This window comes from Bacillus sp. FG16, from assembly GCF_057809515.1.
In genome coordinates, this window is the sequence record NZ_JBMDKC010000017.1 from 1 (window position 1) to 57,671 (window position 57,671).

Sequence of the window (57,671 nt, forward strand, 5' to 3'; positions counted from 1 at the left end):
AAAAACTGCACCTCCAATTGTTAGACTGTGTCTAACAATTGGGGTGCAGTTCATATTTACACAGCTCTTTTTTTATTTTAGTGATCTAATTCAATAAGTAAATCACCCGTTTGAATTGCATCACCATCGTTAACATATACTTTCTTCACTTTACCATTGAACGGCGCTTGAACTGTCGTTTCCATTTTCATCGCTTCTGTAATTGCCATAGAATCGCCTTTTTTCACTTCATCGCCTTCTTTTACAACTACTTTAATTACCGTTCCTGGCATTGTTGCACTAATGTGATTTGGATTTTCACGGTTTCCTTTCACACGTTGTGCAACTGTTGCTTTCACACTCTCGTCTTTCACGATAATTTCACGTGGTTGACCATTAAATTCCAAGTAAAGGACACGATTTCCATCCGGCTGTGGTTCTCCAATTGATACAAGTTTAACCATCAATGTCTTACCTTGTTCAATTTCCACATCAATTTCTTCACCTAGTCTCATACCATAGAAGAATGTCGGTGTATCAAGTACAGATACATTTCCATAAAGCTCAGCAACTTTTTCATAGTCCATAAATACTTTTGGATATAATGCATATGCAACTACATCAAAAATTGTTACTTCGCGTCCAAGTTTATGGAATAATTCTTCTTTTAACGCGTCGAAATCTACTGGCTCTAGTAGTTCACCTGGTCTTACTGTTAACGGCTCTTTCCCTTTTAAAATAATCTTTTGCAATTCTTTCGGGAAACCACCGTACGGTTGACCTAAATCACCAGCGAACATTTCAACAACAGATCCAGGGAAGTCCAAAGCATGTCCACGCTCTAAAACATCTTGTTCTGTCAGATGGTTTTGAACCATAAATAATGCCATATCGCCAACAACTTTTGATGACGGTGTTACTTTTACAATATCTCCAAACATGTCATTCACACGACGGTACATTACTTTCACTTCATCAAAGCGATCTCCTAAACCAACCGCCTTCGCTTGTTGCTGAAGATTACTATACTGTCCACCTGGCATTTCATGCATATATACCTCTGTGTGAGGTGCATTCATACCACTTTCAAACGGTGCATAGTATTTGCGTACATCTTCCCAATAATGAGATAGCTTTTCTAAAGAATCGATATTAACATCTGGTTGTCTTTCATTTCCACCTAGTGCATAGAATAATGTGTTCGCACTCGGTTGTGACGTTTGACCAGCCATAGAACTCACTGCTACATCGACAATATCAACACCTGCTTCAATTGCCTTCGTATACGTTAATATACCATTTCCACTCGTATCGTGCGTATGCAGGTGAATCGGAATCGATACCGTCTCTTTTAATGCTGAAACTAAATCATATGCTGCGTTTGGTTTTAGTAAGCCAGCCATATCTTTAATACCTAAAATGTGAGCTCCCGATGCTTCCAACTCTTTTGCTAAGTTTTTATAATAATTCAAATCATATTTACTACGTAATGGATCATGAATATCTCCTGTGTAGCACATTGTTGCTTCTGCAATTTTACCAGTATCTCTTACAGCATCAATTGCAACTCTCATACCTTCTACCCAGTTTAAACTATCAAAAATACGGAACACATCAATGCCTGCTTGAGCAGAACACTCCACAAATTTTTGAATTAAATTATCTGGATAGTTTTTGTAGCCAACTGCGTTTGACGAACGTAGTAACATTTGGAATAAAACGTTCGGCATTTTTTCACGAAGATCTAGTAATCGTTCCCATGGATCTTCTTTTAAGAAACGATACGCGACATCAAACGTTGCACCGCCCCACATTTCAGCTGAGAATAGGTTTGGTAACATTCTCGCTGTTGGCTCTGCAATTTGATGTAAATCTTTTGTACGAATACGAGTTGCAAGTAATGACTGATGTGCATCACGGAATGTTGTATCCGTTAAAAGTACACGGTTTTGATCCTGTACCCATTTTACTAATCCATCTGCTCCACGCTCGTCCAAAATTTGTTTCGTTCCATTTTGGATTGGCTCTGAATGTTTTAAACATGGAATACGAGCATCTGGGAATATTGGCTTTTCTTTTTTCCCTACTCCTGGGAAGCCATTTACTGTTACTGAACCAATATAATTTAACATTTTCGTTCCGCGGTCTTTACGTTTCGGGAACAAGAATAGTTCAGGTGACACATCAATAAACGAAGTATCATATTCTCCTGATAAGAAGTTTTTATGTTTTACTACATTCTCTAGGAATGGAATATTTGTTTTAATACCACGAATACGGAATTCTTTTAAGTTACGTTCCATTTTTGCAGCAGCTTGCTCAAAAGTAAGTGCCCAAGTTGTAACTTTTACAAGTAAAGAATCGTAGTATGGTGTAATAACTGCACCTTGGAAGCTATTTCCTGTATCAAGACGCACACCAAAACCACCGCCTGATCGATACGCCATAATTTTTCCTGTATCCGGCATAAAATTATTTAGTGGGTCTTCAGTTGTTACACGAGATTGGATTGCAAATCCATGCACAACTACTTCCTCTTGCTTCGGAACACCTACTATTTTACTATGTAATGCATGTCCATCAGCTATTAAAATTTGTGATTGAACGATATCGACTCCTGTAATCATCTCTGTAATCGTATGTTCTACTTGAACACGTGGATTTACTTCAATAAAGTAAAACTCATCATCTTTTACAAGGAATTCTACTGTTCCTGCATTTAAATAGTTTACATTTTTCGTTAACTTCACAGCAGCATCACAAATACGCTGACGCAAATCATCTGAAAGTGATACACTCGGTGCTATTTCTACAACTTTTTGATGACGACGTTGTACAGAACAGTCACGCTCGTATAAATGGACAACATTGCCTTCTTCATCTGCTAAAATTTGTACTTCTATATGTTTAGGTTTTTCAACGAATTTTTCGACGTAAACTTCATCATTACCAAAGGCTGCTTTCGCTTCTGATTTCGCTCGATTATATGATTCTCCTAATTCCTCACTAGTACGCACAATACGCATACCACGACCGCCACCACCAAGAGATGCTTTAATAATAATCGGGTAATCATACTTTTCAGCAAATTTTTCGACTTCTTCTAATGAATTTACTGGACCGTCACTACCAGGTATAACTGGAATTTGTGCTAGCTGCGCTTGTGTTCTTGCTTTCACTTTATCGCCAAACATATCTAAATGCTTGCTTTTCGGACCGATAAAGATAATCCCTTCTTCTTCACAACGTTTCGCGAATTGAATATTTTCTGACAAGAAACCATATCCAGGGTGGATTGCATCTACATGATTACTTTTTGCAATCTCAATAATGCCTTCAATATCTAGATAAGCATCAATTGGTTTTTTTCCTTCCCCAACTAAATAGGACTCATCGGCTTTATAGCGATGATAAGAACCACTATCCTCTTTAGAATAGATTGCAACTGTTTTTAATCCAAGTTCCGAACAAGCTCGAAACACACGAATTGCAATCTCTCCACGGTTAGCTACCAATACTTTTTGAATACGTTGCAGCTTTGTCATGATTTTCCCCCTCTACTTTCCTACCACTCTAGAGATAAAATATATACACACCTTAAAAAGCGTGAAGTTCTTCACTTTCCACATTATATTATACTTAGAAAGCTTCACTTTATTTTTATCCATCATACCTTATTTTTTAACAAATGATAAGTTTTCTGTACAATTTGTTTCACAAAAATAGTATAGCATACCTCTTCCTTTTCTAACAACTTAATTGTATATCACATTTAACCAAATGTGATATATCTTTTAACTGAAAGAGAAATTAATACATCATATTTAAAACTACTTGAAAATAAAAAACACATCATGCTCTAAAGCACAATGTGTTTTTATTTTACAACTACAAGATGTGGTCCATTTTGTTCTCTTTCTTTTATTACACCATTCTGTTGTTTTTCTTCTCGTTTTACATGACTAGCAATATTAAGTAGTATTCCCATCGCAAGTAGATTAGCTAATAAAGAACTACCACCGTAACTGACAAACGGTAATGGTACTCCTGTAAGTGGTATTACTCCAGACATACCACCAACATTAATAAACGTTTGAACTCCAACCAAGCTTGCAATTCCGATAGCTATTAAACTTCCAAATGGATCTGTACACTTTTGTGCAACTCTAAATGATCGAATAATAATAAGCAATAGACAGATTAAAATAATAGCTACACCTATAAATCCAAGCTCTTCAGATATAATCGCCATTATAAAATCTGTTTGCGGCTCTGGTAAATAACCATACTTTTGTACACTATTTCCTAATCCTCGACCATTTAACCCACCTGAAGCAATTCCAATAAATGAATTTATTAATTGGAACCCATCCTTTTGTGGATCACTAAATGGATCAAGAAAAACTGAAAAGCGTGCCTTTTGATACGAACTTAATGCATAATTCCCAAGAAAATATAGCGCTGGAATCCATACTATAGAAGTTAAAACAATTCGTTTAATCCATAAGTTAATCCGTACTCCTGAACAAAGAAACATAATTCCTACTGTCCCCATAATTAACAAATCAGTCCCTAAGTCATTTTGCTTTAAAATTAAGAACATAATTAAACCAACACCCAAAAGTACTGGCCCTGACCCTTTAAAAACAGGCGTATTCGTTTCCTGCCTCTTCGCAAAGAAATTGGCCAACACAAGAATAACTGTTATCTTAACAAATTCCGCAGGCTGTATTCCAAATATCCATCCACTTGCACCATTTACTGTCTTAGCAAAAAATGCAGCTGCTGCTAATAATGCAACACTAATTCCATAACTTCCCAATAAAAAGATTCGTTTTCTCCACACTTTATATGGGATAATAGCAAGAACTATTAATAACACTGTTCCAGCAGCTAGAGTAATTAATTGTCTTTTAAAAAAGAAATTTGCTGGTTTATCAAACCTCGAAATCGCAACAATGGAACTCGAACTATATACCATTATAACTCCCAGCACACATAAGATAACAAGAGGAAGTAACAATGAATAATCCATTGATTTCCATACTTTTTTCATTTCATTTCCTCTTTCTGTTTCAATTTAATTATTGTTGTATTCCATATGTACATTGATTCTTCCTGCTTTATTATACAAATAAAAAGCTCAAACTAATTTAGTTTGAGCCCCCTTATTTGAACCCGTTATTGTTGTTTGTTTGTAAACGCTTCATGAAGTGCAGATAACTCACGTTCGAGCTCACCTAACATTGCTTTCCCTTGTTCTTCTGCAATAAGACCAAGGCGAACTGCAAAATCGACCTCGCGGGATAGTCCAAACATTTGTGTGTCTAACACTTCTTCATATAATGGACATTGCGGCATTGTAAGATGGTCCATTTGCACCTTAATAAGTCTTAAAATCTTCTCTGCATCCGCTTGTAGAAGGGCTAGTGCCTTTTCCTGATGATTTGCTACTGTCTCAGACGCCAAATTGATTCCCTCCGTTTCCGTCCTACTCTCCTCTATCCTATCTATTAATATTAGCGATAGTTTTAATAAATTGCAATAGAAACATTTTTTGTGACAATAGTGTCTAATGCTATTATACTGAAAAGTGGGAGTATAACACAAATGGGGGAACAACAATGAGCGAAATTTTATTTATTAACGGAAAAGTACGTTTTCCAATCACTATTGATCCAACTGTTTGGATCTTTGATGATCGAAAAGTAGATTTGACAACTTACTTTGATGAAACTAGAGAAAACACGTCTGAACTAGAAACTTATTTAAAAAACACTTCAGAGCATTGGGATCGTGAAATTCGTGATGGTGCTGCCTTCCCGCCGATACAACAAAGTGTAAAGAAATATAAAAAAGAACAGCTAATTACTGGAACATTTGGTATACCATTTCATCCATTCCTTGCTAACGCTGAAATTTTAGAGGACGCTACGCAAGTTGAAATTGAAACGGTAGATCATACAATGACACTTCCATTAGAAACTGTCAAAAATGCTATACTAGGCTTTTCAAAAGAAGGAAAACCATTAAAAGAAGATGGGCCTGTTCATCTCTATTTCAATGATGGATCTAATCAACAAAATCCAATCTGTAGCATCCGTAAATTTACAATTATTTAAAGAAAAGGAGTGAGCTTAAGCTCACTCCTTTTTACAATAAATCTGCTGCTAGTTGAGCTAAATTAGATCGCTCCCCTTTAACAAACTTCACATGACCACTAATACGCTGTTCTTTAAACTTCTCTACAACATACGTTAAGCCATTATTATATTCATCTAAATATGGGTGATCAATTTGCTGAGGATCTCCCATCAATACAATCTTACTCTTTTCCCCTACCCTAGTTAGTATCGTTTTTACTTCATGCTTTGTTAAATTTTGTGCTTCGTCAATGATAATGAACTGATCTGGAATACTTCTCCCGCGTATATAAGTAAGGGCTTCTACTTCAATCGAACCCATTCCAGCTAAAATAGCATCTAACTCTCCTGGCTTTTTTGTATTAAATAAATACTCTAGGTTATCAAAAATTGGCTGCATCCATGGTCTTAACTTTTCTTCTTTTTCTCCTGGTAAATAACCGATATCTTTTCCGACTGGAACAATTGGCCTTGCAACGAGTAATTTTTTATATAACCCTAAGTCTTCCGTTTGCATGAGTCCCGAAGCTAACGCAAGTAACGTTTTTCCTGTGCCGGCTTTCCCCGTTAACGTTACAAGCGGAATATCTTCACGAAGCAACAATTCTAACCCCATAATTTGCTGCACGTTTCGCGGTCGTATCCCCCACACTTGTTCATTGTGAAAAATAAGTTTCTTTACCTTCTTACCTAAGTGATCCACAATGCCAAGCGCAGAACTAGAGCCCCCTAATGCATCTTTCATTACTACAAATTGATTTGGGTAAAAAGGGTGATTCGCAATTTCAGATAGAGGCAATTCACCTTTCTCATAAAAATAATCCAATTGTTCTTTTGATATATATCCTTCTAAAAAGCCAGAATATATATTTTCTACTTCAATTACGCGATCACTTAAATAATCTTCAGCCTTCAAACCAATTGCATCAGCTTTTACCCTTACGAGTACATCTTTACTTACTAAAATAACAGACTTCCCGTCCTCTTTTTCCTGTTCTTCTAAAGATAGATTTTTTGCTACAGCTAAAATTCGATTATCATTTGTTTTTTCTACAAAAATATCTTGTAGTTGCACAAATGAACGATGGTTTAATTCAATACGAAATGTTCCGCCATTTTCTAGCGGGATACTTTCATGCAGCTTTCCTATTTCACGAAATTTATCTATTAACTTAGATACATAACGAGCATTTCGTCCTACTTCATCCATATAACGTTTTTTCGAATCAACCTCTTCTAATACAACTGCTGGAATCACTACTTCATTGGTTTCAAATGAAAAAATAGATAAAGGATCCTGCAAAAGTACATTCGTATCTAACACATAAATTTTATCCAACCTGTTACCCCCTGACTCCACTTTTAAATTTGTAGAACAAGGGTTTCATCCATAAAATATGGACGAACCATTGTTATAATTATATGTACCGTGTAAACGAGGTAGAATCGAAAATCATAGTCATTAAACCTTTTATTTATTCTTTATTCATTTCTGTTCAATATATTACTTTTTATTATAATTATTAACGTTAAATCACAATAACCGATTACAAAAGTGAATAAACGAATTTCTTATTTAGCACATTTATAATTCTCTTATTCCTACTAGCACTTCGTTATCCAGTTTTTTTGCCGCCCGAAGATCGTATGTTTTTTCATATGTTGGTTCAATTGCAAGTTTCGCTCCATAAAACATAACATCACGTACTTCTTGCACATTAACTTCTATTACAGTTAATTTCAAAGAAATACCTTCCATTCTATCTGTCAAAATTTCACCTGCACCACTTATGGAAAATACGGATTCATTCGCCATTATAGTCAATACTACCCCTGTATTATGCCTTATATTTTCCACAATACGTGACCGTTGATCTACTGCAAATCGAATACTAGTTTTGCTCACTGCATACACCCAAGAAATAGCACTTACGTTAGGAACTTGTTTTTCAAAATCTGTCGTTGCTATCATCACAATACACTCTTTACGCAACGTTTGTACTAAACCCTCTGTTAAAGTAGGCTCTACTACATTCGCCATATTTTCACCTCCAAACATACTTGGTATATCCTTATCATAACTTATTTTTCGAATTGCGAAAATATTATTTTTTCCCACTATTATTCAAAAACATTATACTTCCATGATATACTTATACTGATAGAATTCGTATTGAGGTGACGAAATGAGAGTCAAATGTATGATTTGTGATAAAAAAGATATGTTAGATGATGAAAATCCTATGGCAAAAAAACTGCGTAATCGCCCTATTCATACATATATGTGCATGGAATGTTCGGAACGAATTGCAGAGCGTACAATGGAACGTCATGCAAGTGGTAATTTCCGATTATATCGTGATAAAAAAGTCGAAGACGATTGGTAAAATGTAAATAAGTCCTTACTCATATAGATAAGGACTTATTTATATTTTTCTGGCTCACGGTTCATCTGATCCAAGAAACAATCAATGGCTTCTAGCGGAAACCTTGCAGATTTCCTTTCCCCATTCATTTCATATGTAATTAAATACATTTCCTCGTTCTTTTTAACTTCCACATCTTTTAATTTATGTTCTTCATATATCATATTTTGAAATAACAAATACGTTTCTTTTGCAGCACTATCATCCGGACGTGCTTCCGCAACTGTTTTAATTGTTAACCAATTATATAGTGCATCTTGTACTGAACGCATAAAACTTCACCCCCTCACCCTGCTTTTTGTTGTTTCGCTTGACGCAAACGCAATCTATAAATTCCAAGTACAATTGCCGCTACAACAAGTCCCTCTCCAACAGGTAAAAAAACTGCAAAGAAAGTTAACACTGTACATCCAATCGCTAACGATATATATATCACTATATTTTTTATTATTGATAGTTTTCTTGCAAAACCTAAATTATACACAAGTGCACTTAATATAATAATGATGCCATACAGTAACCACATCCCTAATTCTGGATTTTCATCAACTTTACATAATTTCGCAAAGAAAGACATTCTTTCTAACACTATTTATCCCCCCTTCTCATAAAAAAACAAAATTTCTTTATGTACTTAATACAAGAGTAACCCGCGAAAAAAATACTGTCCACTAAAAAGAGTAAATATTCTAAAAATAAACATAAAAAAACAGCTACCTTAATTTAAGGTAGCTGTTTTATTTTTTACGCTTCTACAGATTTCTTTTTCTTAGCAGCTCTTTCACGTTCGCTCTTATCAAGAATCTTTTTACGTAAACGAATTGATTCTGGAGTTACTTCACAGAACTCGTCATCGTTTAAGTACTCTAATGACTCTTCTAGAGTCATTAAGCGTGGTTTTTTCATTGTTGAAGTTTGATCTTTCGTTGCAGAACGAATGTTAGTTTGTTGTTTCATTTTCACAACGTTAACTGTTAAGTCGTTCTCACGAGTATGTTCTCCTACAATCATACCAGCATATACTTCTGTACCTGGTTCAACGAAGATTACACCACGGTCTTCAACTTGCATAATACCGTATTGTGATGCTTTTCCTGTTTCAAGTGAAACTAGAACACCTTGGCGACGTCCACCCACTTGTCCAGCATGTACTGGTTGGTAGCAATCGAATGTATGGTTTAAAATACCGTAACCACGAGTTAATGTTAGGAATTCTGTTGTGTAACCAATTAAACCACGTGCCGGAACCATGAAAGTAAGGCGAACTTGACCGTTTCCGTTATTCACCATATCTAACATTTCACCTTTACGTGCACCCATTGATTCCATAATAGAACCAGTGTATTCTTCAGGAACATCGATTTGTACGCGCTCTACAGGTTCACATCTTACGCCATCGACATCTTTAATAATTACTTCAGGCTTAGATACTTGTAGTTCATAACCTTCACGACGCATGTTTTCAATTAAGATAGATAAATGCAGTTCCCCGCGTCCAGATACGATCCATGCATCAGGAGAATCTGTATTATCTACACGTAAACTTACATCTGTTTCTAATTGTGAACGAAGACGCTCTTCAATTTTACGAGATGTAATGAATTTACCTTCACAACCTGCAAATGGGCTGTTATTTACAAGGAATGTCATTTGTAGCGTTGGCTCATCAATACGTAATAATGGTAAAGCCTCTTCATGCTCAACCGGACATACCGTTTCACCTACGTTAATGTCTTCCATACCTGAAACAGCTACTAAATCTCCAGCTTTTGCTTCTTCAATTTCTTGACGTTTTAATCCAATGTAACCGAATAATTTCGTTACGCGGAATTGTTTTACACTTCCGTCAACTTTCATTAAAGCAACTTGTTGTCCAACCTTCATTGTACCGCGGAATACGCGTCCAACTCCAATACGTCCAACGTAGTCGTTGTAATCAAGAAGTGCTACTTGGAATTGAAGTGGCTCTTCGCTGTTATCAACTGGTGCTGGAATATGTTCGATAATTGTATCGAATAATGATTTCATATTCTCTTCTTGATTTGCTGGATTTGAATCTAAGCTTGCTGTTCCGTTCATTGCTGATGCAAATACAACTGGGAACTCTAATTGATCTTCGTTTGCACCAAGTTCGATGAATAAGTCAACTACTTCATCAACTACTTCATCAGGGCGAGCGAAGTCCCGGTCAATTTTGTTTACAACAACGATTGGAGTTAAGTTTTGCTCAAGAGCTTTCTTTAAAACAAATCGTGTTTGTGGCATACAACCTTCATATGCATCAACAACAAGTAGAACACCATCAACCATTTTCATGATACGTTCTACTTCTCCACCGAAGTCAGCGTGACCTGGTGTATCTAAAATGTTAATTCTTTTATCTTCATAGTGAATCGCTGTATTCTTCGCTAAAATTGTAATACCGCGTTCTCTTTCTAGATCATTTGAATCCATTGCGCGTTCTTCAATATGTTCATTCGCACGGAATGTCCCCGCTTGACGTAATAACTGGTCAACAAGTGTTGTTTTACCATGGTCAACGTGGGCAATAATTGCTATATTACGTAAATCTTGTCGTTTTTTCAACATGTCCAACTCCTAATGTCTTTTTAATCCTTCTCTATTATAAGAGCGAAGGGGATACAATAGCAATTAAAATAAAAGCAAGAATGAAAATATAGTTGTATTCTTACTTTTGTGAAAGTAAAATGAGATTGGAGGGTGAAGAAATGGAACACATTCAATATCGCTTTTTATTAACCGCAATTATCGGTGTTATTTTCTTAATCGGTATCGGCATTATGATTGCTGAAAATAGTCCAATCGGTATTATTATTTGCATTATCGGTACATTTGTTGCAGTTGGATACGGTTTTGTAACAAAAAGAAAAATGCGCAAATCACAATAACGCTAAAAAGTAAGAAGCTTATACACAGCCTCTTACTTTTTTTGTTGCTCTCATATAAATGATAACACTTCTTCATACACTCCTGGTTTTGCAACTAACACACTGCTCTTCTCTATGATAGAAAGTGGTGCTCCAGCGAATGTCGTTACCTTACCTCCAACTTCTTCTACAATTATCTGTCCTCCGCCAAAATCCCATGGTGATAATCTCGGCGTTACATATGCATCTATTCTTCCTGTTGCAACATATACCATCTCTAACGCTGCACAGCCATATGATCTCGTGCCCCTTGCTTTCTTAACAAGTGCCATCATACTTTCCATATTAAGCAATGGATTATCTGTAAGCCATATCGCATTTAAAGCTACAATACTTTGCTCTACAGTCCCTTTTTCCAATGGAGGAATTGATATATCATTACAAAAAGCTCCAGACCCCTTGACTGCATGATATAGTTCATCATGTACTGGATCATAAATAAGTCCAATCTTTCCGATACCGTTCTCATAAATCCCAATTGAAATTGCAAAATTTCTTTTTTGATGAACAAAGTTCATCGTGCCGTCAATTGGATCAATTAACCAAACAACCCCGTCAGAAGACGTTATCTCGTCTCCATAACCCTCTTCTCCTAAAATATTATGATTCGGGAATGTTTCTTTAATTTTCCCAATTAAAAACTGTTCTATCTCTCGGTCCATATTTGTAACTAAGTCAGCTGCATTGGATTTTGTTTCTATAATAAGTGCTTTTTTCATGGATGCCATTAAATGCTCTCCTGCATCCCGAATCCACCGTTTGGCGTGTGCATCGATGTCTTTCCATACTTCTTGCATGTTTAAACACTCCGATCTATACTGTTCACAGAAAAAACGAACCCTTTATAAGGTTCGCACCAACTAATTTTTTATACATATACTATTATTACGCTTCTAAACGAATCATTTCAAGTCTTAACACTTCTAACTTTTGTACACACTCTTCTTTTTTCTGTTTATCATCTTCCATCATCGCATCATATAAAGTTGCTAATTCATAATCTAGCTCCAAACGTAGCACCGGTATTCTCTTTTCGGCATCTGTTCTCTTTAACGCATTAATCACCTGTCTCATATTATTTGCCTCCTCCCAGTATTCGTCTGCCCTCGGACTAGAATTAATTCAATTTTCTGATTTTTTGTTTTATACTATACTATGTTGGATAAATCATCTATGCAACAAAATTATATTTTTTTATTTAAATTTTTTTGTGCTGTTTTTTTTTATGAATAGTACAAGCTATGCTAAAATAAAAGCAAAATAGGAATTGGAGGAACAATCATGACAATACAAACATTCAAGTCAACTGATTTTGATGTCTTTACAGTTGATGGTCTCGAAGAACGAATGAGTGCAATTAAAACGAACATTCATCCTAAGCTAGAAGCTTTAGGGGAACAATTTGCAGAATACTTATCCCAACACACTGATGAGAACTTTTTTTATCATGTTGCAAAACACGCACGCCGCAAAGTCAATCCACCAAACGATACTTGGGTTGCTTTTTCAACAAATAAACGAGGATATAAAATGCTACCGCATTTCCAAATCGGCTTATGGGGTACTCATGCCTTCATATACTTTGGTTTAATCTATGAGTGTCCACAAAAAGTTGAGACGGCTCATGCCTTCTTAGAACATTTAAATGATTTAAAAACAAATATTCCAAATGACTTCGTTTGGTCTATTGACCATACTAAACCAAGTGTGAAATTACATAAGACACTTGAAACTGAAGACTTACAAAAGATGATTGAACGACTAGCTACTGTAAAAAAAGCAGAATTATTAGTTGGTATTCATATATCACCAGAGGAGTTTTCAGCAATGACCAACGAACAATTCCTTGCTAAGATTGAATCTACGATGCAATCACTCCTTCCTTTATATGCACTTTGTAATCGATAGTAGAAAACGGACAATTTATATTGTCCGTTTTTAGTTGTTATCACATTATATCACTTCAGTTTTTATTTTTCAAAATATTTTTTACATTTTTACAAGCTTTTGTTCTTCGACTTCCTTTGCCCTTTGAATAGCACGATATATAGAGTATCCACTTACTTCTTGAAACTCTTTATCAATTTTCTTTTCTTCTGCTTTCGATGGAACAATCTCTTTAAAACGACGATATAAACCCATTAATTCTTCTCTTATAATTCCTTTTTCATAAGCTTTCTCAATCGCTTCATAAAACTTCACAATTATAACCATTTCCTCATTTGACCAATCATAATCTAACGGATATTGATATTCCATTTCGCACCTCATTTATCATTTCTTCTTGTTTCAATATAGCCACTCTGCATTATACACTATTTATTCATTTTAATGGAATTGTCTTCCTCTATTCATTAGTTGAGGCTAACTATTAAACATACTCACCTTAAAAATATTTTTTTCTATACATCTATAATTATTGGTGATATAATGCTTTTGTTTTATAGAAAATAAAGTGAAGCTACCATCTCAAAAACGATTTTTTGAATGGCAGAAAAACAAGCCTTATTCTAAAAAAGGACTTACTTTTTTAGAGCAGGATTATATAAAACAAATTATACTAAATATTACGAAGAAGAAGGGGTGTATAGATTGTCCCAATACGAAACACCATTGTTTACCGCTTTAGTTGAGCACAGTAAGCGAAATCCAATTCAATTCCATATTCCTGGTCATAAAAAAGGACAGGGCATGGATCCTACATTTCGCGAATTTATTGGGCATAATGCATTAGCAATTGATTTAATTAATATTGCGCCACTCGATGATTTACATCATCCAAAAGGTATGATTAAAGAAGCACAGGATTTAGCAGCCGCTGCATTCGGTGCAGATCATACTTTCTTTTCTATTCAAGGTACAAGTGGCGCTATTATGACAATGGTGATGAGCGTTTGCGGTCCTGGTGACAAAATCCTAGTACCACGAAACGTGCATAAATCAGTAATGTCAGCTATTATTTTCTCAGGTGCAAAACCGATTTTCATGCATCCTGAAATCGATCCGAAACTCGGTATTTCTCATGGAATCACAATTCAATCTGTCAAAAAAGCACTTGAAGAGCACTCAGATGCAAAGGGCTTACTTGTTATTAACCCAACGTACTTTGGATTTGCTGCAGACTTAGAACAGATTGTACAATTAGCACATTCTTATGACATCCCTGTACTAGTCGACGAGGCTCATGGTGTTCATATTCATTTTCACGATGAATTGCCGATGTCAGCGATGCAAGCTGGTGCAGACATGGCAGCAACAAGTGTTCACAAATTAGGAGGCTCTTTAACTCAAAGTTCTATTCTTAATGTGAAAGAAGGCTTGGTGAATGTAAAACATGTCCAATCTATTATTAGCATGCTTACAACTACATCAACTTCTTACATCTTGTTAGCATCACTTGATGTTGCGAGAAAACGTCTTGCTACAGAAGGAACAGCACTCATAGAACAAACAATACAATTAGCTGAACATGTTCGTGATGCTATAAATTCTATTGAGCATCTTTACTGTCCTGGAAAAGAAATGTTAGGTACAGATGCTACCTTTAACTATGATCCTACAAAGATAATTGTATCTGTAAAAGATTTAGGTATTACCGGCCACCAAGCTGAAGTATGGCTTAGAGAGCAATATAACATTGAAGTAGAACTCTCAGATTTATACAACATACTATGTCTTATCACTTTGGGAGACACAGAAAGTGATACAAATACACTTATTGCAGCATTACAAGATTTAGCAGCAACATTTAGAAATAGGGCAGATAAAGGTGTTCAAGTACAAGTAGAGATTCCAGAAATTCCAGTGCTAGCACTTTCTCCTCGAGATGCTTTTTATTCGGAAACAGAAGTCATTCCATTTGAAAATGCATCGGGTCGTATTATAGCTGATTTTGTTATGGTTTATCCGCCAGGGATTCCAATCTTTACTCCGGGGGAAATTATTACACAAGAAAACTTAGAGTATATTCGTAAAAACTTAGAAGCAGGTTTACCTGTACAAGGTCCTGAAGATATGACATTACAAACATTACGTGTTATTAAAGAGTACAAGCCTATCAGTTGATAGGCTTTTTTTTCACCTTTTTTCCTTTTCTTCATACGATACTAAAGAATGTAACGTATAGGTGGGGATACTATTATGATTGTAATAGGCCGTTCTATTGTACATCCTTATATTACAAATGAATATGAGCCATTTGCAGCAGAGAAACAACAAATTTTATCAATAATGGCAGGAAATCAAGAAGTTTATTCCTTCCGAACAGCTGATGAACTCAGCTTTGATCTCAATTTACGAGTTAATATTATTATCTCTGCACTAGAACTTTTTCAAAGTGGATTTCAGTTTCGCACATTTCAACAATCCTTTTGCAACCCCCAGTATTGGAAAAGAACATCCCTTGGAGGATTCGAGCTTCTTCCAAACATACCACCTTCCATTGCCATACAAGATATTTTCAAAAACGGAAAACTATATGGAACTGAATGTGCAACCGCTATGATCATTATTTTTTATAAAGCTTTATTATCATTGTATGAGGAAGAAACTTTCAATCGTCTATTTGCAAACCTTTTACTTTATACATGGGACTATGATCAAGATCTAAGGCTCATAACAAAAAACGGTGGCGATCTTGTTCCAGGTGACCTCGTTTACTTTAAAAACCCACAAGTGAATCCAGCTACGATTGAGTGGCAAGGAGAAAACACAATCTATTTAGGAAATTTCTTTTTTTACGGACATGGCGTAGGTGTAAAAACAAAAGAAGAAATTATTTATTCATTAAATGAACGACGTGTCCCTTACGCTTTTATTTCAGCTTTCTTGACCGATACTATTACCCGTATAGATAGCCGTATAATGAGCCAATACGCTTCTTCTAGTACACCACAGACATCCATAAGCTTTATTCCAATTAGAGATGATGCAATCGTTGCAACAGTTGGCCATACAACTACAATTTATTAAAAAAGCGCCTACACATGTAGGCGCTTTTTCTTATTATTAAGCTTTTGTATGTTCTTTATGGTCACATTCGCAATGAGATCCACATTTCCCGTATAGTACTGTTGATTTTTCATCTTCAAAATGTCCAATTGTTCCTTCACATACTTGGCATACGATTGTTCCCATTTTCATTTCCCCCTGAGTTTTAATAGTAATCTATTTATTTATCATTAAGCTTTCGCATTATCTTTTCTAGCACAGTCACAATTTGTTCCACATTTTCCGTAAAGTACTGTCGTTTTCTCATCTTCAAAATGTCCGATTGTTCCTTCACATACTTGGCATACGATTGTTCCCATTTTTCATTTCCCCCTAAGTTTATGGTCCTAAAAACTTTTAGCTGTCCATTTCCTATCAATTATTGGGCTTTTGTATGCTCTGTGTGATCACATCCGCAAGATTCACATTTCCCGTAAAGTACCGTTACTTTCTCATCTTCGAAGTGTGCAATTGTACCTTCACAATCTTGACATACGATTGTTCCCATTTTTCATTTCCCCCTAAGTTTATAATCCCAAAAACTTTTTTGTAACCGCTTAACTTTCTGTCTTTATTTTAATATGTTATACTTTTTACGTCAATAGGTTTTTAGTATAACACATTAAATATTTTAAATTTTAATTAGTATGCGATATTCAAATAAAAAACAGCCATATTTATAAGTACGACTGTTTCACATTAATTATTCTTCATATTCCGCATGTAAAGAAGTTGACGGAACTAGAAATTTGAAAAACTGAGCTAACTCCTTCGCTTCCTCTTCTGATCCTAATTTAAAAATCTCCTGTATATATTGAACATTCTCTACATCATCTCGTCCGAGTAAAGTAGACCTTCCTGTTTGCATACAAACAATGAGCGGTTTTCCAAAAAACATATTTGTATAAATAACACCAAAATCATAACGTGTATCATGTGTCATAAATCCTAAAAATCGTACCTTCACACTTTCATGCTCATCATACAATTTTTCAAACATTGGTTTCCACCTTTCTACATCACGTTTCATTACTAGTATATTAAACAAAACATGTAATACTCCTTTTAATTGTCAAAAAATTCAGTAGGATGTAGAATGATAGTATTCTACTAAGTTAGGGGGAACTTATATGCAACACGCCTTTATTACGCTTGTACCTAAATCCAATCAACAATCTGTTTCAATAGATGATATAAAACAACTTTTTCATTATTATAAAACAGTTACTTCTAAAACTGGTGCCCAAATTAATTTCACGTATACAAATACCGCTTTTCCTTATGAAATTTTAGATACATCTACAACAACATTAAAACTTCAATCCAATCACGATCGGTATGACTCAATTTATATTGGTGTTGGTATAGAAAATGAACAATCTTTCATCCAAGTTTCTTTACCACCTAATGCAACATATGGTGACAAAGGGAAAGCAAATGAATTTTGCCGTTTTTTAGCGAAGAAATTAGAAGGAGAGTTACAATTATTTAATGGAAGAACAATGTATTTTTATAAACGTTAATTTAAAAAATAAATAATACGATTAAAAATAGTATACAATTCGAACATGTAAGAAATAACGCTTGCTTTCTTACGTGTAATACAAAATATGCTATTACATAGGCTAAATACAGGAACACGAAAAAAAGAATAACTTTATAATGAAACTTATCACCATTCGATAATGTTAATACAGTGGAAAAGCCACTCCATAGTAGTAAATGATAAAATATAACATGTAATATTTTCATGGAACCTTCTCCTTTGACATGCTCTATTTTATTAATATATGGGGTTAAGTTTGAATCAATTACATATTATAGGATGATATATATTACCTTTGAAGTAAGTTACGCCTAAATCATTTGTTAAAGTATTATATATTCATTCGACAAGTACGTTTAAAGACCTTGCAAGTCATTTGATGAAAATAAAAATAGCCCCTCTCTTATAATAAGAGAGGGGCTATTTACATTACTTAAATTATTTTACAATGTGAATTGGCATTCCAAGAGCAACTTCAGCTGCTTCCATTGTGATTTCACCTAATGTTGGGTGAGCATGGATTGTTTGAGCGATATCTTCAGCTGTCATTCCAGCTTCGATAGCTAAACCAATTTCAGAGATAATATCAGAAGCACCTGCACCTGCAACTTGAGCACCTACAAGAAGACCATCTTCTTTACGTGTTACAAGTTGTAGGAAACCGTCAGTGCTGTTTAATGATAATGCACGACCGTTAGCAGCGAATGGGAACTTAGATACAGTTACAGTCATTCCAGCTTCTTCAGCTTGTTTTTTAGTGTAACCAACAGATGCTAATTCTGGATCAGTGAAGCACACTGCAGGAATTCCGATGTAATCGATAGCTGATGCATGGCCACTAATTGCTTCTACAGCTACTTTACCTTCGTAAGAAGCTTTGTGAGCTAATGGTGGTCCAGGAACGATATCACCGATTGCATAGATGTTTGGTACATTTGTACGACATTGCTCATCGATTTCGATGATGCCGCGGTCAGTCATTTTAACTCCAACTTGCTCAAGACCGATTTCTTGAGTGTTTGGACGACGACCTACAGTTACTAATACGTAATCTGCTTCTACAGTTTGGATTTCACCTTTAACTTCAAAGCTAACTTTTACGCCAGTTTCTGTTTCTTCAACGCCTTTAGCCATAGCTTTTGTATGGATATTTACGTTACCTTTTTTCTGTAGAGCACGTTTAACAACAGAGCTCATAGCTTTTTCGAAACCAGCTAAGATTTCGTCGCCAGCTTCTACTACAGTAACTTCTGTACCGAAGTTAGCATATGCAGTACCTAATTCCATACCGATGTAACCGCCGCCGATTACAACAAGTTTTTTAGGAATTTCAGGTAAGCTTAAAGCACCTGTAGAGTTGATAACACGTTTAGAGTATTTGAATCCTGGAATTTCGATTGGTGTAGAACCAGTTGCAAGAACAGCATTTTTAAACGTATAAGTTTGAGCTGCATCTTCAGTCATAACGCGTAATGTATTAGCATCTACGAAGTAAGCTTCACCGCGAATGATTTCAACTTTGTTACCTTTAAGAAGGCCTTCAACACCGCCAGTTAATTTCTTAACTACGCCGTTTTTCCATTCTTGAACTTTTGTAAAGTCAACTTTTACGTTCTCTGCAGTGATACCCATGTCATCAGAATGCATTGCATTCTCATAACGATGACCTGCATTGATTAACGCTTTTGAAGGAATACATCCAACGTTTAAGCATACGCCACCAAGGTTAGCTTTTTCAATGATTGCTACCTTTTGACCTAATTGTGCTGCACGAATTGCCGCAACGTATCCACCAGGACCTGCACCAACAACGACTGTATCTAATTCAATTGGGAAATCTCCTACTACCATTGTTATTACGCCTCCATTACTAATAATTGTGGGTCATTCAATAGACGTTTAATTTGGTTTAACGCTTTTTGAGCAGTTGCGCCGTCAATTAAACGATGGTCAAAGCTTAGAGATAATGCTAATACTGGAGCTGCAACGATCTCACCATTTTTCACAACTGGTTTTTCAGCGATACGGCCGATACCAAGGATTGCTACTTCTGGGTGATTGATAACTGGAGTGAACCATTGTCCACCTGCAGAACCAATGTTTGTAATTGTGCAAGAAGCACCTTTCATTTCAGTTGGAGCTAGACGACCTTCACGTGCTTTACCAGCAAGATCATTGATCTCGTTAGAAATAGTGAAGATAGACTTGCGATCTGTATCTTTAACAACTGGTACTAATAGACCTTTGTCTGTATCAGCTGCGATACCGATGTTGAAGTAATGCTTATGAACTACTTCTTGAGATGCATCGTCTAAAGAAGTGTTTAACATTGGGTATTCACGTAATGCAGATGTTAAAGCTTTAACAACGTATGGAAGGTAAGTTAATTTAATACCTTTGTCAGCTGCTACTGCTTTGAACTTCTTACGGTGAGCAACAAGCTCAGTTACATCAACTTCATCCATTAATGTTACGTGAGGAGCTGTATGCTTAGAGTTAACCATTGCTTTCGCAATCGCTTTACGGATACCACTCATTTTCTCACGAGTTTCTGGATATTCACCAGCTGGAATTGGTTGTGCTTTTGGTGCTTCTTCTTTCGCTGCTGCTGGAGTAGCTTCTACTGCTGCTGGAGCCTCAGTTGCTGCTACAGTTTGTCCACCATTTGCAAATGCATCGATGTCAGCTTTTACGATACGGCCATTCTTACCAGTACCAGCTACTTTATGAATGTCTACACCTTTTTCACGAGCGTATTTACGAACAGATGGCATAGCGATTACGCGCTCATTTACTACTTCTGCAGTTGCTGCTGGAGTAGCTTCCGCTGCTGGAGCTTCTACTGCTGCTTCTTCAGCTTTTGGAGCTTCATCATGATCGTCACCTTTAAATTTAAGGTTTTCGTATCCAGGAGCATCAAATTTAATTAATGTATCTCCTACGATTGCAACTGTTCCTTCTTCTACAAGTACTTCAAGTACTTTACCTTTAACAGGAGAAGGGATTTCTACTACTGCTTTATCATTTTGTACTTCAAGAAGTACATCGTCTTCATTTACTTCATCGCCTGGTTTAATAAACCATTTTACGATTTCACCTTCGTGGATACCTTCACCGATATCTGGTAGTTTAAATTCAAATGCCACGGAATTCAGCCCCCTGATTCATTTCATTATTATGGAATATGTACAAAAGAAACCAGCATGTGCTGATTTCTTTTGCACATGAAAAACTAAAAATTAGAAGTTCATTACTTTGTTTACAGCTTCAACAATATCCTTGTGGTTTGGTAACCATACGCTCTCTGCTTGAGAGAATGGGAATACTGTATCAGCAGCTGCAACACGTACAACTGGAGCTTCTAAGTTTAAGATTGCACGGTCGTTAATTTCCGCTACAACGTTAGCTGCAATACCAGCTTGTTTTTGAGCTTCTTGAACTACAACTACGCGACCTGTTTTTTCAACAGAAGCGATGATTGTTTCGATATCTAATGGTTGAACTGTACGTAAGTCAACAACCTCTAAAGAGATACCTTCTTTTTCAAGTTCTTCAGCAGCTTTTAATGCAGCGTGAACCATAGCACCGTAAGCGATAACAGATACATCTGTACCTTCACGTTTGATATCAGCTTTACCTAAATCAATTGTGTATTCGCCTTCTGGTACATCTTGACGGAATGAACGGTACAATTTCATATGCTCTAAGTAGATAACTGGATCGTTGTCACGAATCGCAGAGATTAAAAGACCTTTAGCATCGTATGGAGTAGATGGAATAACAACTTTTAGACCAGGTTGTTGAGCCACTAATCCTTCTAAGCTATCAGCATGTAGTTCAGGAGTATGAACACCACCACCGAATGGAGAACGAACTGTTACTGGAGCAGTCCAACGTCCACCAGAACGGTAACGCATACGAGCCAATTGACCAGAAATTGAATCCATTACTTCAAAAACGAAACCGAAGAATTGGATTTCTGGAACTGGACGGAATCCTTCAAGTGCAAGACCAACTGCAAGTCCACCAATACCAGACTCTGCAAGTGGAGTATCCATTACACGATCTTCACCAAATTCAGCTTGTAAACCTTCAGTAGCACGGAATACACCGCCGTTTACACCAACGTCTTCACCAAATACAAGTACGTTAGGATCATTTTTCATTTCAACGCGTAAAGCATCAGTGATTGCTTGAATCATTGTCATTTGAGCCATGGCTTACTTCGACTCCTTTTCTTTGTAGATTTCATATTGTTCAGCTAAGTTGTAAGGCATTTTTTCGTACATGATTTCCATTAAATCAGTTACTTTTTGTTTTGGAGCTTGGTCAGCCTTAGCAATTGCTTGTTTGATATCTTCTTTTGCTTCTTCGATTACTGTCTCTTCAACTTCTTGAGACCATAGGCCTTTAGCTTCTAAGAACTTACGGAAGCGTACGATTGGGTCTTTTTGTTCCCATTCGTTTTCGATATCTTTTGTACGGTAACGAGTTGGGTCATCACCAGCCATTGTATGTGGACCGTAACGGAATGTTAAAGTCTCGATTAAAGTAGGACCTTCGCCATTTACTGCGCGCTCACGAGCGAAAGCAGTTGCTGCGTATACAGCTAATGGATCCATACCGTCTACTTGAATTCCGTAAATACCTGCTGCTACTGCTTTTTGTGCTACAGTTTTAGCTGCAGATTGCTTTTCTACTGGAGTAGAAATTGCATAACGGTTGTTTTGAACAACGAAGATTGCTGGAGCTTTGAATGCACCTGCAAAGTTCATACCTTCGTAGAAGTCACCTTGTGAAGCACCACCGTCACCAGTGTAAGTAATTGCAACAGATTTTTTACCACGTAGTTTCATACCTAACGCAACACCAGCAGTTTGGATGATTTGCGCACCGATAATGATTTGTGGAGCTAATGCATTTACATTCTCAGGCATTTGGTTACCCATGAAGTGTCCACGAGAGAATAAGAATGCTTGGTATAATGGTAATCCGTGCCATACTAATTGTGGTACATCACGGTATCCTGGTAAGATGAAGTCTTCTGCTTCAAGTGCGAAATGACTCGCTAATTGAGAAGCTTCTTGTCCAGCTGTAGGTGCGTAGAAACCTAAACGTCCTTGACGGTTTAAAGAAATAGAACGTTGATCTAATACGCGAGTATACACCATACGACGCATTAATTCTTTTAATTGATCATCCGATAATTCAGGCATAGCTGCTTCATTCACAACTTCACCGTTTTCATTTAAAATTTGTAATGTTTCAAATTGAGCTGCGATAGCTTTCATTTGCTCATCAACATTAAATAGGGTCTTTTTTGTTTTAGTACCCATTCCGTTCACCTCTTCCTCTCTTGAACCATATTCTGAAACGCTTTCACTGGCTATTTTCCAGTTTAAAAAGCGCAACGATGTAAACCAACATGTTTGTCTGTCGGTTGAGAATAATTTTGTGTACCTAACAATCTGTACTAATGTTTTTTCAGAAACATATTAATACAATCTTGATCACGTTTTTTAGTTTACAACTATTCTAATTACGATGTCAATTACTTTGAATACGTTTTTTTATAAATAATATGCAGGTTTCTACTACACAAACGTGTTTTTATTTTTTACATCTGTATTAGTAAGCATTGACCTACTGTTATATTATTCCCTTTTTCACTTATTTTTTCTCTTAGAATAATATGTAAACGATTTAATTCTCTTTAGTTTTTCTCTCTTCGTAACAAAAATATACAAACTACTCTTCCTTTTTTAGGTAAATACCTATACATTCCTCCCCTCTCTTCCATACATTATAGTAACCGCAGTATTAGCGGGAAATGATAAAGGAGGTCATCTCATGTACGGATACTCATATTGCTATCCAACTTGTTCATATCCTTCCTACGGTTATGGCGGTTCTTGTGGCGGGTCTGGACGCGGCTTCGCCTTAATCGTTGTGTTGTTTATTCTTTTAATTATCGTTGGTGCTGCTTGCATTCGCTAATGTAAAACGAAACAACTATGGAAAGAAAAAGACGGCTTTGCCGTCTTTTTTTGTTTATCACATACATAACTACTCTATAATAGAACGATTTCCAAAATGCCTTCCCTTTCTTGCCGATGACTTTTTCCATCTCCTTTGGTAGACTAAAGAGGAAAGGAGAGATTACATATGCTTACAATGAAAGATGTTATTCGCGAAGGAGATCCTATTTTGCGCAACGTTGCAGAAGAGGTGTCATTACCGGCAAGCGAAGAAGATACAACTACCTTAAAAGAAATGATTGAATTTGTAATAAATAGCCAAGATCCTGAAATGGCTGAAAAATATAGTTTACGCCCTGGAATCGGATTAGCGGCTCCGCAAATCGGTGTTTCAAAAAAAATGATTGCAGTTCATGTAACCGATGCGGACGGTACATTATATAGCCATGCATTATTCAATCCAAAAATCATTAGCCATTCTGTTGAACGTACATATTTACAGGGTGGTGAAGGCTGTCTATCTGTAGACCGCGAAGTACTTGGTTATGTTCCTCGTTATACAAGAATTACAGTAAAAGCAACTTCTATTAACGGAGAAGAAGTAAAATTACGTTTAAAAGGTTTACCAGCAATCGTATTCCAACACGAGATTGACCATTTAAATGGCGTTATGTTCTATGACCATATCAATAAAGAAAATCCTTTTGCCGCTCCTGATGATTCCAAACCTCTAGAGCGATAATGATAAAGTGAAACTTTAATCAGCGGGGGGTGTTCATCCCCAATGATTATTAGTTGAACCAATCGGGCTTTTACGGACAGTTGATCCCCCACCTAACTTCTTTGCTTTCGCTGCATTTCGAGGTGGGGGTCTTACTGCACGTTAATGCGGGATAAAAAGGCGGAAGTTAATCTTCCGCCTTTTTATTATGAAATGGGTTCCATATTCACTTATAGCAATCCAGCCCACTTTAGTCCATGATATATACCGTCTTCACTAACATCCTTTGTCACATGATTTGCAAGTTTTTTCAAGTCTTCATGGCCATTTCCCATCACAATACCTGTGCCAACCGCTTCGATCATTTCTAAATCATTTAATCCATCTCCAAATGCATACACTTGATCACGATTAAAACCTAACTTTTCAATATATTTCTCAATTCCTTTTGCCTTAGAACCACCATTCGGAATGATATCCATTGAATATGCATGCCAACGAATAAAATGAAAATCTGGATAATGATTAATAAACTTTTCCTCTTCATTTACTTCACAAAAAAGTAGTGTTTGATAAATATTACGTTCCTCATAAAAATTAGGCTCATATGCTGGATGCTCAAAGTTTAAGCTTCCAAAGCCTTCTTTCACATAATCATGATATTCCACTGATGCTCTCATATCTTGATGGTCAAGATATACAAGTGGATATCCTTCTTGTTTTGCAAACTGAGTAAACTTATGTAAAGCATCTGGATGTAACGGATTATTAAATATTACCTCATCTTCAAAGACAACATATTGTCCATTAAAACTAACATAATTATGTATATCAAGTTCCTTGCGAATATCTTCGAACATAAATGGCGCGCGCCCTGTCGCAATTGCTACATGTACGCCTTTTTCTTGTAACTGTTTTACTGCATCTCGTGTAGATTGCGGAATTTTTTTATCATGATCTAATAATGTTCCATCAATATCAAAAAAGACAATTTTATCATTCATTTGTCAAAATCCTTTCTGGCACTCTATATTCCTATTTTGAATATCACTTTTCAAATTCTAAAAAAAAGTATAACATATTAAACATCTGTGAAGAAAGCGTTCCCTTTCTGACCTTATTTACAAACTTTGCATATATATATTAGTAAAACATGTGGATACTTGTTCGGATGAATTTTCTTTTCCATTCTTCCTCATACTATACCTATAACTAACGGCTACCAATCGTTACTATAGAATAACTTTCACTGTATGGGATAGGACAAGACTCACCATTCACTTTTGTCCTATCTCTTATATCAGAGATAGAATTTTCACTAGTAATATGCATGTTTAAAATAAGGAAAGGAAGGAGTAATCATGCTGAAGAAGCTGAAGAAAAAGCTCAAGCGTTATTTAAACGGTCTGGTCCGTAAAAAGACAATCGCTTAAATTGTGCCCATTTCGGGCTTTTTCTTCATTCTCATTCGAAAAAACATGAAAATCGTGACTGTTTGCTTTATAATAAGTAACAGATAATGCAAAACATAGACAAGGAGAGGTTTTCCAAATGATTTTTAAAGTATTTTATCAAGAAAAATTAACTGAGGTTCCAGTACGTGAAAATACAAAAGTTTTATATTTAGAGGCTACGTCTGAAAAGGATGTTCGTAAGAAATTAAATAAGTTCGCATATAATATCGAGTTCGTTCAGTCTGTTACTGGTGCTCATCTTGAATATGAAAAAGAAAACGCTGATTTAACATTAGCGGAAATCGTATAGCGATATGAAATTTCTAAAAAACGACCAAGTTGCTGTATTTGCTCTCGGTGGGCTTGGTGAAATCGGTAAAAATACATACGCTGTTCAATTTCAAGATGAAATTATTATAATTGATGCTGGAATTAAATTTCCAGAGGACGAACTTCTCGGAATCGATTATGTAATACCAGACTACACTTATTTTGTGCGAAACGAAGATAAAATTAAAGGTTTATTCATTACACATGGTCACGAAGATCATATCGGCGGAATCCCTTACCTATTACGTCAAGTGAACATCCCGATTTACGGCGGAAAATTAGCAATAGCACTCATCAAAAACAAATTAGAAGAACACGGCTTACTTCGTAAAGCAAAACTTTACGAAATTCAAGAAGATGACGTTATTAAATTCAAAAAAACGTCTGTATCCTTCTTCCGTACAACTCACAGTATTCCAGATTCGTACGGCGTTGTTGTGAAAACACCTCAAGGTCAAGTTGTTCATACAGGTGATTTCAAATTTGATTTCACACCAGTTGGTGAACCAGCTGATTTAACAAAAATGGCTGAAATCGGTAAAGATGGCGTGCTATGTCTATTATCTGATAGTACGAACAGTGAAGTTCCAAACTTTACTATGTCTGAGCGTCGCGTTGGTGATAGCATTCAAGACATTTTCCGTAAAGTAGACGGACGGATTATATTCGCAACCTTTGCATCGAATATTCATCGCTTACAACAAGTTATTGAAGCTGCTGTTGAAAACAACCGTAAAGTAGCTGTGTTTGGTCGAAGTATGGAAGCAGCAATTGAAATCGGACAAAACCTTGGTTATATTCGTTGCCCGAAAGATACATTCATAGATGCATCTCAACTAAACCGCTTACCAGCTAATAAAGTTGTTATTTTATGTACAGGTAGTCAAGGTGAACCGATGGCAGCACTTTCACGTATTGCAAACGGTACACACCGCCAAATTCAAATTATTCCTGGAGATACAGTTGTTTTCTCTTCTTCACCAATTCCAGGAAATACAATTAGCGTAAGTCGTACAATTAACATGTTGTACCGCGCTGGTGCTGATGTAATTCACGGGAAACTTTCAAATATCCATACAAGTGGACACGGTGGACAAGAAGAACAAAAGTTAATGTTACGTCTAATTAAACCAAAGTACTTCATGCCAATTCATGGTGAATATCGTATGCAGCGTATGCACATGAACATAGCAAATGATTGTGGTATCCCTGAAGAAAATTGCTTCATTATGGATAATGGCGATGTTCTTGCTTTACGTTCGGATGAAGCTAGCGTAGCTGGAAAAATCCCATCTGGTTCGGTCTACATTGATGGAAACGGTATTGGAGATATCGGCAATATCGTATTACGAGATCGTCGTATCCTTTCTGAAGAAGGACTTGTAATTGTAGTTGTAAGCATTGATATGAAAGAATTTAAAGTTGCAGCAGGACCAGATATCATCTCACGCGGTTTCGTTTATATGCGTGAAAGCAGCGATTTAATCAATGATGCACAAACATTAATTACAACTCATTTAGAAAAAGTAATGGAGCGTAAAACAACACAATGGTCTGAAATTAAAAATGAAATTACAGACACATTAGCTCCATTCCTATATGAGAAAACGAAACGCCGTCCAATGATTTTACCAATCATTATGGAAATATAAGAAAAAGGACAATGCCATGAAGGCATTGTCCTTTTCTCTTATCTTAAAAAATGTTTAAATCGATCCACTTCATCGTCATGACCAATGACAATTAATATATCTCCTGCTTGAATATTCTCCGTAGCCCGAGGGGATACGATAACTTCTTTACCTCGTTTAATTGCTACAATATTCAATCCAAACTTCGCACGAATATCTAATTCAATTAAAGAGTGCCCATCAATTTTTTTATTCGCAATAATCTCTACAATACTATGCTCATCTGAAAGCTCAAGGTAGTCTAACACATTGCTTGATGCAATATTATTGGCAATCCTTTTTCCCATATCACGCTCTGGATGCACAATATGATCTGCACCTATTTTACTTAACACTTTTTCATGATAATCATTTTGAGCTTTTACAGTAATATTTTTTACACCCAACTCTTTTAAAATCAAAGTCGTTAAAATACTTGAATTTAAATTATCTCCAATAGCAACGACTACGTGATCAAAATTTCGAATACCAAGGCTTTTTAATACCATCTCATCTGTTGAATCTGCAATTACAGCATGCGAAGCTATATTTGCAAATTCATTAATTTTATCCTCATCTGAATCGATTGCCATTACTTCCATACCTAATTGAGCTAGTTCTCGGCAAATACTTCCACCAAAGCGACCAAGTCCAATGACAGCAAACTCTTTTTCTTTCTCACCCACAGGAATTCCTCCAATAACTTCAAGTACTATTTATTTTCAGTGTAACACACTTTATATGCGTCACAAAAACTGTAATTAGCTCTTATTTTTGTTTTTGTATATAAAAATATTGTTGCAAGTAAAAAGCGATACCAACAAGTAACATAGCAAATACAAATATATTTCCAAACGAACTAAATGTTTCAAAAACGAATAATAATGTTTCTTGACCAAAAAAGGCAAATAGAAGCTGTATGAATGCAAATAACAACGCCCATATGTAGTGATGTTGATGGAATAAATAATGCGTGGCACCTAAAAAAGCAATAAACGAAAAGATAAAAATCCACCAATTTTCTAAAAATAGTTGCCAATTAGAAAATTGATATCCATTTACCAATATCGCAATAAGCGCGATAACTGCCATCGTCGGCACACTCCAAAATAATGCCCGTCCTCTAAAGAAACGAGTGCCTTTAACATCTCCTTTTTCATGTGCAATATATGTTAGTACTACTGTGCTTATATACAATACAGAAAGAATTGTTAAAACGATAATGAGCCAAAAATGTAATTGATAATATTCATGTTCTATATTTGTCACGATTGCAGCTAACATACACGGAATTAACATTCCTGTCCAACCATCTACTTTTCTTTCATTCCAAAAGACCGTATTACCAATCCTTATTCCTAACAACATAAAAATAATGATACCCAATACAAATAACGTAGTTTTATTCCCTACTAAACTCGTTGAGAAAGCAATTAATCCAATAAATAAAAAGAGCACAAACCCATTCATAATTTCTAGTACAGGTGATAAATATCTCTTCACCCATTTGTATGTTTCGTCATATTCATTATTATCTACTAGACGATAGGCATAAAAACTTATCCCAAAATAAACCGCCGCAATAATAACATACGCATATAAGACGAAACATAAAATCGCACTGCTAATTTGCACGTAATTCCCCACCCTTTTTTCTATGTTTCACATTGATTTTACACACTTTTCATATTAAAAGTAAACATATATAAGTTAGTCAAATAATTAATAATGAGCAGTGGCTACCCCCCCCTGCTCATTATTAAAACAGTCCAATTAACTTTATTCTTATTTGTATGTAAATGTCTAAAATCAATCTATACGAGCGTTACTTACACCTCAGAACAAAAAGTTTTTTGGAACCTTCAAGAAAGCGGGAGTTTTATTTTCTATTCCCTTTCCACTTTACATATTGACTTAAAAATGTAATTGCCTTTTCAATCACTTCTTCGTCTGGTTTTAATTTCGCATGATGTAAACCATATTCTGAATTTACTCCAAGCCAAAACATAAATCCAGGGATTTCTCGAAGCATATAACCAAAATCTTCACCTGTCATTGCCTCAGTACATGTAATAACATTCATATCTGTTTGTTTATGTACAAATTGCATAAACTCTCTCGTTAACTCTTCATGGTTATATACTTGATGATACATTGCTCCGTAATCTATAATCGCCTCGCACTGGAAAGAAGCTTCGATACCTGCAACAATTGCCTCAATTCTGCTTTTCACACGCTTCATTGATTCCACTGATAATGTTCGAATCGTTCCTTCTAAACGAGATTTTTCTGCAATAATATTTTGAACCGTACCACCTGTAATTTTCCCGATTGTAATTACTGCACTATCAAGGGGATTTACATTGCGACTAATAACGGATTGAAGCTGTGTAACAAGATGACTCGCTGCAACAATCATGTCATTTGCAGTATGCGGATAGGCAGCATGGCCACCTTTCCCTTTTAAATCAATATATAATTCTGAAGTATTGGCAAATAACAGTCCTTCTTTCGTTGCAATTGTCCCTACAGCGTATTCTGGTGCAATATGAAGACCAAGAATTATATTTGGTTTCCATTCTTTTAACTCTTCACTTTCTAACATAGGAAGAGCACCGCCTGGTCCTTCTTCTGCTGGCTGGAATAGAAATACAAGGTCATCATCTATTCTTTCGCTCACAGCTTTCGTTAGAAGGCCTAAACCGATTGTTGTATGTACATCATGGCCACATGCATGCATCATTCCTTCGTGAATAGAAGCAAACTCATATCCAGTTTCCTCTGTAATTGGTAAACCGTCTATATCTGCACGATAACCTATTATTTTTTCTGGATTTTTTCCATTTACTTTAACGATTACACCTGTTTTCCATGTCTTCACTTCCACAAATTCATGAGAAAGTGTTCCTATATAATCTAAAATATACTGTTGTGTTTTCCATTCCTTGAATCCAATTTCTGGAATTCTATGTAGATCTCTACGAATTTGGACAAATTTGCTTACTGTCATTTTTGCACCTCTATCTATAAAAAGCGTAAGAGCCCATTTACGCTCTTACGCTTTTTTTGCTTTTTATTTCTCTGGGTTTAATTGACGAAGCTCTTGTTTAATTTCTGTTTTTGCTTTTGTCTTCTCATCAATTTCTTTAATTACACGTGCTGGAGTACCTGCAACAACTGTGTATGGAGGCACATCTTCTGTTACAACAGCTCCCGCTGCTACAACTGCACCTTTACCTACTGTAACACCCTCTAAAACAACTACGTTTGCACCGATTACTACATCGTCTTCAACGATAACTGGTTTTGCAGAAGGTGGCTCAATAACACCTGCAAGTACAGCACCTGCACCTACGTGACAGTTTTTACCGACCGTTGCACGTCCACCAAGTACTGCGTTCATGTCAATCATAGAACCTTCACCAATTACAGCACCAATGTTAATTGTTGCATTCATCATAATTACAGCGTTGTCACCAATTTCAACATGGTCACGAATAATAGCACCTGGCTCGATGCGAGCTTTAATACCTTTTAAATCAAGCATTGGGATTGCAGAATTACGACGATCGTTTTCTACAACGTAGTCAACGATGTGCTTATTATTCTCATCAAGAATTGTCTTAATTTCAGACCATTCTCCGAATAATACACCTGATTTTTTATTCACAAATGCTTGTACTGTTTCAGGGAATGTTACTTCTTTTAAATCCCCTTTTATGTATACCTTTACAGGAGTTTTCTTTTCACTTTTTTGAATAAACGAAATAATTTCGTTAGCGTCCATCATTTTCATTCTTGTTGCCTCCTAAATCCATTTATAATGTTACTCTACCAAACGAAAGAGCGAGTAGCAAGATAATAATCTTATTTTTCCCTTTGAATTTCTTCTATAATTTCTAAAAATGCTTGTACTTGCTTCAACTGCCTTGCCGAGTCACTTGTTAACAACCATGTTTCTCTTGTCAATTGAACAGGTGTTTTATACATATTTTCCTGTACTTCCTTTAAAACAGTAGAAGGTAAAAGGGCATAACCTATACCATTTAAAACAAGTTGTTTGCATGTTTCAATTTGGTCAACTACAATCGTTCGCTTAGGCGGATTAGAAAATAAACCATACCACCAATTTTGTATTTGTCCATAATAAGTCGAGTCACTTTTAAATTGAATGAACGGTCTGTTTGTTTCTTTTAGCATCGAAATATCTTTTATTTCTTTATCAACTAAATACAGTTCATCTTCAAATAATTTTTGCTTCTGACCTTTATATTCTTGTGTTCCCCTCAGTATAGCAACATGAACGTCTCCTTCATAAAACTGCTTTTGCACTTCACTACTCCATCCAGTAAACAGCGATATCTTTACAGAAGGATATTTATGCACAAACTTTTTCAAAACAGGAGGGAGCCAATATTGACCAATAACTGATGCAACAGCTATTTTTAACGTTCCATGAGTTTCCGTTCTAAAAACAGCTAGCTCACTTTTTATATCCTCTTCTTTTTGCAACATTTCTTTGGCATAATTTGCAACTTTTTCCCCTTCAGGTGTAATTGTCAATCCTTTTTGTGAGCGAATAAAAAACTTCATTCCCCATTGTTTCTCCATAGATTGTAATCGTTGACTCAGCGCAGGTTGGGAAACAAATAAACGTTCCGCCGCTTTTCTCATATTTGATTCCTGAGCTAACACAACCATCATTTGAAAATCATCAATTTGCAACTTTCTCCCTCTTTCCTTAGCTTCCATACACCTTATTTCAATAAGCTTTCATTCAGAAAATACAATTTTCTAGCGCAAACTTTCCTTATGTTTTATGTCTTTTTAAATATAATACATGCACAAGTGATATGCACGAAAAAAAGTGACTTCTTCGTTTCTATGAAGTCACTTTTCTCACGTTATCGATTATGTTGTCTTACTTTCTTATTCAACAATTTTAAAATAGCCCGACGTGTTAAAATCCCCTCAAAATAGCCTTCTTCATTAACAGCGCAAATAAAAGGATGATCAATTGTCATTTCTAAAGCTTTTGCAAATGAATCTTCTAATTTAAGAAAAGGTATATCTTCCTTCATCACCTGCTCTACTTTCATATCATCAAGTCTTTCAAACTCAATACGCTCTAATCCTAACATACCATCTAATATCATGGCAGTACTAATCAAACCATGTAATTTATACATTGGATCTAAGACAGGTATCGCCGAATATCCAGATTTCACAAGAACGAGTAAAGCATGTTCTAAACCATTTCCAATTTGGACATGAGCTACTTTTTCCGATGAAATCATTAAATCCTTCACAAGAATTTGTTGAAATTCGTCTTTCGGAATACTAATCATATTACATCCCCCATTTTCCCTTTTTCCTGCTTATGTTCATAACTCTATTCACATTTTATGACAGCGTTTTCATATTATTATTTTGTCCTAAATTTATTTCAATAAAAATACAATCACACAGCTATTTTAGCATACAGCACAAAAAAAAGACTACCATTCCGGTAGCGCTTAATACCCTTTATTTTTTAATCTGTAAAATAACCTTGTGATTTTTTTATATTGCACCACATCTGTCTGTTTCAAACCATTCTCAATATCTGTAAGTTCTACAGCTAAAATTTCACTTGCATAATTTTGCTGAAATAAAATATCTAGTAGTAAACTTTCTTCTTCCTTCGTTAAAACAACTTCCCTTTGCATATACCCCTCTCCTTACACTCGCATCGTTACTCTTATTATATAAAAAATTTAACTCATTTAATAGATGTAATATTCAGTTTTTGCCAGAAGATATGTAACAATCGTAAACATACAAAAAATCATTTCGTATATCGATTTGCATAGCTAAACGCCGCATAAGCATCCGGCTTAATTTTTGCAGTTAATCCCATCGCTCGAATTTTTTCTGTCATATCTAAAATAAATTCTTTTGTTAAACCATCATTCCCAATGTCTAAATGAATTTCCATTATGAATCCAGCCCCATCTTGAGCATAAGGATGCAATAACTCCCATATTGTTTGTATATGAGTAGGCGTAAATAGACATGCGATTTCTTGACTAAACTGCGTTTCTAAATATATTTTCTCACGTAAAGTTGCTGGCTTATCTTTTACTGATCTATGGTGTAAACACCCCCAAGCGCCTTTTCCAACACGATGAATATGGATTGCTGTAATAAACCTCGTATCCTTTTGATGTGCTTGCGAGTCTGTCCCAATGGATAATCGATATAAATTTCGTGGATCCTTTTCAATGAAACTACAAATACGGTTAAAGACCATATCAAAATTTAAATGTCTCTCTGAAACATTGTAAAATTTATGTGCACCGTCCACAGAGTCACGTCCTTTCAATTAGACAGACTTTTCGTATTCTCATTGTATGGGACAAAAACTAAAATTATAACTTCCTATCCTTTATTCGTTTCAATATTTCGAATTACAAAGTGACAAACTTGGCACGTATAAATTACATTTTGATTAGATTGAGCCGTTAATACATGAATAATCTCAGCAGAACTTTGACAATTAGGACAAATCACAACTGGTAAACGTTCCATACGATAACCTCCTAGTTATATTTCTCCCGCTATTTGCAGAACCCAGCAATTGTGAGAAGTTTAGCTTCACATATTCACCCGGTTGGCGGGACTACTTATCCACATGGATAGGCAAACTTGCACGGATTAATTTTCATTTTAATACCATTGTAGGAAAAATAAAAAACTTCTATACATTACGCTAGAAAGTAATAGAACTAAAAAAGGTACTGCCATATGGCAGTACCTTTTTTATATGTATCAAGAAATGATATCGTAAATCTCAATTGCAACCATGTCGATATTATCGAATTGGTACACTTGAGGTTTTTCACCTTGTTGATACACTTCTAACTCATACATTTCACTTTTATCGAAAAATTTCACGCTACATTTGCGCTCACCGTTCACTTCAAAATAGCGTTGTGCTACTTCACCGCTTTCAGCTTGTTCTTGTAGACTAACAAGTCGAGTTAAAATTCCTTGGAGTAGAGACATGAAATCTCTCCTTTCTCTGATCTTCCTACCAATAGGTTTTACAGCTATACTCATTCTATCCGTCATAACAGAAAAAATGTTCCACACTCTAGGATAAAGGTTATTGGCCAGAAACTCAACTAAAAATTTGTCGAAATGCGAAGGAAAAAACAGAAAGAACATATTTCCCCTTCTTTATTGCGGTTTTTATACTGGAAGAATATAATAAAAAACAGAAAAAAGGAGGAATTACAATGAAAAAAATTGAGGTTTATACACAACCCGATTGTCCGCCATGTGTTATTGTGAAAGAATTTTTGAAGCATAATAACGTTGCATATGAAGAATTTGACGTAAAAAAAGACGCTGCTGCTCGCAATCGTCTTTTATACGACTATGATTCCTATTCAACTCCAACAGTCGTAATTGATGGCGAAGTAGTTGCAGGTTTTCAAATTGAAAAGTTACAACAACTACTCAATATAGAATAGGAATAGGTAAATACCTATTCCTATTCTTATCCCGCTATTTGTAGGTAGTAAAACTCCCACCCAAAATTTAGCTAAAGTCAAAAAGTTACATGAGAGAGTACTCCCTCCCACTAATTAAAAGTTTCACTTTATAATTGTTGCAACCTTTTTATTTCAGTTAAAAGTTCCTGACTTTCATGATATCCTGCTAACTTCCATTTATCTTGATCCCTTTTTAATGTTACAATTTGATATTGCCCACTTTTTGTCCGCTCATATACATATAAATTTTTATGTTCTTCATCATACGACATTTTCGTTTCTGAATTAAAAGAAAACGGTGCTTCTTTTGCCGGAAGTAAATATTCACCACTTTGTTTATCACTTCTGCTATTTTCATCTGTAAATACTTGAAGGAAATTATCTGTAAAATACGGTGATAACGTCTCTATCATCTTATTCATCGGCAAATGCTTCCCACGAATTGAAAATTGGGTTTCATAGCCTTTTTGTATCGTTGTAAATACTTCTTTCCGATCAACTTCCACTTCCTCTTTCCCTAAAACAGTCGTAACACTATAACCAACTAGAAAGGCAACACATACAAATAGAACAAGCCATATTCCATATTTCCTCATTTTTTCACCTTCCTTTTAAAAGAACTTGTCTTTGTAGTATTCATTGTAACAATGATTATGCAAAGAAAGGACAGATTTCGTTCGTAAAATCTTTACAACGATAGACAGCATTTTCATCACCATTTTCACTATTACCAATTTATGATAAAAACAAACAAAAAATGCACGAATCTCTTCGTGCATTAAAATAAAACATCTTCTTCATATAAATATTCATAAGATAAATCTATAAATAAAAAGTTGTCATCATCAATCGGGAAAGAAAATGTTCGTACCATTTCACCCGTTTCGATATCTGCATATAAATCTGAAAGCCTCGCCTTATTCTCAAAACGCATTTTCATGATATTCTCGAGAAAATACGGGCGCCAACTCCAGTTCTTCATATAATAATCCGGCATCACAATCCATTCTCCATCTTTTTTCATAACATTTCCTGATTGTTGGAAACCATCTTCATTACAAATAAATATACGAAAACTACACTGTGATACACTTTGACTAAATTGTAATAACCAATTATTTATATCTTCATTCTTTTTTTGTTTTGATAAAACATCGCCAATTCGATCGCGTAACATCTCTGTTAAATTATAAATTTTTTGTAACTTCTTCTTTTCATGCTGAATAAACTGATGACATTCATTACCAAGTCGCTCTTTCAAAACATTCGTTTCAATAAAATCAGGTAAACATTCTTTCAAATAATTACCTTGATAATATCTTCCACCGTTTTTCCAAGCATATTGCAGTTGATAAAAAGCATCTATTTCTTCATATAACAAGGTTGCACCAATTCTTCTAGCAAGTAATGATAAAGAATATAAAATATCTTGATAAGATTGTAAAAGTGCTGTTTGCCTTAAGTTCGTTAAATCTACTTTTAAAATATCAGGTGCTAACACGCTAATACGCTCTAAATTACTTGTGCCCGTTCCGACTTTATTAATCGAAATTTGAATACCATATGTACGATAATACATAAGCAAATGATTAAATTGCTCTATATCTTCTTTACATTCATGCTCTGTAATCTCTAAAACAATTTGTTTTAAATTTAAACCTTGTTCTTCATACCTCAATAAAAGTTGAAGCAAGCTTTCATCATCATCATTCATTAATACATTAGCATTTCGATGTATAAATAATAATAATTTTTGATCGCTTTCTAAATAACGATTTAAAGCTTTTTCTACTATAATGTTATCCGCTTCCAGTTGAAATTCACTTGGAATCGAATCATCGTGAAAGAAAGAAGCTAAACTTTGTATGCCCTCTTCTGTTTGAATACGTCCTACTACTTCATATCCAATTACAGTATGCTCATCAGCACTAAAAATAGCTTGATAATAAGGAAGGACTTTATCCAAGTTACTCATTACATCTAATGCATCTATCAACGTGCTTCCCTCCCTTTACTTTTCAAAAATTATAACATGATATTTACGGAAAAATAATAAAAAATCCCTTCAGTTTTCCTGAAGGGATTAGAGGGGTAAAATGCTAAGGGGAATTAGCAATTCTACTATGAAGAAAAAAGAGGTCTTAAATATAACGTATATATGACCTCTTGTAAACACTTTTCTTTCACATGTAACAATTCTGTCACATTTAATCATAAAAAAATGAATCAAACATTCATTTTTTTATCCCTTTTAAAATGGATATTGATGTAAATGTTGTCCTCCATCCATTGTCATGCAAGTTCCATTTATGTACGCAGCTTCATCTGAGCATAAATAATAAGCTAGACCAGCGATTTCTTCTGGCGTACCCAACCTTCCAAGCGGAACACTTTGTATCGTACGCTTAGCCATTTCTTCTGAAATCCATAATTTATCAGCACCGCCCGTACGTTCAATTGGTCCTGGCGCAATAGCGTTAACTCGTATTCCATATTTACGTCCCCACTCAACAGCGAGCGTCTTCGTCATCGCTAATACTCCTGCCTTCGCTGCAGCCGAATGAATCACTCCTGGCCCTGCATCCCATGCATACGTTGCTACCATGTTAATGATATTCCCTTTTATACCTTTTTCAATCCAATATTTTCCGACAGCATGGCTACAATAAAATGTACCGTTTAACACAATATTAATGACTGAATTCCAGCCATTCACAGATAAATCTTCTGCTGGACAAATAAAGTTGCCAGCTGCATTATTTATTAAAACATCAATTCGACCAAACTTCTCATCAATCTGTTCAATCATTTTCTGAATGTCATCTGTATTTCTTACATCCATTTGTACAGGTAATACTTGCCCTGGAAATTGTTCAATTTCCAACTTTGTTTCCTCTAGTTTTTCCTTTGTACGTCCTGTAATAACAACTCGTGCCCCTTCTTTTGCAAAACGAGTTGCCATTCCTTTTCCCATTCCACTCGATCCACCTGTTATAATAACTACCTTTTCTTTCACATACATCCCCTCCAAAAAATGAATACACATTCATTTTATCACTTTATTTAATAGAAATCTTTATATTTTTAAATTTTTCTGATATTTTAATATAAAGAACTTTCTTTCATTCATTTTTTTCGTAATCTATACTAATTTTTTGTTATGCAAAATATATTTTAAATAAACTGAAAGGAGATTTGAGTATCCTATAAATGGAATAAAAACATTGAGGTATACTCATATTTTTATGAAGCACATTACAAGAAGAGATTTTTTAAAAATTGGTATGCGTACTTGTCTCTATTCATTTATAACCAGTAGCATCGGATACTACTATGCTAAATATATAGAGCCCCATTTCATTTCTTTTACACAGCACACATTAAAATCACAACTCATCCCAAAAAGTTTTCATGGTATGAAAATTCTTCAATTCAGCGATTTACATCTCGGATACTATTTCTCGCTTCAACATTTATCTCAAGTTGTTTCTAAAATTAATGCTGTAAATCCAGATATTGTCCTTTTTACTGGAGATCTCATTGATAATTACCAAACGTATACTGACACCCCTTTCGTTGCATCCATTTTAAAAAATATACAAGCCCCCTTCGGGAAATTCGCTATTTATGGTAACCATGATCACGGTGGATATGGAACGGAATACTATGAGCACATCATGCGTGAATCTGGATTTGAACTATTGCTAAATAGTGAAAAAAGAATTCATCTAATGGATAATAGTGAAATTTCTATTTTCGGTCTCGATGATATACTAATAGGCAAACCAAAAATAGAGAAAACATTAGAGCATGCACGGGAAAATACTTATAACATTGTTCTTGTTCACGAACCAGATATCGCGCCCAAAGTTTCCAAATATCCAATCAACTTGCAACTTTCTGGTCATAGCCACGGCGGACAAGTACAAATTCCTTTTTTAGGAGCTATTATTACACCATCACTCGCCAAAGACTATATTGAAGGCTTCTATACAATTCAGGATTTAACTCTCTATGTCAATCGAGGCTTGGGAAGAACACGTGTCCCATTCCGTTTTATGTCAAAACCTGAAATTACACTTTTTATACTCCAACATTCGTAATAATTCGCCTATTTTCTTGCATATCCTTTCTTGTACGCGCTCATCCACGTTTCATTTACCATATGATGAAAGTGAGTCCAATAAAGGAGGTATGTTCATGTATCCATATTATCAACCAATCCCAGTCCGTTCAGCACCTATTGGTCCAGTAGGCGATTCACGCTTCTTCCCGTTTTTTGGCGTTCCCTTTCTAGCTGGAATTGCTGGTGGATTACTCGGCGGAGCATTAGCTTTCGGCCCGCGACCATTTTACCCACCTTATCCACCACCTTTCCCGCCGCCAGCACCTTATCCTTGTTACGGTGGACCATGTCAACAACCATACTATTACTAAGTTAAAATAACTATTCTTTCAAATATTATTCTCTCAACGAGCCACCTCATTACACGCTTATAATAAAACTATTGTTTCTACTCATCCTTCCATTTTGGGAGCATATGAGTAGAAAAAAGTAAAAACCTCTTATGTCCATAAGAGGTTTTTACTTTTTTCATTTTTCATTATTCAGCGTCTGTATTTTGATACGCCATCTTAAACAACTTCACTTGGCTATCAATTTCTTCTGTACTACCATTAATAACATAATAGTAATCACCATCTTTATTTTGTTCACGTGTTTTCACATTATCAGCTAATGTAAGCTGTAAAATCGCCTTAATTCGTGCCTTCATTTCAATATCTAATATCGGGAAAGATATTTCCACTCGCTTCTCCATATTTCGCGTCATCCAATCAGCTGAAGATAAATATATTTTCTCCTCGCCATTATGATGGAAATAATAAATACGGCTATGTTCTAAATATCTTCCAACAACACTAACTACACGAATATTTTCACTTACATTTGGAATACCAGGTCTTAGACAACATGTTCCTCGAACAATGAGCTCTACCTTTACTCCAGCTTGTGATGCTTCGTACATTTTTTTAATTAATGGTTTATCTGTTAATGAATTCATCTTAGCGATAATGTATCCATTTCCATATTGCCTATGATAACGGATTTCTTCATCTATTAAATCCATAAATTGCTCTCTTATATCAAATGGAGCAACCGATAAATGATGAAAATGTGGCTTTGTTGTATAACCACTTAAATAATTAAAGAAATTGGTTGCATCGACCCCAAAGTCTTTTCTTGATGTAATATATCCAAAATCAGTATATAACTTCGCTGTTGCATCATTATAGTTTCCAGTCCCGAGATGTACGAACCTTTCAATTTTTCCGTTTTTTCTTCTTACAACTAACGTAATTTTACTATGTGTTTTCAAGTGACTTACACCGTAAATAACATGACAGCCTGCCTGTTCCAATTCTTTAGCCCAATGAACATTGTTTTCTTCATCAAATCTTGCCTTTAATTCAACTAATACCGTCACTTGTTTTCCTTTTTCAGCCGCTATCTTTAATGCCTGAATAATCGGTGAATCACCACTTACTCGATATAACGTTTGTTTAATCGCAAGTACATTCGGATCGTCTGCCGCATCACGGACAAAATCAACTACCGGCTGAAATGATTCAAAAGGATGATGTAATAAAATATCATGCTCGATTGCTTTTTCAAATACATCTTCTTCATCACCTAAGTCTTGAGGCGGTTGCGGAATAAGAGCCGGATATACAAGATGTTCATATAAAGGAGCTAGTTTTTTATATAAAGAAAACAAGCATGTTAAATCTAATGGACCATCCATTATATATACATCTTCATCTTTTACTTCCAGAACCTCATATAATAACGCTAATACTCTTTCATCAATGTGTTCTTTCCCAACTTCTAAACGTACAGCAGCCCCCCACTTACGCTTTTTTAATTCTTTTTCAATTACCTTTAATAAATCTCTCGCACCTTCTTCATGAATCGTTAAATCGGCATTGCGTGTAATACGGAAACGAGTAACAGATGATACTGTATATCCCGTAAATAATTTATGAGTAAAGCTACTAATTACGTCTTCTAATAAAATAAATTTATGCTTTTGCCCTTCGCTCGGTAAAATTATGAAGCGCTCAAGTAATGAAGGAACTTGTACAATTCCTAACTTCGTCCTGTTTTCTTCTTCCGCTTGCTTCTCATCATATAAAAGAGTAGCTAAATTCAAACTTTTGTTTAATAACATTGGAAATGGACGATATGCATCAATAGCTACAGGAGTTAACACAGGAAAAATTTGCTCATCAAAATACTCTTCTATAAATTCTCGCTGCTCTTTCGTCAAATCATTGAATGTTAAACGTTCAATCCCCTCTAATTCAAGCGCTGGCAATACATAATTTTTAAATGTATCATATTGTATTGTCATTAGTGCATGGGCTTTTATCGCAATTTTATTTAATTGCTTTTTTGGTGTGAAGCCAGCTTTATTTTCTGGTTGGTTAAATCCAGCACTCACTTGATCCTTTAATCCCGCTACGCGTACCATAAAAAACTCATCTAAATTCGAACTAAAAATACTAATGAATTTCAATCTTTCCAACAGTGGATTATTTGCATCTTGCGCTTCTTGTAAGACACGTTCATTAAATGCTAACCAACTTAGCTCTCGATTATTGTAATAAGCTGTATCATTTAAATTTACTGCATTCCCCTTCAATAATTCCATTCTCTTCACACTTCCCCTTGAAACTTTTTTACTATAATTTAGTTACTTTTATTTTAGCAAATTACAATATTATAAAGTGTAAATTTTTTGTAAAGACATCCGTACAACCTAATGTTTTAGTTCAAATGACAAGTTAATATTCATTTTTAGTACTCTTTCTAACTGTTTTTTTTGTTTTTCAGCTTGCACTTTTTCCGCTAATGCCGATTGTTCACATAAAGCTTTAAACGTTAATCCTTCTTCATTTTCTGTTATAGATATCGTATCAACAAGCGATCGTTGCCTTACATTTAAAGTAGCTGAAAATTGTAAAACAGCTCCTAATAGGCGGATTTTTTTTTGTTCGCTTTTATCAAACCAACCTTCAAATGGAGATAAATGTTGTTTAAATAACATTTTTGATTTATACGATGCAATAAGTGCTAGCCTTACTCGATCTTTATGCATCATGCCATCAATTGTCTTATTCGCTAATAAATAAAACGTATGTAAACGGCTCGCTTCTTCGTCTATATATTTGCCTATATTAAATACTTTCGCTGCTTGATGGAACACTTCCCAGTCTTTTACTGACATAGAAATAAGCCCCATTTCCTCAAGTTGTTTGCAAATTAGTCTTCCATGTTTAATAAGTTGAATAACAAATTCCATATCCATTTCATATTCGTGTGATAGTAAATGCAAACTTTCTTCAACTACGTTCGGATAATATGAAATCCCCAAATCTTTTGTCAACTCTTCATAGAAAACACCTTCTCTTAACCCTTTTCTACTTAATACAAATGCCGGTGCCTCTATAACATTAACAAGTGTATGAAATACTTCAACCGCTGGAATAATCGTATCCGCTCGATCTTTTGCCAAGCCTTCCAATTTCTGAAGTTCTATGAACGACAATTTTTCCAATTCATCTTTTACATTTTCAATATCTTCTTCTGTCATCTTGTATAAATGTAATCCTGCTATAGGATAACATATTAAATTTTGATGGATTTTTACTAAGTTCCTCGCACTACCACCAATTGCAATAAGAGGCAATTTCTTATTGATTAACCATGGTAACGTTCGAAATTGAAACTCTAAATACTGTTGCATTCCCTCTAACTCATCTGTAGTAGGAATATCACCTTTAATAAATTGTTGCTTTAAAGAAAGTGCCCCAAAAGGAAAACTATGGTACTCTAAAATCTCTCTATTTCTAAAGTATGTAACTTCCGTACTTCCCCCACCAATATCTACCGTTATTCCTTCTGAAAACGATGTAGAATTCATAACCGCCAAGTATCCGTAACGCGCTTCCTCATATTCTGATAATACTCTAAGAGTAAAGTCCGTTTGTCCTTCAACAAGCTTTTTAATTTCCTCTTGATTCTCAGACTGTCTAATTGTTGCTGTTGCAACACAAAGTACATGATGCAACTGATGGAACCTTGTACTTTCTTGAAATTGCACTAATGTCTGTAATAATACTTTTATTCCCTCTTCATTCAACACACCATCAATTAAGTAATTCCTTAACCTAGCAACCACTTTCGTATTTTCAATCTCTTTATAAAAACCTCCATTTTGCTTTTCATAAATAACTAAACGCATTGTATTAGATCCAATATCTATAATGGCATACTGTTGTTTTAATATTTCTTTCAAACTTCTCACTCTTTCATTATCAAATTTCAAAAACATATTCTATTACTATTATACAAAATAGTTGTTTTTTGTAACAATATTGCTTTAATATTGAAAATATATACAATCACTTTTTGCATATAATAAAAACCTCTTTTATTTATGGTATAATAATGAAAAATTGAAAGGAGATTCAATATGAAACCTTCACAACCACAATCTCAATTACAAAACCAACATTCTATTAATCGACTAGCTCAATCTATTTTCGTTGTGAATCGTCATGCTAAAGCAGCTACTAACCCTAAATATTTATACTGGTTAAAAAAGACAGCTTTAGAACGTTTGATTGCTGAAAAAAAAGCAATTAAAGAAGGATTACATTTTTCTAGAAACCCACGTTTTAGCCAACAACAATCTGATGTCCTTATACGTTTAGGCGATTATTTTTTCCACATCCCTCCTACAAAAGAAGATTTTCGAATTCTACCGCATCTTGGTCATCTTGAATCCTCCTATCGAAATCCGAAAACAACCTTATCTTTAACAGTAGCAAAAAAAACACTTCAAGATTATATTGGTCCTGAAGCATTGAAACAAGAAAAAAAATTAAGTGAACCTGTTCCATGGTATAGTCGTACTTATACAAAAAAATAAAACAGTTTGGCCAAGTGTAGGCCAAACTGTTTTATTTTTTCTCTTCTTTAATTTTAATATTTGCTTGTTTATAAAAAGCTACTTTTTCTGTATTATAAGACTTTGTGAATTCATTAAATTTATCTTTTTCTGACTCAATATCCTTATAAGATTGATTTACTACTTTTACTTTTTCACTAATATCTTTTAATTTAGTACCTTTATCTTGTAACATTGTATATAACTCTTTTTCTTGTTTTAAAGATTTATTATAGCTGTCATACATTTTATTAAATGAATCGTGTCGTTTCTCATAAGTGCTTTTCACTTTATCAGCTTGATTTTTCAACTTATTATCTTCAATTTTTTTCACATACTTATCAGCTGACTTCACTTCTTCTTGCGCTTTATTTAAAGCCTCTTTTTCTTTTGTAAGTACTTTTTCTCGTTCAGTTGTATTCTTTGCTGCTTGATTCAGTTTTTCTTTAACAGTTTGATTATTATCTTTTCCCTCTTGCACAATCTGGTTATATAATTCTTGTCCTTCTTTCTCTAAATTCTCAAGTTTTTTTGCATCTTCAAACATTGTTTTTTCTTGTTTAGCAGCGTTTTCAAACGCTACATATAATTCTTCTTCTGGTTTCGGTCCAAAACAACCGGCTAATAAAGTCATTGATAATGCAGTTATAATTGCTAATTTACTATATTTCAACATCTCTTCCTCCTACTTATAAACGACCATCGTGTAATATAAAAAAGTTATAAAATATGTAATTGTTCTATACACTCGCATCTTTTTTACGAAGATCATTAATATTGTTTATACAAATTATCACTTAATATTACATTATTCTTTTTGAAGTATTTAGCAGTTCCATATCCATCTTTAAGTATAGTACTTCGTGTTTTTTAAAACCTGTTCACACTATGTATTCCCTTAATGGCCACAGAATTTCACCTCAGTCTTAATAAGACTATAATAGTTCACCTGATAAAAGGTGATCGTTCCGCTCTCACGTCTATCATTCCCTTTCCAGCTTTCTATCAAATAATCTCTTTGTTCATTTTACACAGTACAATCGATATCTCGCAACAACTTACAAATATTCTTTTCATTTCCTAAAAAGGAAAAGTGTAGAGCTTGCTTTCCTCTACACTTTTAAAATAAAACACATTGTGCAAATTGCATTGGCACTACCATCATAATTATATGCTTATTTCATATATTTTTAAAGACTTTTATTACAAACGCAGTTTTTTTTGTAATAAAAGTCAAAAAAATGTTACAAATAAAACTTCTTCCTATCATATATCTTTAAATCAAAGTTTTACTCATTTTCTTGTAAATTTCTATACTGGTACAATTGATTTTGCGACTTTCTCAACAGTTCTTCAAATGTTTTTCCTTCTACTGGATAGCTAGCTGCTCCAAATAGAAGAGTGACACTGAGTAAATCACCTTCTATTTCACTTTCAATATTTTTCATTAATCTGTTTGTTATTGTTGATGTTTCATGACCATTATCAATTGCTACAATAACATACTTATTTTCATCCCACTTTGTAACAACATCTCCCTTCCGGATTGTCTTTACAATGGTACTCTCCAATTTTTTTACTAACACTCCCAATTTTTTTTCTTGCAACGTGTCTTTTAATCCTTCCCATTCTTTTACAGAAAGAATGTACACTGTAATATTACGGGAATCTCTTTCAGATAAAGCGGCTACTTTCCCAAAAAAATCAACAACAAAATCGTTGCTTGCCATTCCTCCTACTTCCACATTCATACGCTTGCTCGCTCTTTTATCGTACCAATGTCCAAAATAATAACTTAGTATCATTTGCAATATATAAATAATAAAGACGGTATAAAATGATCGTGAATCCAGTTTTGCAATTACATCCTGAAGTGCAATCCATTCTGTAACTGCCACTGTATTCCCAAGTAATAACCCACTAATTTTCCCTTTATGTTTCATACTTCTCCCCCCTTTTATACCAATATATGTTTCTATATCAATAATGTTTTTCTACAAAATAAAAAATGTACATATCCAATGTACATTTCTGTTTAAGCTTGTATACCTTTTCTACTCTATTTCATATATATAATATATAACTTTTATAGAAAGGAGTAATCTATATGCTACAAAAAGAGAATCTATCAGATTCTATGCGTTTACTAGCTGGTTTTCTATTATCATTAAAATTATTATTTACCTCTTTCGGCATACACTTTATTACAAACGATCAAATCGACGCTATTGTTAATGTTGTTTCATTTTTATTTATTCTATACTTTGGCTACAAAAATAACTATGTAGGAAAAAAAGGAATCGAACAAAAGAAAATACTCAAAAAACACAACCTTCACTAAAAAAAAGGAACCTTTTGTATAGGTTCCTTTTTATCATTGACGCACAACAACTTCATTTGTTTGCAGTGGACCATATGATATCTCTTTATCTTGAAATGTATATGTAGCCTGAAAGAATGCTTGTTTAAGAGCTTTATCTTTATTAGCTTTTATTTTACAACGTAGTTCCACCTTTTCATTCGGTAACAAATCATCAATTCGCCACCTTACAAGCTGGAATAAAAACTCACTTATCCCCTTATCGACTTTTAAAGAATTAGGAATATAAGCAAAGTAATCTCGAATCATATGACTTACAACAACTCTCGAAATCATTTCTACCCCTTTATTTTCCACTTCAATTCGCATAATAAGTATGTCGTTTACATCGTAGGTCAATTCATACGAAAATTGTTCTGTATACATACTACCGATTTGTAATGTAACGGCTACTTGAGGAAATTCATTTTCCTTTTTCGATCCGTCAATCCACAATACTGGTTGTAGCGGTATTGAATACTTTCCTGTATTCGAAATTCGCCCCCATATTTTCATAATATATATTCACCTCATTTCAGATGTACCATACACACAATGAATTCCCAAAATTACTAAAGCTTGCTACAAGCAATGTTTAATATTTCTCTTCCTTTTATCTTATTCGACAATATGAAGAAAAAACCATTTTTCATCTATTAACAGAAGGTGTTCTTAATGAAATTTTTTTACAATTTCCTTCATTAACTTTATGGCAATATTCAGTATGTCTCACTCTTTCTCTACTCATACGAAAGAATATTTTGACGGAAGAAAAAGTTTGCCTTATAGTCAAATTTGACTATAATATTCTTTATGGCATATTAGTGCACTTATGGAAAAGAAATTAAAATCAACTATATTAAATTTTTTATCCACTGCACTCAAAACTTAATATAGTTTACTTATTTCTAAAGGAGGGTTATATTTGGAAACTCAACCATTAAAAAAAGACGCCAACAAGACAAAATTTGTTGTTGCTGGTTTACTGCTTGGTATATTAATGGCGGCAATGGATAATACAATCGTTGCAACCGCAATGGCAACAATCGTTGGAGACCTAGGAGGCTTTGATAAGTTTGTTTGGGTCACATCAGCTTATATGGTAGCAACAATGGCAGGGATGCCTATCTTCGGGAAACTTTCTGATATGTACGGGCGGAAACGTTTTTATATTGGGGGCCTCATTCTTTTCTTATTCGGTTCTGCGCTTTGCGGAACAGCTTCAAGTATTGAGCAATTAAGTATTTATAGAGCTATTCAAGGTATCGGTGGTGGTGCCCTTATGCCTATCGCCTTTACAATTATGTATGATATCTTCCCACCAGAAAAACGCGGAAAGATGACAGGGCTATTCGGTGCTGTTTTCGGGACATCTAGTGTATTCGGTCCTTTATTAGGTGCTTATATTACAGACTATATAAGTTGGCATTGGGTCTTCTATATCAATATTCCATTAGGACTTATCTCCTTTTTCTTCATTACTAAATACTACAGTGAGTCTCTAGAATTTAGAAAACAAAAAATTGATTGGGCTGGTGCTATTACACTTGTCATAAGTATCGTTTGCTTAATGTTCGCATTAGAACTTGGTGGTAAGGAATATGCCTGGAATTCCACTGTAATTATTGGCTTATTTACAACAGTAGTTATTACACTTATTATTTTCTTCTTTGTAGAACGAAAAGCAACCGAGCCTATTATTTCGTTCCATCTATTTAAAAAACCTTTATTCGCAGCTAGTCAAGGAGTTGCCTTTTTCTATGGTGCTGCTTTTATTATCTGTACAGTTTATATTCCAATCTTCATTCAAGGCGTTCTTGGAGGTTCGGCCTCTAATGCTGGATTAATTTTAACACCAATGATGGTTGGTTCTGTAATTGGAAGTCAAACAGGAGGACAATTAGCTTCTCGAACAAGCTATCGTAACATTATGATGGTATCTGGTGTCTTCTTCGTTCTTGGTATTTATTCATTAAGTACTTTAACAATGGACACACCTCGTTTACTCGTAACACTATTTATGATTCTCGCTGGGCTTGGTGTTGGCTTCTCATTCTCAGTATTAAGTATGTCTTCTATTCACAAGTTAGAAATGCGAGACCGCGGTTCGGCGACATCAACAAACTCATTCTTCCGATCACTCGGTATGACTCTTGGTGTAACGATTTTCGGTACAATTCAAAATCATGTTTTTACAGATAAACTAAACTCTGTGTTCCCCCCTGAACTAGCAAAATTAGCTCCAAAAGGTGGAGACACAAGCTTCTTATTATCACCAGACGCTACCGCAAAAATTCCTGATGAAATATTAGCTGGTATTAAAGAAGCTCTCGCTACATCTATTGCGAACACATTCTTCTGGGCACTCATCCCGGCTGTACTAAGTGTTATTTGTATTTTACTTATGGGAAATGAACGCCTCTTTACAGGCCCTAAAAAGAAAGAAAAACAAAAGCAAGTCAGTTAATATAAAAAAGAAGCGGCATATCCCTTTATGAAAAAGGATATGCCGTTTATAATATGTATAAAGTTTTTATATACAGGAGTTGAGACAGCATGAGCATGAAATTAGTCATTCTCGGCTTGCTACTCGAAGGAGATAAACATCCATATGAAGTGCAGCATATTATGAAAGAACGACAAATGGATTGTTATATTAAATATGCTAAAGGATCACTTTATTACGCCTTCGAGCAATTAGAAAAGCAAGGTGCAATTCATATTACAAATGTAATTAGAGACACAAATCGACCTGACAAAACGATTTTTCATATAACAGAAGAAGGCAAAAAACTATTCCACACTTTACTATTAAAACAATTCGAAGCAAAAAACCAAATATATAAACCTATTTATTCAGCCTTATCTTTCGCTCACTTTAGCAATGATCACGAATTAGTTCCTATTTTAGAAAAAAAGAAAAACGATACTCTTCAATATTTACATACTATGCAAACGATATATGATTGTAATAAAGGAAAGGTTTCACGTGCACAACTATATATTTTACAAAGTGTAATTGAGCATATTACAGTTGAATTACAATGGCTAAACACCCTCCTTAAAGATGCTATAGCAGGCCGACTTTCAGAAGTTGCTATAGATGAAAATTGAGCTATGAAAGAAGGCATCCCTACTTCTTTCATAGCTCAATTTCTCTTTTTATACTGTAATATTATTAGTTACTTCAGAGTTAAAAAGTCAGAATAATAAGAAATAAAAACTTTGGAATTTTCTTATTTTAAAACAGTAGACAAAATTCCAAAAATTGTGTTAGAATTTGTTTCAATATCATATCGCTTGTTAAATTCCTTTCAAAAGGAAAATAGGTACACGAACATTTCGTTTCGTGTTTAAAAGGGAAGCTTGGTGAAACTCCAACACGGTCCCGCCACTGTAAATGCTGAGATTTCTTTTTGGTGCCACTGTGAAAACGGGAAGGTGAAAGAAATTATATGAAGCATAAGTCAGGAGACCTGCCTGTTTTAACAACACTGATAGATTCACGGATGATGATGAGGTGTTAAAACAAAAAGGAAGGCTTATTTTCTATGTCTTTGCACTTTTTGTTATAGGTATTTCCTAGTAAACGGAAATGCTTACTTTCAATTAGGGAGGAATTTAAAATGGCAATTCAAACAAGTAACTTAGGTTATCCACGTATCGGACTACAACGAGAGTGGAAAAAAACATTGGAAGCTTTTTGGTCCAATAAAATTGATGAAGAACAATTTTTAACAACAATGAAAGAAATTCGCCTTCAACACGTAAAAGTACAGCAAGAAAAAGGGATTGAACTCATTCCAATTGGCGACTTTACATATTATGATCACGTTTTGGATACTGCCTATATGCTAGGATTTATCCCATCACGTTTTTCTGAGTTTACATCTTACCTTGATGTATATTTCGCAATGGCGCGTGGCTCTAAAGATCATGTAGCTTCCGAAATGACAAAATGGTTTAACACAAACTATCACTATATCGTTCCTGAATATGAAGAGGGATTACAAATCTCTTTAAAAGATAATCGTCCACTTCGCTTATACGAAGAGGCAAAACAAGAATTAGGAGTAGATGGAAAGCCTGTTATTTTAGGTCCATATACTTTCTTAAAATTAGCTAAAGGCTATACACAAGAACAATTTCCTACCATTTTAAAACAGTTAGTTGCACCTTACGTACAACTGCTTTCAGAACTACATGCAGCTGGTGCACAAGCCATTCAAGTTGATGAACCGATTTTCGCTTCTTTAACTAAAGAAGAAGTTCAACAAGCAAAAGAAATTTATGAAGCTATTCGTAAAGAAGTTCCAAATGCGACTCTTCTTTTACAAACATATTTTGATAGCGTAGAAGAAAACTATGAAGAAATTATTACATTCCCGGTATCCGGTATTGGATTAGATTTCATTCATGATAAAGAAGGTAATTTAAATGCTATTTCAAAATATGGATTCCCAGCTGATAAAACTTTAGCTGTCGGTTGTATAGACGGCCGTAACATTTGGAGAGCTGACCTTGATGAAGTTCTTGAGTTATTTACAACGTTACAAAAACAAGTTCAAACGAAAGATTTCATCGTTCAGCCTTCTTGTAGCTTATTGCATACACCGATCGATAAAACAGAAGAAACTCACTTATCGACTGAGCTATTTGATGCGTTAGCATTTGCAAATCAAAAATTAGAAGAGTTAGTTCTTATTCATTCCGCTCTCACTCAAGGTACAGAAAGCATTAGTAATGAGCTGGAAACATATCGAAACGTACATCATACAATTCGTTCATCTGCTGCACGTAACCGAGAAGATGTCAAAGCAGCACGAACAGCACTAAAAGAAGAAGATTTTTCACGTCCTCTTCCATTTGAAAAACGATACGAATTACAACAAGTTGCCCTGGAGTTACCGCTATTACCAACAACGACTATTGGTAGCTTCCCACAAACAACTGAAGTTCGTCAAACGCGAAAAGAGTGGCGTAACGGCGTTATTTCAAATGAACAATATGAACAATTTATTGAAAAAGAGACAGAAAAATGGATTCGTTACCAAGAAGAAATTGGTCTTGACGTCCTTGTACATGGTGAATTTGAAAGAACTGACATGGTCGAATATTTTGGTGAGCGCCTTGCTGGTTTCTCATTCACTAAAAACGGTTGGGTACAATCATACGGTTCCCGCTGCGTAAAACCACCTGTTATTTATGGTGATGTAGCCTTTATTAACGGAATGACTATTAAGGAAACTGTTTATGCACAAAGCTTAACGGAGAAAGTTGTAAAAGGAATGTTAACTGGACCTGTTACGATTTTAAATTGGTCCTTCGTTCGAAATGACATTCCAAGAAAAGAAGTTTCGTATCAAATTGCACTAGCTCTTCGTCACGAAATTGAACTACTTGAATCTTCCGGAATTAGAGTAATCCAAGTCGATGAGCCAGCACTTCGTGAAGGAATGCCACTAAAAGAAAAAGATTGGGATGCTTATATTACATGGGCAGTACAATCCTTCCTTTTAGCAACTTCTTCTGTAGCAAATGAAACACAAATTCATACTCATATGTGTTACAGTAACTTCGAAGATATTGTTGACGCGATTCGCGCATTAGATGCAGATGTAATTTCTATCGAAACATCAAGAAGTCACGGAGAATTTATTGATACGTTAAAACATACAACATATGAAAAAGGCATCGGTCTAGGTGTATATGATATTCATAGCCCACGTGTACCGAGTAAAGATGAAATGTATAAAATCGTAGAACAATCTTTAGAAGTATGCGATCCTAAATATTTCTGGATTAATCCTGATTGTGGTTTAAAAACGAGAAGAACAGAAGAAGTTATTCCAGCTTTAGAACATATGGTGCAAGCAGCGAAAGATGCTCGTTCCCTTTTAAAAACAAACGCATAAAAAAAATGGGTTATCCTTTTCTCAGGATAACCCATTTTTTATTCTTTACTTTCAAAGAAGAATTCGTATTGTATTTTATATAATTCATCATCCGTTGGCTCTTCAAGAGGAATCGCTTGTAAGACAACTGTATAATCACCATTTGGAATAGGTATTTGAAATTTGTTTGAAAGAATACTCGTTATAACGATACTTTCATTTTCAACCGTAAAAGGAACCGTAATCGTTCTAACCACTTCTTCTTTTTCAATATGTTTCCCTGGGGTCACTTTCACTTCACAAGTATAATCAGAAAGTGCTTCAAAAATAACAGTTCCCTCTGCCTCAGCATAACCTCTTTCAAAATCTTCATCCGTCCAGTCTACATAAGGCTGCTCACCGTCATAGTTCATCAACATTAATTGCGAATAAGAAATTGTTAACTCCATAGTTCCCCTTCTCCTTCATTATGAAATGTACAAATACTACTTCACTTCAAACTTCACACGCGTACCATCTGGATATTTATCTAACTTATTCCCTACCCAAGAGCCTGCTCCGCGGTTATCCGCCGGACTTATATATTCAATATGTGCTCCTTTTCCGCCTTCCTTGCACATTGCCATTGGCCATTCATCACGATCATACCCTTTTTTTGATGGATATGGTGCTAACGACAATTTCCTTCTATCTGCAGCACCACCACGATCGATTGTACAAACTTCTGAATGCCCTTCTTTTATAGCATCCGTAATATGTTTTCCTGTCTCTGGATAACGTTCTTTCGGAAATTCTAACACTTGATCATACGTATTCGTTTTCTTTACACTTGTTTCCTCTGGCACAAGTACTTCATAGACTGCTACTAAAATAGACAGGATTGCGATAATTGAAATGATAATACCTTTTAATTGCTTCATGTATACCTCCATGTTTCTACCAGTTTCTTTTCCTCCGTTATTATAACAAACTTCTCCTGTATATGTTTTCAGACATTATTTTAGTTATTCCTTGCCATTCCGCCAAAAATTTTCATTTTTTCACTAATGCTGTAGAAAACTAATAGCCTTCCGACATTCTTTTTCAAAGGAAGTCCTCATAAAAGATTGAAATGATATATACGATACTTTTTGGGGAGGAAATATCATGGAAGCTACCTATAAAACGAAAGATGTCACGAATAAAACAGGCATCCCAAAACATATAGTCCGCAAATATAGTCAACTGTTAGAGGAACATGGTTATATGATTTCTAAAACAGCTGATGCTCGTATTTATAAACTTGATGATTTAAAACTATTGAAATCTATACATGAAAGAGCTGCCACATTACAAGAAGATATTTCAGAAACGATACCGATTATTTTAAAAGAAAAAGAGGCCCCACCTGTACCAGTTATACAAGATAAGCAAGAGATACAACCGAAAGAAAAAGAAGATGGGCGTAACTTTGAGGAGTTCATGTTGAAACTTGAAATGCTAGCTCAATTAAATGAAGCAATTATTCATCAAAATTCTACTCTAATTACACAAAATCGTTTAAAGGATGAGAAACTAGATGAATTGATGCAACAAGTTTATGTAAAAGAAGGATCTCAAGAAAAAATGCTTCAAGAGTTAGTCGAGCACGCCGCTCAAACAGATGCATTGCAAAAAGAAAAGATGGACTTATTAATGAATCATATGTATAAACGAGAATCCAAACAGGAAGAAAAAATGAATAAACTTGTCAGTCAAATTTATAACAAGGACAGTAACCGTGATGCACAGCTTATGCAAGTTATTCGAGAAATTCAAGAAACAAAAAGAATGGTTGCTGCCTCAAAAGAGCAAAGCTTCTTTCAATCATTTAAAAGTTTATTTAGCCGAGCAAAACAAGAAAAAACAAATGAATAAACAATATAAAATAAAAAGTTACCTTCCATCGGTAACTTTTATTCCTTATTTTGTACAGCTGGTAATATAATAATTGCTTCAGTGCCTTTTCCACTTTCACTCTTATATTCCAATGTACCATTATGCGCTTGTAAAATACTAAATGTTACCATAAGCCCTAGTCCTGTCCCTTTTTCTTTTAAAGAATAATATGGTTGCCCCAGCCTTACTAACTGTTCTTTCGTCATACCAACACCACTATCTTTAACTCTTATTATGATTGTTTCGTCTTTTTGAATAGCTGTTACTTTTAAATATCCTTTATTTCCTTGAATTGCTTCAATACCATTTTTAACAACATTCATAATAGCTTGCTTTAATTTTGTCTTATCACCAATCGTATAAAGACTTTCTGAAATTTCAACTTGTAAATATACACCTTGCATCGCTGCAAATGACGACATGAGAGTGGTCATTTCTATTAATTGGGCTGATAAACAAATGTGTTCTTTTTTCTCAATTTGCGGCCTTGCTAAATTCAAGTAATCTGAAATAATTTGTTCCGCCCGATCCAATTCAGCTAATACGAGACGCATATAATCCTTATTCTTCACATCTTCTGTACTTTCTAGCAATTGGATAAATCCACGAACAACAGTAAGTGGATTACGAACTTCATGTGCCACACTTGCTGCTAACTCACTTACAATATTAAGCTTTTCTGATTTTTGCATCTCTGTACGTAGCAATGCATTTTCATTTAAATATTCAGTTAAATACACCTGAAATACCATTGTCATGACCATGATAAGCGAGGCAAATATAAATCCGCTATATATTTGCGAAATATATGGTGTAAATCCTGTTTCCAAAAGAACATTAATCATGCCTAATACTAAAGAAACAAGCACATAAAATGATGAAATCATAAATGCTAAAATTAATTTCTTATCTCTTGAAAAAAGAGACCATTTCTTTGATAAAAACAGCGGAACTATCAATAGAAATGTTACTTCTAAAACTGGAAGAAAGCTCATTCCCTTTAGTAACCATTCATATGCGACAAAAATAACCGCTGGGATTAAACCAACAATCCCACCATATAAAAAACCACTGACAATTGGAATTGGGTGAAAGTTATACCCACACACATTACCAAAACAAATAGAGTATGTCATGGAGAGAACGAGCGTAACGCTAGATAAAAACATAATAAAGTAACGATTTGGCTTCGGAGGCATTTCTTGATAGCGATTTAAACGAATCGCTTCATATAAAAATAGTGGTAAAATTATGATGGCAATTTGAATCAACAAATCACGGATAAGCTCCATAACCTCTCATCCCCTATATGTATTTTGATATGATTATATCATTTTATAGGTTTATTTGTTTTAAAATTTTGATTTTTCTTAACATATTTGTTAATTCTTTGTTAACAACTCATAATAATTGTTACAGATTTTCGAAATGATTGTAAACCCTGTACCAAATTTCCTTCGTGCAGTATACAATGAATACGGATTACAAAGAAAATGTAAAAATACTTTTTTAGACGGACAACTATAGCAAAATACAGCATATAATCCATACTATCTATGTTTACAAATAAGTGATCATTACTTTAGTAGGAGGAAGATAAATATGGCGGGTACTACGCTTGTTTTAAAAGAAGAAAATTTGGTTGTTCTAGAAAATGTTGAAAAATCAGTATATGAAGAGTTACAGCATAAAGCAGGAGATGAAGATTGCACATGTGCTGTGAACGAATCAGTTGTTCACCTTGGCAAGGTATCCTCTGTACTCTGGAATGAAGATGAAATAGATTGGGAATACGGATATTAAAAAGTCGCTTATAGCGGCTTTTTTTCTCTTTTCTCTCTCTTTCTAAATTACATATACAAAGCGCAATCATAGAAAATATGATAAAATGAACTTAATTTTCAAACGGAAGAAAGGGAGATACAATGGAACAATTCATTAACCCTAGAGTGAAGGATATCCAAATTTCTGGAATCCGTCAATTCTCTAACATGATTCAAAACTATGATAATTTGATTTCTTTAACAATCGGACAACCCGATTTCCCTACACCTTCTCTCGTAAAAGAAGCGGCAAAACGGGCTATTACAGAAAACTATACAAGCTATACACATAACGCTGGTTTACTAGAATTACGTAAGGCAGCTTGTAACTTCGTAAAAGATAACTACGATTTACATTACTCACCTGAAAACGAAACCATCGTTACAATTGGTGCTAGTGAAGCGATTGATGTTGCATTCCGAACGATTTTAGAGCCAGGAACAGAAGTAATTTTACCTGCTCCTATTTATCCAGGTTACGAACCTATTATTCGATTATGCGGTGCAACGCCCATTTTTGTAGATGTTCGTGAAACTGGATTCCGTTTAACAGCTGACGCGCTAAAAAATGCTATTACAGAAAAAACAAGATGTATCGTACTACCATATCCTTCTAACCCAACTGGTGTAACTTTATCCACAGAAGAATTAAAAGATATTGTAGATGTTTTAAAAGATAAAAATATTTTCGTCCTTTCAGATGAAATTTATAGCGAGCTTGTATATGAACAAAAGCATACATCTATCGCTCATTTCCCAGAAATGCGTGAAAAGACAATTGTCATTAACGGCTTATCTAAATCACATTCTATGACTGGCTGGCGTGTTGGACTTTTATTCGCACCAAGCTATTTAGCAGGACACATATTAAAAGTTCATCAATACAATGTAACGTGTGCTACTTCCATCGCTCAATACGCTGCAATTGAAGCATTAACAGCA

At 34.9% G+C, this 57,671-nt stretch carries 64 protein-coding genes and 1 riboswitch (1 of these 65 running past the window's edge); of the genes, 22 read left to right on the forward strand and 42 right to left on the reverse strand.

Annotation, left to right across the window (positions count from 1 at the left end; all coding sequences use genetic code 11):
* Positions 1-77: 77 nt before the first annotated feature.
* From pyc to ACODS7_RS08730, 3 genes are all read right to left on the reverse strand, one after another.
* Positions 78-3,524, reverse strand: a complete 3,447-nt coding sequence (pyc, locus tag ACODS7_RS08720; protein WP_043937980.1) for a pyruvate carboxylase — start codon at positions 3,522-3,524, stop codon at positions 78-80.
* Positions 3,525-3,856: 332 nt separating this feature from the next.
* Complete coding sequence (locus ACODS7_RS08725) at positions 3,857-5,035, reverse strand: FtsW/RodA/SpoVE family cell cycle protein (RefSeq protein WP_029443148.1); 1,179 nt, start codon at positions 5,033-5,035, stop codon at positions 3,857-3,859.
* A 125-nt stretch (positions 5,036-5,160) separates the two neighbouring features.
* Positions 5,161-5,448 carry an Fpa/YlaN family protein gene (locus ACODS7_RS08730; protein WP_000135694.1) on the reverse strand — a complete coding sequence of 96 codons (288 nt, stop codon included), beginning with the start codon at positions 5,446-5,448 and terminating at the stop codon, positions 5,161-5,163.
* Between the two features lie 155 nt (positions 5,449-5,603).
* Here ACODS7_RS08730 and ACODS7_RS08735 point away from each other — a divergent pair, with 155 nt between their 5' ends.
* Complete coding sequence (locus ACODS7_RS08735) at positions 5,604-6,101, forward strand: molybdopterin-binding protein (RefSeq protein WP_243168379.1); 498 nt, start codon at positions 5,604-5,606, stop codon at positions 6,099-6,101.
* Positions 6,102-6,132: 31 nt separating this feature from the next.
* On the opposite strand, the gene ACODS7_RS08740 is transcribed toward ACODS7_RS08735, so the two are convergent.
* Together ACODS7_RS08740 and ACODS7_RS08745 are read right to left on the reverse strand one after the other, a co-directional pair.
* Entirely contained in the window at positions 6,133-7,461 is a 1,329-nt protein-coding gene (locus tag ACODS7_RS08740) for a PhoH family protein (protein WP_000358083.1), read from the reverse strand.
* Positions 7,462-7,707: 246 nt separating this feature from the next.
* Entirely contained in the window at positions 7,708-8,163 is a 456-nt protein-coding gene (locus ACODS7_RS08745) for a pyridoxamine 5'-phosphate oxidase family protein (protein ID WP_000024600.1), read from the reverse strand.
* A 145-nt stretch (positions 8,164-8,308) separates the two neighbouring features.
* Between ACODS7_RS08745 and ACODS7_RS08750 the strand changes: the two genes are divergently transcribed.
* Positions 8,309-8,509, forward strand: coding sequence for a YlaI family protein (locus ACODS7_RS08750; protein ID WP_001995040.1), 201 nt, complete (start codon positions 8,309-8,311; stop codon positions 8,507-8,509).
* 35 nt (positions 8,510-8,544) lie between these two features.
* On the opposite strand, the gene ACODS7_RS08755 is transcribed toward ACODS7_RS08750, so the two are convergent.
* From ACODS7_RS08755 to typA, 3 genes are all read right to left on the reverse strand, one after another.
* A complete protein-coding gene (locus ACODS7_RS08755) occupies positions 8,545-8,820 on the reverse strand; it encodes a hypothetical protein (RefSeq protein ID WP_001258136.1) in 276 nt (91 codons plus the stop codon).
* Positions 8,821-8,834: 14 nt separating this feature from the next.
* Positions 8,835-9,137, reverse strand: coding sequence for a YlaH-like family protein (locus ACODS7_RS08760; RefSeq protein ID WP_016080452.1), 303 nt, complete (start codon positions 9,135-9,137; stop codon positions 8,835-8,837).
* A gap of 155 nt (positions 9,138-9,292) precedes the next feature.
* On the reverse strand, positions 9,293-11,137 hold the full coding sequence (typA, locus tag ACODS7_RS08765) for a translational GTPase TypA (protein ID WP_243168378.1): 1,845 nt from the start codon (positions 11,135-11,137) through the stop codon (positions 9,293-9,295).
* A gap of 140 nt (positions 11,138-11,277) precedes the next feature.
* Here typA and ACODS7_RS08770 point away from each other — a divergent pair, with 140 nt between their 5' ends.
* A complete protein-coding gene (locus ACODS7_RS08770) occupies positions 11,278-11,457 on the forward strand; it encodes a DUF5325 family protein (RefSeq protein ID WP_000400123.1) in 180 nt (59 codons plus the stop codon).
* A 50-nt stretch (positions 11,458-11,507) separates the two neighbouring features.
* Here ACODS7_RS08770 and ACODS7_RS08775 read toward each other — a convergent pair whose 3' ends face one another.
* Complete coding sequence (locus tag ACODS7_RS08775) at positions 11,508-12,293, reverse strand: inositol monophosphatase family protein (protein WP_016080450.1); 786 nt, start codon at positions 12,291-12,293, stop codon at positions 11,508-11,510.
* A gap of 88 nt (positions 12,294-12,381) precedes the next feature.
* A complete protein-coding gene (locus ACODS7_RS08780; RefSeq protein ID WP_001250164.1) occupies positions 12,382-12,570 on the reverse strand; it encodes a hypothetical protein in 189 nt (62 codons plus the stop codon).
* 207 nt (positions 12,571-12,777) lie between these two features.
* On the opposite strand from ACODS7_RS08780, the gene ACODS7_RS08785 reads away from it, so the two are divergent.
* Entirely contained in the window at positions 12,778-13,404 is a 627-nt protein-coding gene (locus ACODS7_RS08785) for a YktB family protein (protein ID WP_000155318.1), read from the forward strand.
* An 81-nt stretch (positions 13,405-13,485) separates the two neighbouring features.
* Here ACODS7_RS08785 and ACODS7_RS08790 read toward each other — a convergent pair whose 3' ends face one another.
* On the reverse strand, positions 13,486-13,755 hold the full coding sequence (locus ACODS7_RS08790; RefSeq protein WP_000456546.1) for a UPF0223 family protein: 270 nt from the start codon (positions 13,753-13,755) through the stop codon (positions 13,486-13,488).
* Positions 13,756-14,088: 333 nt separating this feature from the next.
* Here ACODS7_RS08790 and speA point away from each other — a divergent pair, with 333 nt between their 5' ends.
* Complete coding sequence (speA, locus tag ACODS7_RS08795) at positions 14,089-15,561, forward strand: arginine decarboxylase (protein WP_016080448.1); 1,473 nt, start codon at positions 14,089-14,091, stop codon at positions 15,559-15,561.
* Positions 15,562-15,636: 75 nt separating this feature from the next.
* Positions 15,637-16,467 carry a protein-glutamine gamma-glutamyltransferase gene (locus ACODS7_RS08800; protein WP_000635337.1) on the forward strand — a complete coding sequence of 277 codons (831 nt, stop codon included), beginning with the start codon at positions 15,637-15,639 and terminating at the stop codon, positions 16,465-16,467.
* A 36-nt stretch (positions 16,468-16,503) separates the two neighbouring features.
* Here ACODS7_RS08800 and ACODS7_RS08805 read toward each other — a convergent pair whose 3' ends face one another.
* The 4 genes from ACODS7_RS08805 to ACODS7_RS08820 form a co-directional block, all read right to left on the reverse strand.
* Complete coding sequence (locus ACODS7_RS08805; protein WP_000536796.1) at positions 16,504-16,632, reverse strand: GapA-binding peptide SR1P; 129 nt, start codon at positions 16,630-16,632, stop codon at positions 16,504-16,506.
* Between the two features lie 44 nt (positions 16,633-16,676).
* Positions 16,677-16,805: a GapA-binding peptide SR1P gene (locus ACODS7_RS08810; protein WP_000536803.1), complete on the reverse strand. Its 129-nt coding sequence runs from the start codon at positions 16,803-16,805 to the stop codon at positions 16,677-16,679.
* A gap of 59 nt (positions 16,806-16,864) precedes the next feature.
* Complete coding sequence (locus ACODS7_RS08815; RefSeq protein ID WP_105560598.1) at positions 16,865-16,993, reverse strand: GapA-binding peptide SR1P; 129 nt, start codon at positions 16,991-16,993, stop codon at positions 16,865-16,867.
* Positions 16,994-17,188: 195 nt separating this feature from the next.
* The gene (locus ACODS7_RS08820; protein WP_000462038.1) at positions 17,189-17,485 is read right to left on the reverse strand and encodes a DUF3055 domain-containing protein; all 297 of its coding nucleotides are present in this window, start codon (positions 17,483-17,485) and stop codon (positions 17,189-17,191) included.
* A gap of 130 nt (positions 17,486-17,615) precedes the next feature.
* Here ACODS7_RS08820 and ACODS7_RS08825 point away from each other — a divergent pair, with 130 nt between their 5' ends.
* Complete coding sequence (locus tag ACODS7_RS08825; RefSeq protein ID WP_029443150.1) at positions 17,616-18,008, forward strand: DUF1885 family protein; 393 nt, start codon at positions 17,616-17,618, stop codon at positions 18,006-18,008.
* A 1-nt stretch (position 18,009) separates the two neighbouring features.
* Here ACODS7_RS08825 and ACODS7_RS08830 read toward each other — a convergent pair whose 3' ends face one another.
* The 5 genes from ACODS7_RS08830 to pdhA all read right to left on the reverse strand — a co-directional run bounded on the left by ACODS7_RS08830 (position 18,010) and on the right by pdhA (position 23,367).
* Positions 18,010-18,237, reverse strand: a complete 228-nt coding sequence (locus ACODS7_RS08830) for a hypothetical protein (RefSeq protein ID WP_000697470.1) — start codon at positions 18,235-18,237, stop codon at positions 18,010-18,012.
* A 232-nt stretch (positions 18,238-18,469) separates the two neighbouring features.
* Entirely contained in the window at positions 18,470-19,882 is a 1,413-nt protein-coding gene (lpdA, locus tag ACODS7_RS08835; protein WP_000260104.1) for a dihydrolipoyl dehydrogenase, read from the reverse strand.
* Between the two features lie 5 nt (positions 19,883-19,887).
* Entirely contained in the window at positions 19,888-21,177 is a 1,290-nt protein-coding gene (pdhC, locus tag ACODS7_RS08840; protein ID WP_000863420.1) for a pyruvate dehydrogenase complex dihydrolipoyllysine-residue acetyltransferase, read from the reverse strand.
* Between the two features lie 93 nt (positions 21,178-21,270).
* Positions 21,271-22,248 carry a pyruvate dehydrogenase complex E1 component subunit beta gene (gene pdhB / locus ACODS7_RS08845; protein WP_000068163.1) on the reverse strand — a complete coding sequence of 326 codons (978 nt, stop codon included), beginning with the start codon at positions 22,246-22,248 and terminating at the stop codon, positions 21,271-21,273.
* Between the two features lie 3 nt (positions 22,249-22,251).
* On the reverse strand, positions 22,252-23,367 hold the full coding sequence (pdhA, locus tag ACODS7_RS08850) for a pyruvate dehydrogenase E1 component subunit alpha (protein ID WP_000536895.1): 1,116 nt from the start codon (positions 23,365-23,367) through the stop codon (positions 22,252-22,254).
* Between the two features lie 514 nt (positions 23,368-23,881).
* Between pdhA and ACODS7_RS08855 the strand changes: the two genes are divergently transcribed.
* Together ACODS7_RS08855 and def are read left to right on the forward strand one after the other, a co-directional pair.
* Positions 23,882-24,028, forward strand: coding sequence for a YjcZ family sporulation protein (locus ACODS7_RS08855; RefSeq protein ID WP_000274562.1), 147 nt, complete (start codon positions 23,882-23,884; stop codon positions 24,026-24,028).
* A 168-nt stretch (positions 24,029-24,196) separates the two neighbouring features.
* Complete coding sequence (gene def / locus ACODS7_RS08860; RefSeq protein WP_243168376.1) at positions 24,197-24,751, forward strand: peptide deformylase; 555 nt, start codon at positions 24,197-24,199, stop codon at positions 24,749-24,751.
* Positions 24,752-24,960: 209 nt separating this feature from the next.
* Here def and ACODS7_RS08865 read toward each other — a convergent pair whose 3' ends face one another.
* Complete coding sequence (locus ACODS7_RS08865) at positions 24,961-25,734, reverse strand: Cof-type HAD-IIB family hydrolase (RefSeq protein ID WP_000998269.1); 774 nt, start codon at positions 25,732-25,734, stop codon at positions 24,961-24,963.
* A gap of 547 nt (positions 25,735-26,281) precedes the next feature.
* On the opposite strand from ACODS7_RS08865, the gene ACODS7_RS08870 reads away from it, so the two are divergent.
* Entirely contained in the window at positions 26,282-26,494 is a 213-nt protein-coding gene (locus ACODS7_RS08870) for a DNA-dependent RNA polymerase subunit epsilon (RefSeq protein ID WP_016080445.1), read from the forward strand.
* A 4-nt stretch (positions 26,495-26,498) separates the two neighbouring features.
* The gene (rnjA, locus tag ACODS7_RS08875; protein ID WP_000670375.1) at positions 26,499-28,166 is read left to right on the forward strand and encodes a ribonuclease J1; all 1,668 of its coding nucleotides are present in this window, start codon (positions 26,499-26,501) and stop codon (positions 28,164-28,166) included.
* Between the two features lie 38 nt (positions 28,167-28,204).
* On the opposite strand, the gene ACODS7_RS08880 is transcribed toward rnjA, so the two are convergent.
* The 10 genes from ACODS7_RS08880 to ACODS7_RS08925 form a co-directional block, all read right to left on the reverse strand.
* Positions 28,205-28,870, reverse strand: coding sequence for a potassium channel family protein (locus tag ACODS7_RS08880; RefSeq protein WP_000504032.1), 666 nt, complete (start codon positions 28,868-28,870; stop codon positions 28,205-28,207).
* Positions 28,871-28,952: 82 nt separating this feature from the next.
* Complete coding sequence (locus ACODS7_RS08885; RefSeq protein ID WP_001167320.1) at positions 28,953-29,819, reverse strand: hypothetical protein; 867 nt, start codon at positions 29,817-29,819, stop codon at positions 28,953-28,955.
* Positions 29,820-30,063: 244 nt separating this feature from the next.
* Complete coding sequence (locus ACODS7_RS08890; RefSeq protein WP_000218671.1) at positions 30,064-31,194, reverse strand: N-acetyldiaminopimelate deacetylase; 1,131 nt, start codon at positions 31,192-31,194, stop codon at positions 30,064-30,066.
* A gap of 63 nt (positions 31,195-31,257) precedes the next feature.
* Positions 31,258-31,980: a 2,3,4,5-tetrahydropyridine-2,6-dicarboxylate N-acetyltransferase gene (dapD, locus tag ACODS7_RS08895; RefSeq protein WP_000783241.1), complete on the reverse strand. Its 723-nt coding sequence runs from the start codon at positions 31,978-31,980 to the stop codon at positions 31,258-31,260.
* A 71-nt stretch (positions 31,981-32,051) separates the two neighbouring features.
* Positions 32,052-32,936 (reverse strand): transcriptional regulator CcpC, encoded by an 885-nt coding sequence (gene ccpC, locus ACODS7_RS08900; protein ID WP_003261853.1) that lies wholly within the window; start codon positions 32,934-32,936, stop codon positions 32,052-32,054.
* A gap of 152 nt (positions 32,937-33,088) precedes the next feature.
* Positions 33,089-33,532: a cyclic-di-AMP-binding protein CbpB gene (gene cbpB, locus ACODS7_RS08905; protein ID WP_000623573.1), complete on the reverse strand. Its 444-nt coding sequence runs from the start codon at positions 33,530-33,532 to the stop codon at positions 33,089-33,091.
* Between the two features lie 168 nt (positions 33,533-33,700).
* The gene (abbA, locus tag ACODS7_RS08910; protein WP_048563885.1) at positions 33,701-33,892 is read right to left on the reverse strand and encodes an antirepressor AbbA; all 192 of its coding nucleotides are present in this window, start codon (positions 33,890-33,892) and stop codon (positions 33,701-33,703) included.
* A 119-nt stretch (positions 33,893-34,011) separates the two neighbouring features.
* Positions 34,012-34,530, reverse strand: coding sequence for a ribonuclease H-like YkuK family protein (locus tag ACODS7_RS08915; protein WP_000348489.1), 519 nt, complete (start codon positions 34,528-34,530; stop codon positions 34,012-34,014).
* A 74-nt stretch (positions 34,531-34,604) separates the two neighbouring features.
* A complete protein-coding gene (locus ACODS7_RS08920; protein ID WP_000440540.1) occupies positions 34,605-34,754 on the reverse strand; it encodes a hypothetical protein in 150 nt (49 codons plus the stop codon).
* A gap of 240 nt (positions 34,755-34,994) precedes the next feature.
* Positions 34,995-35,231 carry a YkuJ family protein gene (locus ACODS7_RS08925; RefSeq protein WP_000055151.1) on the reverse strand — a complete coding sequence of 79 codons (237 nt, stop codon included), beginning with the start codon at positions 35,229-35,231 and terminating at the stop codon, positions 34,995-34,997.
* Between the two features lie 233 nt (positions 35,232-35,464).
* Here ACODS7_RS08925 and ACODS7_RS08930 point away from each other — a divergent pair, with 233 nt between their 5' ends.
* Positions 35,465-35,701, forward strand: a complete 237-nt coding sequence (locus ACODS7_RS08930; RefSeq protein WP_000717875.1) for a glutaredoxin family protein — start codon at positions 35,465-35,467, stop codon at positions 35,699-35,701.
* 128 nt (positions 35,702-35,829) lie between these two features.
* Here the strand turns inward: ACODS7_RS08930 and ACODS7_RS08935 are convergent, their stop codons facing one another.
* From ACODS7_RS08935 to fadH, 3 genes are all read right to left on the reverse strand, one after another.
* On the reverse strand, positions 35,830-36,318 hold the full coding sequence (locus ACODS7_RS08935; RefSeq protein WP_001233804.1) for a DUF3993 domain-containing protein: 489 nt from the start codon (positions 36,316-36,318) through the stop codon (positions 35,830-35,832).
* Between the two features lie 182 nt (positions 36,319-36,500).
* On the reverse strand, positions 36,501-37,718 hold the full coding sequence (locus ACODS7_RS08940; protein ID WP_016080443.1) for an EAL domain-containing protein: 1,218 nt from the start codon (positions 37,716-37,718) through the stop codon (positions 36,501-36,503).
* Positions 37,719-37,973: 255 nt separating this feature from the next.
* On the reverse strand, positions 37,974-38,738 hold the full coding sequence (fadH, locus tag ACODS7_RS08945) for a 2,4-dienoyl-CoA reductase (protein ID WP_000660913.1): 765 nt from the start codon (positions 38,736-38,738) through the stop codon (positions 37,974-37,976).
* Between the two features lie 229 nt (positions 38,739-38,967).
* Between fadH and ACODS7_RS08950 the strand changes: the two genes are divergently transcribed.
* Positions 38,968-39,825, forward strand: coding sequence for a metallophosphoesterase (locus ACODS7_RS08950; protein ID WP_048563890.1), 858 nt, complete (start codon positions 38,968-38,970; stop codon positions 39,823-39,825).
* A gap of 97 nt (positions 39,826-39,922) precedes the next feature.
* Entirely contained in the window at positions 39,923-40,159 is a 237-nt protein-coding gene (locus tag ACODS7_RS08955; protein ID WP_000283738.1) for a hypothetical protein, read from the forward strand.
* Between the two features lie 167 nt (positions 40,160-40,326).
* On the opposite strand, the gene ACODS7_RS08960 is transcribed toward ACODS7_RS08955, so the two are convergent.
* On the reverse strand, positions 40,327-42,435 hold the full coding sequence (locus tag ACODS7_RS08960) for a polyphosphate kinase (protein ID WP_029443154.1): 2,109 nt from the start codon (positions 42,433-42,435) through the stop codon (positions 40,327-40,329).
* Positions 42,436-42,543: 108 nt separating this feature from the next.
* The gene (locus ACODS7_RS08965; RefSeq protein ID WP_243168375.1) at positions 42,544-44,118 is read right to left on the reverse strand and encodes a Ppx/GppA family phosphatase; all 1,575 of its coding nucleotides are present in this window, start codon (positions 44,116-44,118) and stop codon (positions 42,544-42,546) included.
* A 141-nt stretch (positions 44,119-44,259) separates the two neighbouring features.
* Here ACODS7_RS08965 and ACODS7_RS08970 point away from each other — a divergent pair, with 141 nt between their 5' ends.
* Entirely contained in the window at positions 44,260-44,718 is a 459-nt protein-coding gene (locus ACODS7_RS08970; RefSeq protein ID WP_000804864.1) for a YkyB family protein, read from the forward strand.
* A gap of 31 nt (positions 44,719-44,749) precedes the next feature.
* On the opposite strand, the gene ACODS7_RS08975 is transcribed toward ACODS7_RS08970, so the two are convergent.
* Complete coding sequence (locus ACODS7_RS08975) at positions 44,750-45,412, reverse strand: YkyA family protein (protein WP_029443155.1); 663 nt, start codon at positions 45,410-45,412, stop codon at positions 44,750-44,752.
* Positions 45,413-46,025: 613 nt separating this feature from the next.
* Positions 46,026-46,679 carry a diguanylate cyclase domain-containing protein gene (locus ACODS7_RS08980; protein ID WP_016080438.1) on the reverse strand — a complete coding sequence of 218 codons (654 nt, stop codon included), beginning with the start codon at positions 46,677-46,679 and terminating at the stop codon, positions 46,026-46,028.
* Positions 46,680-46,843: 164 nt separating this feature from the next.
* On the opposite strand from ACODS7_RS08980, the gene ACODS7_RS08985 reads away from it, so the two are divergent.
* Positions 46,844-47,077 (forward strand): SPP1 phage holin family protein, encoded by a 234-nt coding sequence (locus ACODS7_RS08985; RefSeq protein ID WP_016080437.1) that lies wholly within the window; start codon positions 46,844-46,846, stop codon positions 47,075-47,077.
* Between the two features lie 33 nt (positions 47,078-47,110).
* Here the strand turns inward: ACODS7_RS08985 and ACODS7_RS08990 are convergent, their stop codons facing one another.
* Positions 47,111-47,611: a hypothetical protein gene (locus tag ACODS7_RS08990; protein ID WP_016080436.1), complete on the reverse strand. Its 501-nt coding sequence runs from the start codon at positions 47,609-47,611 to the stop codon at positions 47,111-47,113.
* A 409-nt stretch (positions 47,612-48,020) separates the two neighbouring features.
* Here ACODS7_RS08990 and ACODS7_RS08995 point away from each other — a divergent pair, with 409 nt between their 5' ends.
* From ACODS7_RS08995 to metE, 3 genes are all read left to right on the forward strand, one after another.
* A complete protein-coding gene (locus ACODS7_RS08995) occupies positions 48,021-49,562 on the forward strand; it encodes an MDR family MFS transporter (protein WP_029443156.1) in 1,542 nt (513 codons plus the stop codon).
* An 89-nt stretch (positions 49,563-49,651) separates the two neighbouring features.
* A complete protein-coding gene (locus tag ACODS7_RS09000; RefSeq protein ID WP_016080434.1) occupies positions 49,652-50,209 on the forward strand; it encodes a PadR family transcriptional regulator in 558 nt (185 codons plus the stop codon).
* A 196-nt stretch (positions 50,210-50,405) separates the two neighbouring features.
* A riboswitch (cobalamin riboswitch) is annotated at positions 50,406-50,593 on the forward strand.
* Between the two features lie 128 nt (positions 50,594-50,721).
* The gene (gene metE, locus ACODS7_RS09005) at positions 50,722-53,010 is read left to right on the forward strand and encodes a 5-methyltetrahydropteroyltriglutamate--homocysteine S-methyltransferase (protein WP_243168374.1); all 2,289 of its coding nucleotides are present in this window, start codon (positions 50,722-50,724) and stop codon (positions 53,008-53,010) included.
* Between the two features lie 38 nt (positions 53,011-53,048).
* On the opposite strand, the gene ACODS7_RS09010 is transcribed toward metE, so the two are convergent.
* Both ACODS7_RS09010 and nucA read right to left on the reverse strand, forming a co-directional pair.
* The gene (locus tag ACODS7_RS09010) at positions 53,049-53,438 is read right to left on the reverse strand and encodes a competence protein ComJ (RefSeq protein ID WP_016080432.1); all 390 of its coding nucleotides are present in this window, start codon (positions 53,436-53,438) and stop codon (positions 53,049-53,051) included.
* A gap of 36 nt (positions 53,439-53,474) precedes the next feature.
* Positions 53,475-53,909, reverse strand: a complete 435-nt coding sequence (gene nucA, locus ACODS7_RS09015) for a DNA-entry nuclease (RefSeq protein WP_000811494.1) — start codon at positions 53,907-53,909, stop codon at positions 53,475-53,477.
* Positions 53,910-54,135: 226 nt separating this feature from the next.
* Here nucA and ACODS7_RS09020 point away from each other — a divergent pair, with 226 nt between their 5' ends.
* Positions 54,136-54,885, forward strand: a complete 750-nt coding sequence (locus ACODS7_RS09020) for a DUF3967 domain-containing protein (RefSeq protein ID WP_000388467.1) — start codon at positions 54,136-54,138, stop codon at positions 54,883-54,885.
* Between the two features lie 38 nt (positions 54,886-54,923).
* Here ACODS7_RS09020 and kinB read toward each other — a convergent pair whose 3' ends face one another.
* A complete protein-coding gene (gene kinB, locus ACODS7_RS09025; protein WP_048563883.1) occupies positions 54,924-56,198 on the reverse strand; it encodes a sporulation sensor histidine kinase KinB in 1,275 nt (424 codons plus the stop codon).
* A gap of 310 nt (positions 56,199-56,508) precedes the next feature.
* Between kinB and ACODS7_RS09030 the strand changes: the two genes are divergently transcribed.
* A complete protein-coding gene (locus tag ACODS7_RS09030) occupies positions 56,509-56,709 on the forward strand; it encodes a hypothetical protein (protein WP_000929276.1) in 201 nt (66 codons plus the stop codon).
* A gap of 122 nt (positions 56,710-56,831) precedes the next feature.
* Positions 56,832-57,671: the 5' portion of an aminotransferase A gene (locus ACODS7_RS09035; protein WP_016080430.1), read on the forward strand. 324 nt of this gene lie beyond the right edge of the window; only the first 840 of its 1,164 coding nucleotides appear in the window; its start codon is at positions 56,832-56,834; its stop codon lies off the right edge, out of view.

Bases quoted from the DNA above. Each gene is read 5' to 3' on its own strand.
- ACODS7_RS08800 (WP_000635337.1), top strand. From the start codon at position 15,637: ATGATTGTAATAGGCCGTTCTATTGTACATCCTTATATTACAAATGAA.
- ACODS7_RS08830 (WP_000697470.1), bottom strand. From the start codon at position 18,237: ATGAAAATATTACATGTTATATTTTATCATTTACTACTATGGAGTGGC.
- nucA (WP_000811494.1), bottom strand. From the start codon at position 53,909: ATGAAGCAATTAAAAGGTATTATCATTTCAATTATCGCAATCCTGTCT.
- ACODS7_RS08810 (WP_000536803.1), bottom strand. From the start codon at position 16,805: ATGGGAACAATCGTATGCCAAGTATGTGAAGGAACAATCGGACATTTT.
- ACODS7_RS08780 (WP_001250164.1), bottom strand. From the start codon at position 12,570: ATGAGACAGGTGATTAATGCGTTAAAGAGAACAGATGCCGAAAAGAGA.
- ACODS7_RS08745 (WP_000024600.1), bottom strand. From the start codon at position 8,163: ATGGCGAATGTAGTAGAGCCTACTTTAACAGAGGGTTTAGTACAAACG.
- ACODS7_RS08960 (WP_029443154.1), bottom strand. From the start codon at position 42,435: ATGGAATTATTGAAGGGGAATGCAGTAAATTTAAATGATACAGCTTAT.
- pdhA (WP_000536895.1), bottom strand. From the start codon at position 23,367: ATGGGTACTAAAACAAAAAAGACCCTATTTAATGTTGATGAGCAAATG.
- def (WP_243168376.1), top strand. From the start codon at position 24,197: ATGCTTACAATGAAAGATGTTATTCGCGAAGGAGATCCTATTTTGCGC.
- ACODS7_RS08975 (WP_029443155.1), bottom strand. From the start codon at position 45,412: ATGTTGAAATATAGTAAATTAGCAATTATAACTGCATTATCAATGACT.
- ACODS7_RS08930 (WP_000717875.1), top strand. From the start codon at position 35,465: ATGAAAAAAATTGAGGTTTATACACAACCCGATTGTCCGCCATGTGTT.
- dapD (WP_000783241.1), bottom strand. From the start codon at position 31,980: ATGAAAATGATGGACGCTAACGAAATTATTTCGTTTATTCAAAAAAGT.
- pdhB (WP_000068163.1), bottom strand. From the start codon at position 22,248: ATGGCTCAAATGACAATGATTCAAGCAATCACTGATGCTTTACGCGTT.
- ACODS7_RS08920 (WP_000440540.1), bottom strand. From the start codon at position 34,754: ATGGAACGTTTACCAGTTGTGATTTGTCCTAATTGTCAAAGTTCTGCT.
- ACODS7_RS08855 (WP_000274562.1), top strand. From the start codon at position 23,882: ATGTACGGATACTCATATTGCTATCCAACTTGTTCATATCCTTCCTAC.
- ACODS7_RS08925 (WP_000055151.1), bottom strand. From the start codon at position 35,231: ATGTCTCTACTCCAAGGAATTTTAACTCGACTTGTTAGTCTACAAGAA.
- lpdA (WP_000260104.1), bottom strand. From the start codon at position 19,882: ATGGTAGTAGGAGATTTCCCAATTGAATTAGATACAGTCGTTGTTGGT.
- ACODS7_RS08770 (WP_000400123.1), top strand. From the start codon at position 11,278: ATGGAACACATTCAATATCGCTTTTTATTAACCGCAATTATCGGTGTT.
- ACODS7_RS08820 (WP_000462038.1), bottom strand. From the start codon at position 17,485: ATGTTTGAAAAATTGTATGATGAGCATGAAAGTGTGAAGGTACGATTT.
- ccpC (WP_003261853.1), bottom strand. From the start codon at position 32,936: ATGGAAGCTAAGGAAAGAGGGAGAAAGTTGCAAATTGATGATTTTCAA.
- ACODS7_RS08785 (WP_000155318.1), top strand. From the start codon at position 12,778: ATGACAATACAAACATTCAAGTCAACTGATTTTGATGTCTTTACAGTT.
- ACODS7_RS08890 (WP_000218671.1), bottom strand. From the start codon at position 31,194: ATGACAGTAAGCAAATTTGTCCAAATTCGTAGAGATCTACATAGAATT.
- rnjA (WP_000670375.1), top strand. From the start codon at position 26,499: ATGAAATTTCTAAAAAACGACCAAGTTGCTGTATTTGCTCTCGGTGGG.
- ACODS7_RS09030 (WP_000929276.1), top strand. From the start codon at position 56,509: ATGGCGGGTACTACGCTTGTTTTAAAAGAAGAAAATTTGGTTGTTCTA.
- ACODS7_RS08755 (WP_001258136.1), bottom strand. From the start codon at position 8,820: ATGCGTTCAGTACAAGATGCACTATATAATTGGTTAACAATTAAAACA.
- metE (WP_243168374.1), top strand. From the start codon at position 50,722: ATGGCAATTCAAACAAGTAACTTAGGTTATCCACGTATCGGACTACAA.
- ACODS7_RS08950 (WP_048563890.1), top strand. From the start codon at position 38,968: ATGAAGCACATTACAAGAAGAGATTTTTTAAAAATTGGTATGCGTACT.
- cbpB (WP_000623573.1), bottom strand. From the start codon at position 33,532: ATGATTAGTATTCCGAAAGACGAATTTCAACAAATTCTTGTGAAGGAT.
- ACODS7_RS08805 (WP_000536796.1), bottom strand. From the start codon at position 16,632: ATGGGAACAATCGTATGCCAAGTATGTGAAGGAACAATTGGACATTTT.
- ACODS7_RS08790 (WP_000456546.1), bottom strand. From the start codon at position 13,755: ATGGAATATCAATATCCGTTAGATTATGATTGGTCAAATGAGGAAATG.
- typA (WP_243168378.1), bottom strand. From the start codon at position 11,137: ATGTTGAAAAAACGACAAGATTTACGTAATATAGCAATTATTGCCCAC.
- ACODS7_RS08935 (WP_001233804.1), bottom strand. From the start codon at position 36,318: ATGAGGAAATATGGAATATGGCTTGTTCTATTTGTATGTGTTGCCTTT.
- ACODS7_RS08750 (WP_001995040.1), top strand. From the start codon at position 8,309: ATGAGAGTCAAATGTATGATTTGTGATAAAAAAGATATGTTAGATGAT.
- ACODS7_RS08725 (WP_029443148.1), bottom strand. From the start codon at position 5,035: ATGAAAAAAGTATGGAAATCAATGGATTATTCATTGTTACTTCCTCTT.
- ACODS7_RS08815 (WP_105560598.1), bottom strand. From the start codon at position 16,993: ATGGGAACAATCGTATGTCAAGATTGTGAAGGTACAATTGCACACTTC.
- ACODS7_RS08870 (WP_016080445.1), top strand. From the start codon at position 26,282: ATGATTTTTAAAGTATTTTATCAAGAAAAATTAACTGAGGTTCCAGTA.
- ACODS7_RS08965 (WP_243168375.1), bottom strand. From the start codon at position 44,118: ATGTTTTTGAAATTTGATAATGAAAGAGTGAGAAGTTTGAAAGAAATA.
- ACODS7_RS08985 (WP_016080437.1), top strand. From the start codon at position 46,844: ATGCTACAAAAAGAGAATCTATCAGATTCTATGCGTTTACTAGCTGGT.
- ACODS7_RS08775 (WP_016080450.1), bottom strand. From the start codon at position 12,293: ATGCAAGAAGTATGGAAAGACATCGATGCACACGCCAAACGGTGGATT.
- ACODS7_RS09010 (WP_016080432.1), bottom strand. From the start codon at position 53,438: ATGGAGTTAACAATTTCTTATTCGCAATTAATGTTGATGAACTATGAC.
- ACODS7_RS08970 (WP_000804864.1), top strand. From the start codon at position 44,260: ATGAAACCTTCACAACCACAATCTCAATTACAAAACCAACATTCTATT.
- ACODS7_RS08980 (WP_016080438.1), bottom strand. From the start codon at position 46,679: ATGAAACATAAAGGGAAAATTAGTGGGTTATTACTTGGGAATACAGTG.
- pyc (WP_043937980.1), bottom strand. From the start codon at position 3,524: ATGACAAAGCTGCAACGTATTCAAAAAGTATTGGTAGCTAACCGTGGA.
- abbA (WP_048563885.1), bottom strand. From the start codon at position 33,892: ATGCAAAGGGAAGTTGTTTTAACGAAGGAAGAAGAAAGTTTACTACTA.
- ACODS7_RS08955 (WP_000283738.1), top strand. From the start codon at position 39,923: ATGTATCCATATTATCAACCAATCCCAGTCCGTTCAGCACCTATTGGT.
- kinB (WP_048563883.1), bottom strand. From the start codon at position 56,198: ATGGAGCTTATCCGTGATTTGTTGATTCAAATTGCCATCATAATTTTA.
- ACODS7_RS09020 (WP_000388467.1), top strand. From the start codon at position 54,136: ATGGAAGCTACCTATAAAACGAAAGATGTCACGAATAAAACAGGCATC.
- ACODS7_RS08990 (WP_016080436.1), bottom strand. From the start codon at position 47,611: ATGAAAATATGGGGGCGAATTTCGAATACAGGAAAGTATTCAATACCG.
- ACODS7_RS09000 (WP_016080434.1), top strand. From the start codon at position 49,652: ATGAGCATGAAATTAGTCATTCTCGGCTTGCTACTCGAAGGAGATAAA.
- ACODS7_RS08865 (WP_000998269.1), bottom strand. From the start codon at position 25,734: ATGAATGATAAAATTGTCTTTTTTGATATTGATGGAACATTATTAGAT.
- ACODS7_RS08735 (WP_243168379.1), top strand. From the start codon at position 5,604: ATGAGCGAAATTTTATTTATTAACGGAAAAGTACGTTTTCCAATCACT.
- ACODS7_RS08825 (WP_029443150.1), top strand. From the start codon at position 17,616: ATGCAACACGCCTTTATTACGCTTGTACCTAAATCCAATCAACAATCT.